Origin of the sequence: Iodobacter sp., assembly GCF_025352645.1 — a bacterium.
Taxonomy (GTDB): Bacteria; Pseudomonadota; Gammaproteobacteria; order Burkholderiales; family Chitinibacteraceae; genus Iodobacter.
This window is the reverse complement of record NZ_JANXSO010000138.1, coordinates 1-48,718: the sequence shown is the minus strand read 5'-3', so window position 1 is coordinate 48,718 and position 48,718 is coordinate 1. Positions and strand designations below refer to the sequence as shown.

50 protein-coding genes and 1 tRNA gene are annotated in these 48,718 nt (G+C 48.9%); 15 read left to right on the top strand and 36 right to left on the bottom strand.

The features are described from left to right. The 13 genes from fliD to Q0R17_RS15835 form a co-directional block, all read left to right on the top strand. Nucleotides 1–471 (top strand): flagellar filament capping protein FliD (gene fliD / locus Q0R17_RS15895; protein ID WP_293936598.1); only part of this gene is annotated, 471 nt, incomplete at its 5' end. Between the two features lie 159 nt (nt 472–630). Further along, nucleotides 631–1,017 (top strand): flagellar export chaperone FliS, encoded by a 387-nt coding sequence (gene fliS / locus Q0R17_RS15890; RefSeq protein WP_293936595.1) that lies wholly within the window; start codon nt 631–633, stop codon nt 1,015–1,017. Then, nucleotides 1,004–1,285: a hypothetical protein gene (locus Q0R17_RS15885; protein ID WP_293936594.1), complete on the top strand. Its 282-nt coding sequence runs from the start codon at nt 1,004–1,006 to the stop codon at nt 1,283–1,285. The genes fliS and Q0R17_RS15885 overlap by 14 nt, the downstream gene beginning before the upstream one ends. Continuing rightward, complete coding sequence (locus Q0R17_RS15880; RefSeq protein WP_293936592.1) at nt 1,282–2,199, top strand: flagellar hook-length control protein FliK; 918 nt, start codon at nt 1,282–1,284, stop codon at nt 2,197–2,199. The genes Q0R17_RS15885 and Q0R17_RS15880 overlap by 4 nt, the downstream gene beginning before the upstream one ends. 17 nt (nt 2,200–2,216) lie before the next feature. Beyond that, nucleotides 2,217–2,657 carry a flagellar basal body-associated protein FliL gene (locus Q0R17_RS15875; RefSeq protein WP_293936590.1) on the top strand — a complete coding sequence of 147 codons (441 nt, stop codon included), beginning with the start codon at nt 2,217–2,219 and terminating at the stop codon, nt 2,655–2,657. 3 nt (nt 2,658–2,660) lie between these two features. Then, nucleotides 2,661–3,368, top strand: coding sequence for an RNA polymerase sigma factor FliA (fliA, locus tag Q0R17_RS15870; RefSeq protein WP_293936588.1), 708 nt, complete (start codon nt 2,661–2,663; stop codon nt 3,366–3,368). Between the two features lie 18 nt (nt 3,369–3,386). Beyond that, on the top strand, nt 3,387–4,253 hold the full coding sequence (gene motA / locus Q0R17_RS15865; RefSeq protein WP_293936586.1) for a flagellar motor stator protein MotA: 867 nt from the start codon (nt 3,387–3,389) through the stop codon (nt 4,251–4,253). Beyond that, the gene (locus Q0R17_RS15860) at nt 4,250–5,200 is read left to right on the top strand and encodes a flagellar motor protein MotB (RefSeq protein WP_293936583.1); all 951 of its coding nucleotides are present in this window, start codon (nt 4,250–4,252) and stop codon (nt 5,198–5,200) included. Before motA ends, Q0R17_RS15860 begins: the two co-directional genes overlap by 4 nt. Nucleotides 5,201–5,438: 238 nt before the next feature. Next, a tRNA-Met gene (locus tag Q0R17_RS15855) sits at nt 5,439–5,514 on the top strand. Nucleotides 5,515–5,628: 114 nt separating this feature from the next. Next, complete coding sequence (locus tag Q0R17_RS15850) at nt 5,629–7,017, top strand: alpha/beta hydrolase (RefSeq protein ID WP_293936580.1); 1,389 nt, start codon at nt 5,629–5,631, stop codon at nt 7,015–7,017. A gap of 197 nt (nt 7,018–7,214) precedes the next feature. Continuing rightward, nucleotides 7,215–7,973 carry an ATP-binding cassette domain-containing protein gene (locus tag Q0R17_RS15845; RefSeq protein ID WP_293936578.1) on the top strand — a complete coding sequence of 253 codons (759 nt, stop codon included), beginning with the start codon at nt 7,215–7,217 and terminating at the stop codon, nt 7,971–7,973. A 172-nt stretch (nt 7,974–8,145) separates the two neighbouring features. Further along, nucleotides 8,146–9,309 (top strand): ABC transporter permease, encoded by a 1,164-nt coding sequence (locus Q0R17_RS15840; RefSeq protein ID WP_293936575.1) that lies wholly within the window; start codon nt 8,146–8,148, stop codon nt 9,307–9,309. 188 nt (nt 9,310–9,497) lie between these two features. Continuing rightward, nucleotides 9,498–9,923, top strand: a complete 426-nt coding sequence (locus Q0R17_RS15835; protein ID WP_293936572.1) for a PAAR domain-containing protein — start codon at nt 9,498–9,500, stop codon at nt 9,921–9,923. A 54-nt stretch (nt 9,924–9,977) separates the two neighbouring features. On the opposite strand, the gene Q0R17_RS15830 is transcribed toward Q0R17_RS15835, so the two are convergent. The 24 genes from Q0R17_RS15830 to mraZ form a co-directional block, all read right to left on the bottom strand. Beyond that, complete coding sequence (locus Q0R17_RS15830; RefSeq protein WP_293936570.1) at nt 9,978–10,334, bottom strand: hypothetical protein; 357 nt, start codon at nt 10,332–10,334, stop codon at nt 9,978–9,980. A 180-nt stretch (nt 10,335–10,514) separates the two neighbouring features. Further along, on the bottom strand, nt 10,515–10,940 hold the full coding sequence (locus tag Q0R17_RS15825) for a hypothetical protein (protein WP_293936568.1): 426 nt from the start codon (nt 10,938–10,940) through the stop codon (nt 10,515–10,517). After that, a complete protein-coding gene (locus Q0R17_RS20115) occupies nt 10,927–11,220 on the bottom strand; it encodes a lysozyme (RefSeq protein ID WP_374759879.1) in 294 nt (97 codons plus the stop codon). The genes Q0R17_RS15825 and Q0R17_RS20115 overlap by 14 nt, the downstream gene beginning before the upstream one ends. Nucleotides 11,221–11,306: 86 nt before the next feature. Continuing rightward, nucleotides 11,307–11,522: a hypothetical protein gene (locus Q0R17_RS15820; RefSeq protein ID WP_293936565.1), complete on the bottom strand. Its 216-nt coding sequence runs from the start codon at nt 11,520–11,522 to the stop codon at nt 11,307–11,309. Nucleotides 11,523–11,582: 60 nt separating this feature from the next. Continuing rightward, nucleotides 11,583–12,158 (bottom strand): hypothetical protein, encoded by a 576-nt coding sequence (locus Q0R17_RS15815; RefSeq protein ID WP_293936562.1) that lies wholly within the window; start codon nt 12,156–12,158, stop codon nt 11,583–11,585. A 711-nt stretch (nt 12,159–12,869) separates the two neighbouring features. Further along, nucleotides 12,870–13,499 carry a type VI secretion system amidase effector protein Tae4 gene (locus Q0R17_RS15810; RefSeq protein ID WP_293936559.1) on the bottom strand — a complete coding sequence of 210 codons (630 nt, stop codon included), beginning with the start codon at nt 13,497–13,499 and terminating at the stop codon, nt 12,870–12,872. Next, nucleotides 13,496–14,038: a PAAR domain-containing protein gene (locus Q0R17_RS15805; RefSeq protein ID WP_293936557.1), complete on the bottom strand. Its 543-nt coding sequence runs from the start codon at nt 14,036–14,038 to the stop codon at nt 13,496–13,498. Before Q0R17_RS15805 ends, Q0R17_RS15810 begins: the two co-directional genes overlap by 4 nt. Before the next feature lie 212 nt (nt 14,039–14,250). Further along, nucleotides 14,251–14,436, bottom strand: a complete 186-nt coding sequence (locus tag Q0R17_RS15800) for a hypothetical protein (protein WP_293936554.1) — start codon at nt 14,434–14,436, stop codon at nt 14,251–14,253. Continuing rightward, nucleotides 14,436–15,350 (bottom strand): UDP-3-O-acyl-N-acetylglucosamine deacetylase, encoded by a 915-nt coding sequence (gene lpxC, locus Q0R17_RS15795; RefSeq protein ID WP_293936551.1) that lies wholly within the window; start codon nt 15,348–15,350, stop codon nt 14,436–14,438. The genes Q0R17_RS15800 and lpxC overlap by 1 nt, the downstream gene beginning before the upstream one ends. Nucleotides 15,351–15,613: 263 nt before the next feature. Beyond that, nucleotides 15,614–16,789 carry a cell division protein FtsZ gene (gene ftsZ / locus Q0R17_RS15790; RefSeq protein ID WP_293936549.1) on the bottom strand — a complete coding sequence of 392 codons (1,176 nt, stop codon included), beginning with the start codon at nt 16,787–16,789 and terminating at the stop codon, nt 15,614–15,616. Nucleotides 16,790–16,863: 74 nt separating this feature from the next. Next, nucleotides 16,864–18,096 carry a cell division protein FtsA gene (gene ftsA / locus Q0R17_RS15785; RefSeq protein ID WP_293936547.1) on the bottom strand — a complete coding sequence of 411 codons (1,233 nt, stop codon included), beginning with the start codon at nt 18,094–18,096 and terminating at the stop codon, nt 16,864–16,866. Between the two features lie 172 nt (nt 18,097–18,268). After that, nucleotides 18,269–19,018, bottom strand: a complete 750-nt coding sequence (locus Q0R17_RS15780) for a cell division protein FtsQ/DivIB (RefSeq protein WP_293936545.1) — start codon at nt 19,016–19,018, stop codon at nt 18,269–18,271. Between the two features lie 63 nt (nt 19,019–19,081). Continuing rightward, nucleotides 19,082–19,990: a D-alanine--D-alanine ligase gene (locus tag Q0R17_RS15775; RefSeq protein ID WP_293936543.1), complete on the bottom strand. Its 909-nt coding sequence runs from the start codon at nt 19,988–19,990 to the stop codon at nt 19,082–19,084. Nucleotides 19,991–20,201: 211 nt separating this feature from the next. Beyond that, on the bottom strand, nt 20,202–21,590 hold the full coding sequence (gene murC, locus Q0R17_RS15770; RefSeq protein ID WP_293936600.1) for a UDP-N-acetylmuramate--L-alanine ligase: 1,389 nt from the start codon (nt 21,588–21,590) through the stop codon (nt 20,202–20,204). A 7-nt stretch (nt 21,591–21,597) separates the two neighbouring features. Next, on the bottom strand, nt 21,598–22,665 hold the full coding sequence (murG, locus tag Q0R17_RS15765) for an undecaprenyldiphospho-muramoylpentapeptide beta-N-acetylglucosaminyltransferase (protein ID WP_293936540.1): 1,068 nt from the start codon (nt 22,663–22,665) through the stop codon (nt 21,598–21,600). Then, nucleotides 22,662–23,849, bottom strand: a complete 1,188-nt coding sequence (ftsW, locus tag Q0R17_RS15760) for a putative lipid II flippase FtsW (protein WP_293936537.1) — start codon at nt 23,847–23,849, stop codon at nt 22,662–22,664. The genes murG and ftsW overlap by 4 nt, the downstream gene beginning before the upstream one ends. 106 nt (nt 23,850–23,955) lie before the next feature. Then, the gene (gene murD / locus Q0R17_RS15755; protein ID WP_293936533.1) at nt 23,956–25,332 is read right to left on the bottom strand and encodes a UDP-N-acetylmuramoyl-L-alanine--D-glutamate ligase; all 1,377 of its coding nucleotides are present in this window, start codon (nt 25,330–25,332) and stop codon (nt 23,956–23,958) included. Nucleotides 25,333–25,515: 183 nt separating this feature from the next. After that, nucleotides 25,516–26,604: a phospho-N-acetylmuramoyl-pentapeptide-transferase gene (gene mraY, locus Q0R17_RS15750; protein WP_293936530.1), complete on the bottom strand. Its 1,089-nt coding sequence runs from the start codon at nt 26,602–26,604 to the stop codon at nt 25,516–25,518. Beyond that, entirely contained in the window at nt 26,605–27,972 is a 1,368-nt protein-coding gene (murF, locus tag Q0R17_RS15745) for a UDP-N-acetylmuramoyl-tripeptide--D-alanyl-D-alanine ligase (protein ID WP_293936527.1), read from the bottom strand. Further along, nucleotides 27,972–29,453 (bottom strand): UDP-N-acetylmuramoyl-L-alanyl-D-glutamate--2,6-diaminopimelate ligase, encoded by a 1,482-nt coding sequence (locus Q0R17_RS15740; RefSeq protein WP_293936524.1) that lies wholly within the window; start codon nt 29,451–29,453, stop codon nt 27,972–27,974. Before Q0R17_RS15740 ends, murF begins: the two co-directional genes overlap by 1 nt. A 66-nt stretch (nt 29,454–29,519) precedes the next feature. Next, the gene (locus Q0R17_RS15735; protein ID WP_293936522.1) at nt 29,520–31,382 is read right to left on the bottom strand and encodes a penicillin-binding protein 2; all 1,863 of its coding nucleotides are present in this window, start codon (nt 31,380–31,382) and stop codon (nt 29,520–29,522) included. Continuing rightward, nucleotides 31,379–31,672, bottom strand: a complete 294-nt coding sequence (ftsL, locus tag Q0R17_RS15730) for a cell division protein FtsL (protein ID WP_293936519.1) — start codon at nt 31,670–31,672, stop codon at nt 31,379–31,381. Before ftsL ends, Q0R17_RS15735 begins: the two co-directional genes overlap by 4 nt. Beyond that, a complete protein-coding gene (gene rsmH / locus Q0R17_RS15725) occupies nt 31,669–32,601 on the bottom strand; it encodes a 16S rRNA (cytosine(1402)-N(4))-methyltransferase RsmH (RefSeq protein ID WP_293936517.1) in 933 nt (310 codons plus the stop codon). Before rsmH ends, ftsL begins: the two co-directional genes overlap by 4 nt. Nucleotides 32,602–32,763: 162 nt before the next feature. Beyond that, nucleotides 32,764–33,201 (bottom strand): division/cell wall cluster transcriptional repressor MraZ, encoded by a 438-nt coding sequence (mraZ, locus tag Q0R17_RS15720; protein ID WP_293936515.1) that lies wholly within the window; start codon nt 33,199–33,201, stop codon nt 32,764–32,766. Nucleotides 33,202–33,769: 568 nt separating this feature from the next. On the opposite strand from mraZ, the gene msrP reads away from it, so the two are divergent. Next, the gene (msrP, locus tag Q0R17_RS15715) at nt 33,770–34,693 is read left to right on the top strand and encodes a protein-methionine-sulfoxide reductase catalytic subunit MsrP (RefSeq protein ID WP_293936513.1); all 924 of its coding nucleotides are present in this window, start codon (nt 33,770–33,772) and stop codon (nt 34,691–34,693) included. 222 nt (nt 34,694–34,915) lie between these two features. Here msrP and rpoH read toward each other — a convergent pair whose 3' ends face one another. The 5 genes from rpoH to ftsY all read right to left on the bottom strand — a co-directional run bounded on the left by rpoH (nt 34,916) and on the right by ftsY (nt 39,379). Further along, nucleotides 34,916–35,767, bottom strand: coding sequence for an RNA polymerase sigma factor RpoH (gene rpoH / locus Q0R17_RS15710; RefSeq protein ID WP_293936510.1), 852 nt, complete (start codon nt 35,765–35,767; stop codon nt 34,916–34,918). Nucleotides 35,768–35,953: 186 nt separating this feature from the next. After that, nucleotides 35,954–36,856 carry a permease-like cell division protein FtsX gene (gene ftsX, locus Q0R17_RS15705; RefSeq protein ID WP_293936507.1) on the bottom strand — a complete coding sequence of 301 codons (903 nt, stop codon included), beginning with the start codon at nt 36,854–36,856 and terminating at the stop codon, nt 35,954–35,956. A gap of 6 nt (nt 36,857–36,862) precedes the next feature. Beyond that, the gene (gene ftsE / locus Q0R17_RS15700) at nt 36,863–37,516 is read right to left on the bottom strand and encodes a cell division ATP-binding protein FtsE (protein WP_293936504.1); all 654 of its coding nucleotides are present in this window, start codon (nt 37,514–37,516) and stop codon (nt 36,863–36,865) included. Nucleotides 37,517–37,553: 37 nt separating this feature from the next. Beyond that, complete coding sequence (locus Q0R17_RS15695; RefSeq protein ID WP_293936501.1) at nt 37,554–38,081, bottom strand: GNAT family N-acetyltransferase; 528 nt, start codon at nt 38,079–38,081, stop codon at nt 37,554–37,556. Between the two features lie 53 nt (nt 38,082–38,134). Next, nucleotides 38,135–39,379: a signal recognition particle-docking protein FtsY gene (ftsY, locus tag Q0R17_RS15690; protein ID WP_293936499.1), complete on the bottom strand. Its 1,245-nt coding sequence runs from the start codon at nt 39,377–39,379 to the stop codon at nt 38,135–38,137. A 141-nt stretch (nt 39,380–39,520) separates the two neighbouring features. Between ftsY and rsmD the strand changes: the two genes are divergently transcribed. After that, the gene (gene rsmD, locus Q0R17_RS15685) at nt 39,521–40,075 is read left to right on the top strand and encodes a 16S rRNA (guanine(966)-N(2))-methyltransferase RsmD (protein WP_293936497.1); all 555 of its coding nucleotides are present in this window, start codon (nt 39,521–39,523) and stop codon (nt 40,073–40,075) included. 255 nt (nt 40,076–40,330) lie between these two features. Here rsmD and Q0R17_RS15680 read toward each other — a convergent pair whose 3' ends face one another. The 7 genes from Q0R17_RS15680 to Q0R17_RS15650 all read right to left on the bottom strand — a co-directional run bounded on the left by Q0R17_RS15680 (nt 40,331) and on the right by Q0R17_RS15650 (nt 48,495). After that, the gene (locus tag Q0R17_RS15680) at nt 40,331–42,376 is read right to left on the bottom strand and encodes a bifunctional diguanylate cyclase/phosphodiesterase (RefSeq protein WP_293936494.1); all 2,046 of its coding nucleotides are present in this window, start codon (nt 42,374–42,376) and stop codon (nt 40,331–40,333) included. Continuing rightward, complete coding sequence (locus tag Q0R17_RS15675; RefSeq protein ID WP_293936491.1) at nt 42,373–43,395, bottom strand: HDOD domain-containing protein; 1,023 nt, start codon at nt 43,393–43,395, stop codon at nt 42,373–42,375. The genes Q0R17_RS15680 and Q0R17_RS15675 overlap by 4 nt, the downstream gene beginning before the upstream one ends. A gap of 70 nt (nt 43,396–43,465) precedes the next feature. After that, nucleotides 43,466–44,515 (bottom strand): sulfate/molybdate ABC transporter ATP-binding protein, encoded by a 1,050-nt coding sequence (locus Q0R17_RS15670; protein WP_293936489.1) that lies wholly within the window; start codon nt 44,513–44,515, stop codon nt 43,466–43,468. Between the two features lie 121 nt (nt 44,516–44,636). Next, nucleotides 44,637–45,506, bottom strand: a complete 870-nt coding sequence (gene cysW, locus Q0R17_RS15665) for a sulfate ABC transporter permease subunit CysW (protein WP_293936486.1) — start codon at nt 45,504–45,506, stop codon at nt 44,637–44,639. Continuing rightward, on the bottom strand, nt 45,506–46,339 hold the full coding sequence (gene cysT, locus Q0R17_RS15660; protein ID WP_293936483.1) for a sulfate ABC transporter permease subunit CysT: 834 nt from the start codon (nt 46,337–46,339) through the stop codon (nt 45,506–45,508). Before cysT ends, cysW begins: the two co-directional genes overlap by 1 nt. Before the next feature lie 242 nt (nt 46,340–46,581). Next, nucleotides 46,582–47,583 (bottom strand): sulfate ABC transporter substrate-binding protein, encoded by a 1,002-nt coding sequence (locus tag Q0R17_RS15655; RefSeq protein ID WP_293936481.1) that lies wholly within the window; start codon nt 47,581–47,583, stop codon nt 46,582–46,584. A gap of 87 nt (nt 47,584–47,670) precedes the next feature. After that, entirely contained in the window at nt 47,671–48,495 is an 825-nt protein-coding gene (locus tag Q0R17_RS15650; RefSeq protein WP_293936478.1) for an EAL domain-containing protein, read from the bottom strand. Nucleotides 48,496–48,718: the final 223 nt, after the last annotated feature.

Sequence of the window (48,718 nt, the reverse complement as noted above, 5' to 3'; positions counted from 1 at the left end):
AATGACAGTGGCAAACGGGACGCAGGTGGTGCATTTGCCTCTGATTCGGGTATTCGTGCGCTGCGGGATAAATTAAACGGCTTGGTCAGGCAAAGCTTTGATGGCGTGCGCCTGATGGACTTTGGCGTAAAAACCGATCGCGACGGCAATCTATCGCTTGATCGCACTAAGCTCGATAAAGCGCTGATCGAAAACCCAGCGGGGCTAGAGAAGATTTTTAACGCCAGCACGGGTACCGATCTAATTAAAGAAAATAATGATTACCTCGGCAAATGGCTAAACGCCAGCAATGGTCTGTTAAAAGCGCGCAAGGAATCGGTGTCTAAAGCAGGCATTGATCTGGCTGCTGCGAGCAATAAGATTTCTCAGCAGTACGATCAGGCTTACCAGCGTGCATTAAAGCAATTTACCCAGCTAAAGCAGCTGCAGGCGCAAATGGGTGAGACATCCAATATGTTTAACAATATGTAATGAGAGACAGCGGTCTTTGTAGGGTGGGCAGCTTATTTTGCCCACGCGGACTAGTGCAGCGTGGGCAGAAAAACGTGCCCATCCTACAAATGCTTAAATTGGTAGGATTGGGTTCAACCGCCATACGCCATATATATACAGAGTACAGGAGCTTAGATTTTGGATTACGAAGCTTATAGCAGTTATCACTCGGTGAATTTGGAAGCGCAGACTTCTAATGCATCGCCAGTGCAATTGGTTTTGGTTTTATTTGATGGCCTTTTGGAAGAACTCGCTCGTGCCAAAGCGCATATGGAACACAAGCGTTTCGAGCAAAAAGGCGAGAGCATCAATAAATGTATTGATATCTTAAATGGCCTGTCTAGCGCACTTGATTTTGACCAAGGCGGTGAGGTGGTTACCAATCTGGCGCGCTTATACGATTTTTGCGTTTACCGCCTTTACAGCGCCAGCAGTCAGTTGGATATCGAAGCCGTGGTGGAAGTTGAACAATTATTAGGCACTTTGCGTGGTGGTTGGCTGGGTGTGCGTGATGCCAAGGCTTAAAGTAATTCGCAGCAAAATAAGCCAGATGCAGGGCGCATTGGCAGCGCAAGATTGGGATCAACTGCTGCTGCTGGATGAGCAGTTCTCCACTTTGCTGGCTGGACAAGTTTGGGATCAACAGGAGCAGCTTGCCCTGCAAGAGGTGCGGGATGCATACGCCACTATGCAGGAAGCCTGCCGCCTAGCGACTAAAGAATTGGCGGATAAATTGGCGCAGTTTGCCGTGCAGCGCGATGCCAGCCTTGCCTATGCGGCGGAGGCGCTATGAACTTGCTCGCAACTACGCCGGCTGCTCCGGCAGAATTAAGCCCATTGCCCATCTCGATTCCTGCGCTTGATCCTAGTTTGTTGGTTATGTCTTTTAGCGCTGAGATGCAGGACTGCGCAGCGCCTGCGGCTGAGGTCACAACTGCAGAGTTTACAGAGCCGACAGAGCAGCCTTTGGCAGCGACTACGGATACGTCCCTCTTGAGTATGCCCGCGTTCTTCGCGCCGATTATTCCTCAGCGGCCTCAGCCACCAGCATCCGCGCCTGCCGCTGAGTGGGGGCTCGCTGAGCAGATATCCGTGGCCCCCGCAGCGCCAGCGCTTATTGCTGCTCCGCTGATGAGTCAGCCACGCCAAGATGCTGATGCGCCTGTACTAAAGAATGATGCTGTGGCAGTGATCGCCAATGATGCGCCAGATCAGCCTATTGCTATGCGCCCTTTTGAATTAACTACGCTGGCCGTCAGCAGCGCGCCAGAAGCCAAGCCATCTGAATGGGCACCGATTAAGCTGGAGCCCACTCAGCCCGCTACTTGGTCACGCCAGTTAGAAACGGCACTAAAAGATCGCATCGATGTGCAGCTTGGGCATGGTATTGAGCGCGCGGTGATTAAATTATCCCCGCCTATGCTCGGCTCATTAGAAATCAGTATTAAACACGAAGCGGGTGCTTTATCGGTGCAATTGCACGCCAGCAATAGCGATGTCACCAAGCAGCTGCATGCAATTACCGAGCAGATGCGTACTGATTTAAGCCAAAAGGAATACAGCAGCGTAGCTGTTGAGGTGAGAGATTCATCTACAAATGGCTCGCCAAATAAAAAACATCAGCAGCAGCCGGATGAGGTTGGTAAAGCTTTAGCAGAATTAAACGAAGAAGCGAGTGAGTTTGGCTCCATTCTGGCGCGCATTTAATCGATCTGGAAATCACCATGTCTAAGAATATTATTTTTATTGTTTTAGGTTTATTAGTTGCTGCTGGAGTGGGCGGTGGGGCGGCTTATTACTTTAAGCAAGATAGCGCCCCTAAAGTAGTTAAGCATGAGCCAATTGAATATAAGTTTGCCACGGTGGATAAGATTATTGTCATGCTGCGTAATGACGATGGCAGCTCTTTATCTACGCATTATATTGCGGTGGATTTGGTGTTTAGAACCAGTAAGGAAAAAGAAGCTGAAATTAAAAACCATCTGCCTTTTTTAAAGAGTACCGCCGTAAAGGTTTTATCGCATCTTAATCTCACTATAGCCAATAAAATGACCATAGAAGATTATCACAGTTTATTAAATAAAGAATTTGCGACTGCCTATATTGGCGGAGGTTCAGAAAAGCCATTTTCTGATGTGATGGTTAGTAAATTGATTGTTGAGTAAATTGTGGATCTTGCCGACGCATACATTCATTTGGATAGCACCTTAGATGCTAAACAAGAAGCGGCTTTACTTGCGGAATATACGCCTTTGCTGAATCGGGTGCTTAGGCAGCTTTCTTCCCAAGTGGGTGCTGTTTTAGATCGTGAAGATATGGAGCAAATTGGCCTGATGGCCTTGCTCGATTCCTTGCGGCGCTATGGCACGCCCGATGATAAATTTATTGGCTTTGCATTATTGCGTATGCGCGGTGCAATTTTAGATGAATTAAGGCGATTAGATTGGCGGCCCAGGTCGGTAAGGCAAAGCGCGCACCGCATTCGGGATGAGATTAGAGCCTTAAGAAAAAAACTAGGTAAAGAGCCTACTGAGGCCGATGCGGTACAAGGCTTAAGTATTAGCGCTCAGGAATACCGTGAGTATCAAATGGCAGAAAATGCCGAAGTATTATCGAGTTTTGATGATTTATTAGCGGGCGGTGCACATGAATCAGGCGGGGCAGAATCGCCGGAAAATGCGGTGATTAATCGGCTGAGCCTAGCACGTGCTTTATTAAACCTAGATGAAAAAGAGCAGCGCGTTATCCAAATGTATTACGAGTTTGAATTAAATTTAAAAGAAATTGCTTTGGTGCTGGATTTAACAGAAGCGCGGGTTTGCCAAATTAATAAATCGGCAATTAAGAAAATGAAAATCGCCCTTGGCGGGGCTTAATTAGAGTTGGAATAAAGCATGCAGCTGTTGTTAGGTATTGGCATCGTAATGATGTGTGTGTTTGGTGGGTTTTTTATGATTGGTGGTACTTTCCACTTAATCTGGCAACCGGTTGAGCTGTTAATCATTATTGGCGCGGGCTTTGGTGCCTTGGTATTGGGCAATCCTAAACATGTACTGGCAGAAATGTTGGGGCAAATTCGCCGTGTGGTGATGGGCAAGAAGCAGGGGCCAGATTTTCAGCGCCAATTATTATTACTCATGTACGAGCTATTAATTACTGCGGGCCAAGGGCTAAAAGCACTCGATCAGCACGTTGAATCGCCAAGAGAAAGCGCCTTATTTCAACGTTACCCGCTAGTGTTGGAGCAGCCTAAATTACTGGCCTTTATTGTGGATAACTTCCGCCTAATGGCGATGGGAAAAATCAATGCGCATGAATTAGAAGGCGTGCTAGAGCAAGAATTAGAAGCCATTCACGAAGAGCTGAATCAGCCTTCTAAATCGCTGCATAAAATCTCTGAAGGGATGCCAGGCTTTGGGATTTTGGCCGCGGTGCTAGGGATTGTGATGACCATGCACACCATTAGTGAAGGCGCTGAAGTGGCCGAAATTAGCGAGCGCGTGGGCGCTGCAATGGTGGGGACATTTATTGGGATTTTCCTCTGCTACGGTGTGTTGGATCCGCTGTGCAATATGATGCATCAGCAGGTAAAAGAAGAATTATCCAATCTGGAATGCGTAAAAGTGGTGCTGGTAACGCATGTATCGGGCAAACCGCCTTTGCTGGCGATTGATGCTGGGCGTCGTTTGGTGCAGCTCAATATTAAACCTAGTTTTTCTCAGCTGGAAATGTGGATCAACACGCTAGAGGGAACGGCGTGAGCAATAAGAATAATAAACACGAAGAAACAATTATCCGCCGCGTTTCTCGCAAGCAAAGTTCTGAAGCGCACGGTGGAGCATGGAAAGTGGCCTTTGCGGATTTTGTGCTGGCATTGATGTGTTTGTTTCTGGTGCTATGGGTTCTTTCAGCCCGCGATAAAGAAAATATTGAGCGGGTTTTGCGCAACGGTGCGGGCCGCTCTTTGGCCAGCAATGGTAACCGCGAGCTAATCGATCATCAGGGCAATCCTCAGGGCAGTTTAATTGCACGTGAGCCGGTGCCGGGTAGCAATCAATCTGGCTCGATTCAGACCACGCCAGGGCAGGGCGGCGGGGCGCAGGCCTCTTTGCAATACTCAGATAATGCCTCACCTAAAAAACATTACGACACGCCGCGTGATATGCAGGAGCTGGCGCAAACATTTGTTCAGCTATTTAAAGAAGCTGGACTTTCAGACAATATCCAAACCATTATCACGCCCTATGGCCTGCGCATCATGCTGCACGACACCGATAAACAAGGCATGTTTGAGCGTGGCAGCCAAGTACCAAGTGAGCGCTTTCGCCGCCTACTGCTCAAAATGGGCGCAATCTTCTCCCACATCGATCACCAGCTTTTGGTGATTGGGCATACCGATTCAATGCAATATAAGAATGCCAATTACGCCGCGTTTTCTAATTGGAGCTTATCTAGCAACCGCGCCATGGCCGCCAGAGTGGGGCTACTAGAAGGCGGCATGCCGGTAGAGAATATCCTGCAAGTGGTCGGTATGGCCGATCGTGCGCCTTATGACGCTCAAAACCCGCAAGCCGCATCCAATCGCCGCATAGAGCTATTGGTGCTGACACAAGAGCAGGCCCAAGAAATGGCCGCCATGTTTGGTATGCCCAATGGCGGTAAAAATGAGATCAGCGTGGATAAATTGAACGCAACCCTAGCAAAGTAGGGGCACGGCAAGCCGTACCTTCTTTAAGGTATTTCCTAATTATGTCTCTTTCTCAAACAAAGCCATCTATTGCATGTAGGGCAATATACTGTAGGGGCGCAGCAAGCAGCGCCCCTACGAGTTAACTCTATTAACCTTGATATGCTCAGACAAACGACAAAAAACGAGCAAGAGACATAATCAGGGGGTATTTAAGATTGACGCTAGCCGCCACACAGGCTATAGTCCGCCTCTCTGTCGCGGGGTGGAGCAGTTGGCAGCTCGTCGGGCTCATAACCCGAAGGTCACAGGTTCGAGTCCTGTCCCCGCAACCAAGAATACTAAGCCCCTGATCACTATGTGATCAGGGGCTTTTCAATTTCCACTCGCCACGTTTTAGGCAAGCCCTAGGTTATACTTGCGTCAATCTTATTAATACAAAGATAGCGATGCAAGTATTAATCCTCTCCCTCCTCTTATTCAGCTTTTCTGCCCATGCGGCAACTAAGCCTTGCCACATTGATGGCTTTGCTAGCGAAGTACAATGCGGGCAAATTGAACGCCCGCTGAATCCTCGCGATCCTTCTAGCAAAAAAATTCAGATTCACTATATGGTTTTGCAGGCGCAAGACCGTAATAAACTCGCCGATCCTGTGTTTATGTTGGCGGGTGGCCCAGGCCAAAGCGCGATTAATGTCGCCAGTTGGGCACAAGGGCCGCTCAATAAATTGCAGCGCCGCCGTGATTTAGTGTTTGTAGATCAGCGCGGCACAGGCCGCTCCGCGCCGCTGGAGTGCCCAGAAACGCAGGATTTAAGTAAGATTGCTGATGCTGAATGGGGCATTGTAGCGCTTAAAAGTTGCAAGGCTCAGTTGCAAAAACTTCCCTATGGCGATCTGCGTTTTTTTACCACGGCCATTGCCGTGCAGGATTTAGAAGCTGTGCGCAAAAACGAGGGCTATCCGGCGATTAATCTGTTGGGGGTTTCTTATGGCACGCGTGTGGGGCTGGAGTATTTACGCCAGTATCCGCAAGCGCTAAGGCGCGTGGTGCTCGATGGCATCGTGCCGCCCGATTACGCCTTGTCCGGTAGCGATTTACAAAAATCACTCGATAGCTTGTTTAGCGATTGCAGCCGCGATGCAGCTTGCCAAAAAGCCTACCCCCAGCTGGCGCAGAACTGGCGAGAGCTACTTGCCAGTATGCCCAAATCTACCGCACTCAAGCATCCTCGTTTAAGCACCGAGGCAACAGTGAACATGAGCCGCGATACCGTGTTGGGCATGGTATCGGCGGTATTGTATTCACCGTTAAATAGCTCGGGCCTGCCGTTTGCCATTACAGAGGCCAAAGCAGGGCGCTTTAATCCACTCTTGGCTTTGAGTGGTATGACGGCATTGCCCAACCCAGGCAATATTGCGGTGGGCATGCATTATTCGGTGTGGTGTGCGGAAGAAGCGGCGCGCTTACCGCTGGCGGTGGAGAAGGATGATTTTGGCCGTTTTCGCACTGAAACCTATCGCAAAGTCTGTGCCGATTGGCCGCGCGGCGAAGTTCCGGCCGCGTTTTACACCATTCCTAAAAGCCCCCAGCCGGTATTGCTATTAAGCGGCGGCCTTGATCCCGTGACGCCTCCCGCCCACGCGGCCCACGTCGCTCAAGCCTTGGGGGCAAAGGCAAGACAAGTGGTGCTGGGCAAATCCGGCCACGGCATGCTGATGCAAAGCTGCGTGGATGATCTGGTGTACCGCTTTATAAATGCGGAAGACGCGCAAAAAACAGACTTAAGCTGCGTAAAACCTATCCCAAGGCCTGTGGTGTGGGTCTTGCCTAAATAGCTTAAAAAGATCTGTAGACACAGAGCTAAATGAGAACACAGAGCGCACGGAGAAAGGCGGAGTAAAACCAGACTCGCAGCAAGTATCCGGCATGGTTTTGGATTCATTTATCTCGAAGTTTTTTCTCGTTTTTGCCCTTCTCCGTGTTCTCTGTGTCTACAGAATTTAGGTTTTTAGAAGTCTTTTAAAGGCAGTTTATGATTATTGTCGAGCAACTATCTAAGCAATTTGTTCGTGAAACAGCTTGGCCGCGTCGTTCTAAAAGCGTGGTGCAGGCCGTGAAGGATATTCATTTTCGCGCGGCAGATGGCGTGGTCACGGGCTTATTGGGCGCGAATGGCGCGGGCAAGACCACCACTTTGCGCATGATTGCCGCGCTGCTGCCTGCGGATTCCGGGCGGGTGCTGGTTGATGGCGTGCAGGTGGAGGCAGGCAAGCAGGCCACGCAAGCGCGGATGGGGGTGTTGTCTGATGCACGAGGTTTGTACCCAAGGCTGAGTGCCCGTGAAAACATTGCTTATTATGGCGTGCTGCACGGCATGAGCCATGATGAGGCCAATGCGCGAGCCACGGCACTGGCCGATGCGCTGGATATGCGTGCCTTAATGGAGCGGCGTTGCGAAGGCTTTAGTCAGGGAGAGAAAATGAAAACGGCACTGGCAAGGGCGCTGGTGCATGATCCGCAAAATATTATTCTGGACGAGCCCACAAATGGTCTTGATGTGTTGGCAACTCGAGCGCTTCGCGAATTTTTGGCATGGCTAAAATCGCCTGCTGGCGGCAGCAAATGTATTCTGTTCTCGACCCATATCATGCAAGAAGTAGAGCGGCTTTGTGATCATGTGGTGATCGTTGCAGGTGGCGAAACCGTCGCACAGGGAACGGTAGCCGAGCTATTAGATCAGGCCGCAGAAAGCAATTTTGAAGACGCCTTTGTGAAACTGGCTTTTGCGTGAAACATTCAAAAATGATGACTGCTTAGGTGCGCGAGCAAAACCCAAATCTTGAATCACAGAGAACACGGAGTACCACGGATAAAATCATTCTATATGTTGGTTTACCGTGTTCTTCCAAGCTCCGTGGTTTAAGACTTGGGTTTTAAATACAAAATAAACTGGAAATGAGCGCATGATGATTTGGGAAATATTTAAAAAAGAATGGGTTGATTCATTAAGAGACAAGCGCACGATGCTGGTGGTGATTTTGTCTTCTTTAATGGGCATGCCGTTTTTTTTATTTATCAGCTCTGAAGCTTATTCCAGAATGGATGAGCAAAATGAGAAACGCTTTATTCGCGTACTAGGCGCTGAATACGCGCCGGAGCTGGTGAATTATATTCAGCGCCAAGGCTTTGAAATTAAACCTGCCTCAGCTGATTACGCCCAAAAATTGCATAGCAAGGAATACACCGAGCCAGTACTGTTTTTATCTAAAGACTTTGCCAGCCAGTTTGCCCAAGGTATTGCACCAAAGGTAGAAATTATCAGCGATCTAGCCAATAAAGATTCCCAAATGGGTGTGCGGCCGGTGAAACTATTATTGCAGGGCTTTATGCAAGAAAGGGCTGGATTAAATCTGGCATTGCGCGGTGTATCGGCAGAAGTGTTGGCGGTATTAAAAGTAGAAGAGCGCCATTTAAGCCGCGCACAAAATCAGCAGAGTGCTGGCTTAAAAGAAATGCTGCCCTTTATGTTTATCATGACGCTATTAGGCGTGGGCATGTATGCGGCGATTGATACTTCGGCAGGGGAGCGGGAGCGTGGCTCTTTAGAACCCTTAATGATGAATCCTGTATCGAGCTGGCATTTTGCTCTGGGCAAATGGGCGGCGGTGGGCACGCTCACGGTTTGCGTATTGTTTTTTAATGTGATGAGTATTTTTCCCTCGCTATTTTTAATTAAAAACGAAGTATTAAAAATTGCTTTTCAATTCTCAATCAAAGACGCTTTTGTATTTTTGGCCGTGCTATGCCCGCTGGCGCTAGCGATTGCCGCCCTGCAAATCGCCGTGGCGATTAATGGTAAAAGCCACAAGGAAGCGCAGGCCAGAAACTCGATGTTGATGCTACTTGCACCGCTGGCTTTGGTGATTGGCATGTTAAAACAGGGGGCTGATCCCGTATGGTTTTCTTGGACGCCGCTCTTGGCGCAAAACCAGCTGATTATCAAAATACTGAATGGCGAAACCTTGAGCCTTGCAGAAGTGCTGATCCCCATATTGGTTTGCATCGTGATTTTGCTGGCAAGCCTGAGCTACACCGCGCAGAAAATACGGCGAGTGGTGATGCAGTAGCCTTAGTGTTTTAATCCTGAATTGGGTGTCCAAATAACCATGCTAAGTAACCGCCCGAATCGGGGGGGGCTTTTGATACTTTTTTGATCTTCTCTTACTTTCTTTTTTCTTATGTGATAATTGCTGTTGTGTAATCTTTCTGGCTGTCGTTAGAATGCTGTTTTGGTTTTTTTGCGAAAGGTTATCTTATGGATTTAGATATGAGTCTTGTTCCTGAACATTGTCGCCCTGAGATTCAGGCTCTTCTTGATGAGATGGCGCGTGTTGAGGCGCTTCCTATTAAGGCTTGTTATTCGGGTGCTACGGTTGGTAGTAGAACTGCAAGAGGGGGCGTGGTTAAAGAAAACGGTTTTGATTTTTTATTGAATGGTTGTTCAATTGCTCGGACAGGTGATGTAGTTGAATATCCGGATGGTTCTGTGGCGACAATTATTTCTGGGGCTGGTGTTGCATGTTCGTTTGGTGATGGTTCTTCCCATGCTTTAGTGGGTAGTCATCTTAGCAATGGCGATATTATTACGGATAGTTTGCATTATGGAATTCGTTTTATTCTTCGTGAAGGTGATGATGTAGAGGGCTTCCTTGTTCCTCATTACAAATCTCCTGTGCTTTGAAATATTCAAATGAGATTCTTAGTAATTATTAAGAATCTCATTTGTCAGTATTTATTATAAATATTTTTCTAAATTCCCCCATTCTTCATTTATATATGATTTATTAAATAATTTAAAAATGTCTAACTTTATCATTGCGTATATTGAAGTTTTGTATTTTTCATTGCTTTCTTTTATTCCTTTTATTAAAGATTCTGGTGCAAAACCAGTCCATATAGGTGGGATAACTGCCATCATATTTGGAGCGCAATACGGGGCAACTTCATTGCAAAATATAATTTTTAACTGATCGTTACTGATGTCTTGTGCATTTAATTTTAAATTTTCAGCTATTGATTTATAGTCAATTTCTATATCAACAAAAACATCTGACATTATAATCCATATTTTTTCTCTTATTTCATCTTCCATTGTGTAAACTCCTCTAGTTCTTCATCAAGGGAATCTATAGCTTCTCCTGCGGCATATCCACCTGCAAATGAACCAGCAAGAATTACGGCAACGGCACACATCGGAGCAGCAGGGCCACAAAGTGTTGATACGGCTAAGCCTGTTACCCAGTAGCCAGCTATGATGCCGCTTTATTTATATTCAATTTTCTTTTTTGTATTCATCTATCAATGATGCTAAGTTTTCGCCTGTTTTCTTTGTTAGTTTATATAGGCATTCATAATATATAACGTCCGTATATTTATGTTCTGACATATGGTCAGATTTTTCCTTCTTCCAACTATCTGCAGCTAAGCGTTTTATATTACAAAATTCCATTGTATTAGTTTTGGTTGAGCTGGTATTTTTTCTAAAAATATCTTTAATCTTGCTATTTTTTGGCATTGTTTTTAATACCTCTATTATAATAGCATCGTTGTTTCTGTTTTCTTGCTCCGTTAATTCGTGATAGCAGGATATATCTGACATCCCGGCACCTAAGTGTTTTAGGCATTCTATATTTTCTGATGCCATTGCTGAACCTGCATATAATAAAACCATAAGCATGGTATATTTAATGACTTGCATTGTATTCTCCATTTCCAAATAAATTCGCTTGGGAGGCTCTTCTTTTTTTGTTTCCGCCACCGGTTCTATATGTTTTTATAAATTCAGGTACTTTTGAGTAGTCACCTTTATTTACTTTTTTTGCAAGCTTAGTAAAACCATTACCTGTGCCTGCATTGAATGCTAGATCAATTAGTGCATCATATTCATATTGATAAAGAGGAACTTTTATTTTTAAATTAACGGTTCTTTCAACAGTGGCTAAATCTTTCTTTAGAAAGTCTTTTGCTTCCTTTTTGATTCCTTCCTGATTCTTATCTGTTTTCTAAGTGGCTAATTTTACCTTTTCGAGGATTTGGGCAATCTTAGCCAAACAGTGGCAAGTGCTCATTTTTCGCGTACGCGAAAAATATCTTCCTTTGCTTTTTTTTTATGCTTCTGTTGCGTAATGTATGCGCAGGCTATGCCTGATGCTATCGATAGACCTCCCCAAGTCATGAAAAATAGATTAGCTGCACTAGGGTTTGTATCAAAAAGGCTTCCATGCCCTTTTAGATACAAGGTTCCATAGAGATACAAGGCTCCCCAACAGATAACCGTCATTACAAGACCCCCTAATAGAGCGCTTAATATTGTGATTACGTTGCGCTTAATCATATGGTTTTATTTAGTGCAAATGTTTTTAGGGAAGTCTTTATAGCTATCGTCAGGTATTAGTCCGCGTAAGTCTTCTGCCGGTAATCGTTTGAATGAGGCCCAGTACTTTTCTGTTATTTGAACTACACCGTTACGACAATGTGCCGATATTGTTCGAGGTGTGTCTTCGCAGAAAGTGGAACCCATTGCACATCGTTCGCCTTCTGCAATATTTATGGCGAGGAGTGGTTTTTCTGCAATTATCATTTGACTGTATTCGAGATCGGTAGTGGGAGTTTGTTTGTATAACGCTTTGTATCTCGTATGTAGTTCGTGCCCATACCAAAAAAGAGCGGGGAGTACGATGGCTATTGATAAGCCAATGGCTACTAATACAAAGCGTAGCTTTTTATCCCATGCTTTTCTCAATATGAAATAGCCAATAAAGGGTAGCGCTATGGCTCCGTAAAGAGCGTAAGTAAAAGGCTCGTCAGGGCAAGTTTCCCCGCAATTGATAATGAATGTTGTGCGGAGTAATCCTGCTATGCAACCACAGATAAGGCTTAAGATTGAGAGAAAAAGCAGTGCAATTTTGGGTTTCATTTGAGCCATAGTATGTTTTTTTGGCGTTTCTTAAGCCATCGCTGTGTAAAGTATGCACACACGATGCCCGATGCTATTGATAGCCCACCCCATGTCATGAAAAATATATTTGCTGCGGCAGGATTTGTATCAAAGAAGCTCCCATATCCTTTTAAATACAAGGTGCCATAGAGATATAGTGCTCCCCAGCAAATGGTAGTCATTAATAGTGCCCCAAATAGAGCACTTAATAGTGTTATTACGAGGCGCTTCATGATGTTGGGGGAGAAATACTTTCTGATTTGTAGAAGGTCATAAGGTGAAATTAACCTGATGTTGTAGAGCGTTAATAACGCGAAGCGCACGCCGTATTCAGTCCAGCAAGCTATCGTCTACAACCTTGGTGCTCTTCTTATGTGCTCTATATGAGCCTCATTTGGTATGCATACGCGTACCATGTGATTAGGAGCATTAGCACTATAGATATGGCTAGAGCGATGGCTATCTTTTGTTTGCTTATTGAGGGGCTGGATGCATTTCCAAACCAGATAACGGCTAATACTCCCCATAGTATTGGCATGATGAGGTAGATTATTAGTGAACTTAATCTAAACCAGCTTGGGCATGATTCAACGCATAGCGTAAGTTTGAATGTGGCCTCCACAATGAATGGCAGTATGTCAAACAAGTAGCCTATTGCCGCACCGATGATGAATATGAGGACTCGACGCATCATTTTATCTCGAAAAATAGAATCGTTTTTGACGCACGTAGGTCTGAGTAGACGCGGGGCCATGGTCGGTGAATTCCTAGCCTAAAGCGCATAAATGTTTCTACTGTTCCAAGTGTTCCGTTATTTGTAAGACGAGATCCATTCCACAAGTCGATATGTCCTCCGCTGGCACCTGCACCTTCTTCACCTTCTCTAGTCCAATATCCTCCGAAAAAAATAATTCCTGTCCGGTCTTTGACTTTTGATTCCCAATCTTTGCCGGTTATGTTTTCTGGTTCTTTGGGTAATCCGCAAAATGGTTGTTGTTTTAGCCAAGATGCCATTTCATCGGCGCGGGTGGATGTGGCTTTTCCATTAAGCAGGATGCGGCCAATACTTTCTTTTCCGGCTTCTGGCTTGACTGTTTTCTGTGAAAATGACTTCATTTCCACGCCGACTTTGTGCAAAGTCGCACTCATTCGGATAGCACATTGGTTTGAATGCGTTTTGCTTGGGTCGTCGTAAGGGGATCCTGTGACGTAGTTGTCCCATAGGCTCTTGAATGTGACTGCTTGAACGTCGATTGAGCAGATAGAACCCTTGGTGAGGTTGGTTTTTACTTTGGCTTGTTGGACGAGTTTCTGACTCATTTCTCCCCCATCTTTTCAAGTGCTTCATCGCCCCAAAGTATTGAATATTCGCTTTCGTCTTTGGTGTCGATGCGGGGGAGCTTTCCATCTGCGCCAATGCGGCCGGAGATGATTTGGCCGTCTTTCGTCTCGATAAAGTAGGGGACGCCTTCTATTAGGCCAGAAACCAGCTTGGTTTGTTCGTCGTAGGGTGCCAGTGCTTTGGCGGCGATAGTTGCCGCCGTGGCCGCTATGGCGGCTTTTGCCCCCTCTACAACGGCGCTGGGGGACACTTGTACTTCCACTTCAACCTCTTTCAGGGTAGAAAATAGCACCGCGCCACAGCTGGTTAAATGGCCCTCCAGTGCGACGGGCTTACCGTCTACCAGCCAAGATGGATCACCTTCAATGATGACGCAATTAGTATGGCCATTTTTTGGGCAAGACACTATATCGCCCATACGCGCTACATTTTTGCCGTATAAAACACGGTAGGGCGAACCGCTTACAACGGTGCCGCCGTCACTGGTTGGGTCACCTATTCGGATTACTTTCTTCATCTATTTTTATCTCGGTTGCAGTATTTAAATCAGGCTGGGTTAGTTAGAGTTTTGTTTTTCTTCGTTAGTTTTTTCTTTAGTGCTTTAGCCTGTTTTGTAGGGCGGATTAGTCGTAGGCGTAACCCGTCATTCTCTAGTGGTAATGATAGGAATACCCAATTATCAGCAGCATGCGCGGGTTAATAAATCAAACTTGTCCAACAATCTTCAGCTCAACCCACCCCTAGCCGCTCTATCACCAGTCCCACAAAAAAGATCACCAGCAAACCCAGTGTGGAATACAGAATCCATTTAATGATGCGTAGCCAGCTTGGATCTTGGCTGCGCTGGTATTTGAACGCACAGTAGGCGATGCCTAGAACGGCTATGACAAATAGCAGGCGTAGCACGATAAACATCAGATTCCTAAGGCCGGTAGATCGTGGAAGGAGCTGGGGACTTTGTCGCGCTCGTTAAAGCTAACAATTTCGTAGTTGCTAGCGTCTTCCAGCAGGGCGCGCAGTAGTTTGTTATTCATGGCGTGGCCGGATTTATAGCCTTCAAAGGCGGCGATCAGTGGGCGGCCTAGGATGTATAAATCACCGATTAAATCTAAGACTTTGTGACGCACAAATTCGTCTTCAAAGCGCAGGCCGCCGTCGTTCAGTACGCGGTATTCGTCAATCACAATTGCGTTATCCATACTGCCGCCACGGGCTAGGCCGTTCATGCGCAGGTATTCTACTTCGTGGATAAAGCCAAAGGTGCGGGCGCGGGCGATTTCGCTGACGTAATTGGTGTTAGCAAAATCAATCTTGATGGTTTGGGCGGATTTTTTAAAGGCGGGGTGAGCAAAGTCGATGGTGAGTGCCACTTTATAGCCTTCGTGGGGCAGTAGCCTTACCCATTTATCGCCTTCAATCACTTCAATCGGTTTCAGCACGCGCACAAATTGTTTGGCCGCGTGTTGATCCACGATGCCTGCTGATTGCAGTAAATAGATAAAAGGCGCTGCCGATCCATCCATAATCGGCATTTCCGGGGCGTCAACTTCAACAATTACGTTGTCGATGCCTAGCCCCGCAAATGCCGACATGATGTGCTCAATTGTTCCAACACGTACACCGTCTTTGACGAGCGTGGAGGAGAGCCGCGTGTCATTAACCAGCGCGGGCGTTACTCTGAATGGCGTCGACTCGGGCAAATCGACGCGTTGAAAGACGATCCCGCTATTGATCGGGGCCGGTTTTAAGACGAGGGTGACACGCTCGCCAGAGTGCAGGCCCACGCCAACGGCGCGGATTGTCGTTTTCAGAGTGCGTTGTTGGAACATATTGGTCTCGTTAATCGGCAGGCCGCAATCTTACCAGCACTGGGTTTGTGCTGGTTTTGATCTTTTCAATCGTGCCGATAGGCCTTTCCTTAAAATCCTTTGCCGTAGTTCACGGTATGACGAAAAAAACCATAGTCCACGAAAAACACGGAAGGCACAAAAATGGCTTTGGGGCTATTTATCCATTCTGGGCGATACAGCATGGCTTGCGTGCTGCTTGTGTATTTCGTGGAAGATGCTTTATGAGCCGCTCCCATGCGCCATTAATCTGCTTGACGACGTAAAAACGCTGGAATATCCATATCAACATTTGATGTGCTGTTACGGCTAGTTGTAGCCACATCAGCATTGCCGCGTGCGTTGCGTGCGCTAGGGCGAAAGCCGGGTGGCAAATCGTATTCGCTCCAGTTTGGCTCGCCGCTTGAGTGGTTATCGGTGCCAGTTTTTAACTGCGGTGTTGGCACTACAGAAAGCTGTGGCTTGCTGGTGTTGCCCATGCCGGTAGCGATAATGGTGATACGGATCTGCTCACCCAAGCTTTCGTCGTAAACCACACCGTGTTTTACCATGGCATCTTCTGCTACGTGTGATTGGATGATTTCACGAGCGCGGGTGATTTCGCTTTTCTTCAGGCTGGCACGGCTGGCGCTGATATTCAGCAGCACACCACGCGCACCCTTGAAGTTAATGTTGTCTAGCAATGGGCAGCTGATTGCTTCTTCGGTAGCGCGGATAGAGCGGTTTTCGCCAGCAGCGAAGGCCGAGCCCATCATCGCCATGCCTTTTTCTTGCATTACGGTTTTTACGTCGGCAAAGTCAACGTTGATTAGGCCTGGGTATTGAATGATTTCTACGATAGAGGCCACTGCATTGCGCAGCACATCGTCGGCAGCGCGGAAGGCTTCGTCAACGGTTACGTCTTCGCCCAGCACTTCTTCTAACTTTTGGTTAGAAACAATAATCAGCGAATCTACATGACGGCTTAGCTCGTCGATGCCCGCTTGGGCCACTTTCTGGCGGGAGCCTTCGTCAAGACCTGGCTTGGTGACTACGCCAACGGTAAAGATGCCTTTTTCGCGGGCAATTTGCGCAATCACTGGGGATGCACCCGTACCTGTACCACCACCCATACCTGCGGTGATAAACAGCAGATTGGCACCGCTGATCAGCTCGCCAATGCGTTCACGATCCACTTCAGCGGCTTCGCGGGCCACTTCAGGATCGCAACCTGCGCCAAAGCCCGTAGTGCCCAATTGCACAACATCGGTGGCTTTAGATAATTTAAGCACCTGTGCATCGGTGTTGGCAGCAATAAACTGCACCCCACTTAATGCGTGCTCGATCATATTGTTGATGGCATTGCAGCCTGCGCCGCCTACACCAATCACTTTAATATTGACGTGATGTGCAACTTCTTGCACTTCGAAAGTTAAAGCCATGTTGCTCTCCTTGCGTTGCCCGATTTAAGCGGCTGTGGTGTTTACCAACAACCGCTGATACTTACCCAAATAGATCAGAATGTGTTTTGAAACCAAGACTTCATACGGCCAAAAATATCCCCCATGGAGCCATCTTTGCCCCGATGTACGGGGTTCTTTTGTAGTTGTTCGCGTGCGATCAGTAATAAACCCACCGCGGTGGAATAACGTGGGTTTTTCACCACTTCGGCTAGGCCGCCAACATACTTTGGCGTACCCATTCGTAGCGGCATATGGAAAATCTCTTCGCCTAGCTCCACCATGCCAGGCATCATGGCTGCCCCTCCGGTAATGACGATGCCGCTGGATAGGCGGCCTTCAAAACCAGAGCGGCGTAGTTCTTGTTGAACCAAGCCATACAGCTCTTCAATTCGTGGCTCAATCACTTCAGCCAAGGTATGACGGCTCATCTGCCGCGCACCGCGCTCACCTACGCCCGGTACTTCTATCATTTGCGCTGGATCGCTCATATGGCGCAGCGCTACGCCATGTTGCAACTTGATGGTCTCGGCTTCAGACGTGGGGGTACGTAGCGCCATGGCGATATCGTTGGTGACTTGGTCGCCAGCAATAGGGATGACGGCGGTATGGCGGATTGCGCCACCAATAAAGATCGCCAAATCGGTGGTGCCACCGCCAATATCAACCAAGCAAACGCCGAGGTCTTTTTCATCTTCGGTGAGCACCGAGTAAGCGGAGGCCAAAGGCTGTAACACCACTTCTTCGATCTCTAAACCGCAGCGACGCACGCATTTGGTGATGTTTTGTACCGCACTGACCGCACCGCTGACGATATGCACATTCACATGTAAGCGCACACCCGACATACCTAGTGGCTCTTTAACGCCTTCTTGGCCGTCAATCATGTATTCCTGCGCCAAGATATGCAGCACTTGGTGGTCGGTTGGGATATTCACTGCGCTAGCGGTTTCAATCACGCGGTCTACATCGGCACTGGTCACTTCTTTATCTTTAATTGCCACCATGCCATCAGAGTTAATACTCTTTATATGGCTGCCCGCGATGCCAGTAATCACCTCGCGGATCTTGCAATCGGCCATGAGTTCGGCTTCACCCAGCGCGGATTGGATGGCGGCAACGGTTTTTTCAATGTCAACCACCACACCACGCTTAAGACCGCGTGAGGCAGCCGAGCCTAGGCCAACTACATTGAGTGAGCCGTCTTCCTTGATCTCGGCAACCACGGCCACCACTTTGGATGTGCCGATATCTAGCCCGACGATGAGGTTTTTGCTATCCCTGGTCATCTGACAACCTTTTTACGAATGCTTATTTCTTAAAAAACGGCGCTTTATTAAGCTGATGCCGCTGAATGTTTGGTATTGCTTTATCGTTTGATATAAAAATTTGAATCGGTGTAGCTTGGGCTTCGTATGTTTAGCACCAAGCTACAAATTTATATCCATTACAAAGTGCCATTTAATGCGCTAAAGCGGCTTCTTTTGCATTTTCCGGCTTTGCTGCTGCTGGTTTGAAATCTGGTAAACGTACTGCAAAGCCATTTGGATAGCGTAAATCGACATATTCAAAAGGCTGTTTTAATCGGCCCAAGGAGTAAGGGTAAGCGGTTACAAAACGCGCGGTCCTTGCTACTGGCTCATCTCTGCCTACTTCAATGGTGAGCTGATGATCTAGCTCAAATCGCCATGCCCGCCTTGCCGATAGCCAAACATGAGTGGCTTTTTTACCCAGCGGCAACAGCGTTTTATGTAACTCTACAAAGCCATCAATCATGATTTTTTCTGTGCCATCTGGCCCTTCTAAAGTCGGTAATTGATCATTTGAAGCTGCATCAAAGCGTTCGCCATAGCTATTTAGCAATCCAACTGAGCCCCAACGCGCCATAGCTTTATGCTCTTCTATATTTACTTCTACTCGATCTGGCCAATGGCGGCGTACCGTTACTTGCCTTACCCAAGGTAGCTTTTCAAAAGCTACGCGGGTTTTATCTAGATCCAGAGTAAAAAATGTTCCTTTTAGCTCGTGTTTAATCACGTATTGCAATTGCTCACGGGTTACGTGAACTAAATCACCATCAACTTTGATTCGCTTAATCGGAAACAAAGGCGAATGCACAGTCAAAAACAGCAAAGCATAAAATAAAAGCAATAGAGCCAGAGCCGTCAGCAAATTGGCAAACCACATTAATAGCTGAGGTTTATCCCACATGGGCTAGCCTCATCGTAATGGCGTTTATTAATTGGCTGAAATGGTTAAATAAAATCAAGTTTCTTATTCCAGCGTGCTGTCTAATACTTGCAAAACTAAATCCTCATAGCTCAAACCCGCGTCTTTAGCCGCCATAGGAAATAAGCTATGGCTGGTCATACCCGGCGCGGTATTGGCTTCTAATAAATAGGGATTTCCTGCTTCGTCCATTAAAAAATCAATACGCGCCCAGCCGCTGCCGCCAAGTGCCCAAAAGGCTTTCTTGACGTAGCCAGCGATTTTTTCATTGAGTTCAGAGGACAAACCGGCAGGACAGCGATAAACCGTATCATTGCGGATATATTTGGCTTCGTAATCGTAGAATTCAGTAGCAGGCTCAATTTTTACAAACGACAGTACTTGGTCTCCCAGCACAGCTGCGGTGTATTCTCCCCCACCTATGAACTGTTCTGCAATCACAATCTTGTCATATTTGTAAGCTTCTGCAAACGCAGCGGCAAGATCTCCGGCATTTTTTACTTTACTCACGCCAATACTAGAGCCTTCGCAAGCAGGCTTTACAAATAGCGGTAGGCCAAGCTTTTGCTCAACCGCAGCAAAATCGCTTGCTGGAGTAAGAATTTCAAAGGCAGGAATAGGCAACCCCAGTGCTTGCCAAATCAGCTTGCTGCGCAGCTTATCCATACCCAGCGCTGAGGCCAATACACCACAGCCAGTATATGGCATGCCTATTACATCTAATGCACCTTGCAATGTGCCATCTTCACCAAATGGGCCGTGCAAAATTAGAAAAGCACGGTCAAATTTTTCTGTCGTTAAAGCGGTCAGCGGTTTTTCGGCTGGATCGAAAGCATACGCATCCACGCCGCGCGCCAGCAGAGCACCTAAAACACCTGCACCGCTCATTAAAGACACTTCACGCTCTGCTGAAGTGCCCCCCATTACCACGGCTACTTTTCCGTATTTATTCATTTTGCTTACTCAATCCAGCTGTTGTTTTTCGCGTGGGCACAATGCCCACCCTACAAATTCCAAACCTAAATCTTGAACCACGGAGGGCACAGAGAACACGGAATTTCACGGAGAAAACCTGATAAAAATGAAGATGAAGCATTTTTTGCTTTTCTCCGTGGCCCTCCGTGTTCTCCTTTTTCTCCGTGGTTAAAGATCTGGTTTTTGTGATTTAAATTGCAGCCACCTTGCCTGGTACACCGCCTATCGTGCCTGCGCCCATGGTGATGATCACATCGCCGTCTTTGGCTGCGGCCATCATGGCTGCGGGCATTTCACTGATGTCTGCTACAAATTGGGGTTCTACTTTGCCAACAATACGTACGGCGCGTGCTAGGCTCCGGCTGTCTGCAGCCACAATTGGCGCTTCACCTGCGGCATACACTTCGGCCAGCAATAAGCCATCTACCGTGGATAACACTTGTACGAAATCTTCAAAGCAATCGCGGGTGCGGCTGTAGCGGTGCGGCTGGAAAGCCAGCACTAAACGCCGACCTGGAAACGCGCCTCGCGCAGCAGCAATGGTGGCTGCCATTTCAACTGGGTGGTGGCCGTAATCGTCTACCAAGGTAAAGCTGCCACCGGCTGCTAAGGCGATATCACCGTAACGCTGGAAGCGGCGACCAACACCTTCAAAGCCTGCCAGCGCCGATTGAATAGCGGCTTCATCTGCGCCCACTTCAATGCTGACTGCAATCGCGGCGAGTGCGTTCAGTACATTGTGCATGCCGGGCATATTGAGTGTGATGGCTAGGCGGCGTGATTCGCCGTTTTCCCATACCGCATCAAATTGCATCTTGCCATCAAGGGCGACGATATTCTCGGCGCGCAGCATGGCATCTGGGCTAACGCCATAGCTGGTAATTGGGCTGGTGACCTGTGGCAAAATCTCGCGCACATAAGGGTCATCAATGCACAGTACGGCGCGGCCATAGAAGGGTAGGTGCTGCAAGAAGGTGATAAAGGCCTTCTTTAAATTATTAAAATCATGGCCATAGGTATCCATATGGTCTTGGTCGATATTGGTCACCACCGAAATCACAGGGGTGAGGAGCAGGAAAGACGCATCGCTTTCATCGGCCTCGGCCACTAAAAAGTCGCCATGGCCTAAACGTGCATTGCTGCCTGCGGCGTGTAATTTGCCGCCAATTACAAAAGTAGGATCTAACCCGGCTGCTTCTAAAATAGAGGCCGTCAGGCTGGTGGTGGTGGTTTTACCGTGGGTGCCAGCGATAGCGATGCCTTGTTTCAGACGCATCAGCTCGGCCAGCATTTGGGCGCGTGGCACGACGGGAATCTTGCGGCTACGCGCTTCGATCACTTCAGCGTTATCGTCTTTTACCGCGCTAGAAATCACTACAACGTCGCTATTGGCAACATACTCTGCTGAGTGGCCCAAGTGTACTTGCGCACCGGCAGCGGCTAGGCGCTGAGTGGTGGCATTGCTGCCAAGATCGCTACCACTGATCTCAAAACCAAGATTAAGCAGCACCTCAGCGATGCCGCTCATGCCGACTCCGCCTATGCCTACAAAATGGATACGTTTAACTTTATGTTTCATCATGATGTCACTTAGCTAATTCTTCTATTACAGCCACAACACTTAAGGTGGCATCCGGTTTGGCTAGTGTTCTAGCCTGTGTCGCAATGTTTAAGCAGCCTTCGCGGCTGGTCTGGCTAAGTAGTACTGCAAAAGCGGCTGCGTTAAATTGGGTTTGAGGCAATAAATGGCCAGCACCGTTTTCGCTTAAATAACGTGCATTGCCGGTTTGGTGATCGTCTACCGCATGTGGAAAAGGCACCAGTACCGAGGCCACGCCCATACAAGCCAGCTCGGCCACGGTGAGTGCTCCGGCACGGCACAAGACTAAATCGGCATCGCCATAGGCGTTGGCCATATCGCTAATAAAAGCCACACAATCGGCGCTAACGCCTGCTTTGGCATAATTGGCGCGCAACGCTTCAATATGCTTTTCGCCTGCTTGGTGAATCACCTGTGGGCGGCTGGCTTCGGGCAAGAGCGCCAATGCTTTGGGTACTTCTTCGTTAAACACTTGTGCGCCTAGGCTGCCACCAACCACGAGTAACTTGAGCGGGCCAGTGCGACCAGCAAATCGTTCCGCTGGGGCGGGCATGGCTTTGATCTCATCCCTAACTGGGTTGCCAATGCAGCCATCAATGCTAGGAAAAGCGCTTGGAAAAGCAAACAGCACGCGGTTGGCTATTTTTGAAAGCACTTTATTGGTGAGTCCCGCTACGGAGTTTTGTTCATGTATGACCAGTGGCAGCCACAGTAGGCGCATGGCGATTCCACCAGCAAAGCCTGTAAAGCCACCAAAGCCAATGGCGACATCGGGCCTGTGTTCAAAAATCGCTTTAAACGCGCCGCATAGGGCTTTAAGCTGCACCCACGGTAGGCTTAGTTTTTTTAAGAGGCCTTTGCCGCGTACGCCATCAATTTTGAGCGTGATTAACTCAATGCCGTGTTCCGGCACGATGCGTGTTTCCATACGCCCAGCCGCGCCCAGCCAGATGATCTTCCAGCCGCGCTCTTTTAGCTCATTGGCTACCGCTAGGGCGGGGAAAATATGCCCGCCAGTGCCACCTGCCATCACCATAAGGGTTCGTTTGCTCATGATCGATAGCCTCTAATCAGCTGACGGCTTTCATAATCAATGCGCATTAATACACCCAGTGCGATTAAATTAGCCACAATGCCCGAGCCACCGAAAGACAGTAGTGGCAGGGTGAGGCCCTTAGTGGGCATCAGCCCCATATTTACGCCAATATTGATAAATGCCTGTACACCCATCCAAATCCCTACGCCTTGCGCGGCTAGCGCTTGCCAGTGGCGCTCTAATTTGGCGGCTTGTACGCCGATCATAAAGGCGCGGAAAATCAAAAATGAAAACAGTAAAATCACCACGGCAACGCCCATAAAGCCAAACTCTTCGGCAATAATCGCCATCAAAAAGTCGGTATGTGCCTCGGGTAAGTAAGAGAGTTTTTCTACGCTGGCACCTAGCCCCACGCCGCTCCATTCTCCACGGCCAAAAGCAATCAAGGAGTGACTAAGCTGATAGCCCTTGCCGTACGGGTCTTTCCACGGGTCTAAAAAGCCTAAAACACGCTGCATGCGGTAAGGCGAGCTTACGACCAAGCCCACAAAGGCCACGCCCAAAAAGATAAATAGGCCAGCAAATAGCTTCCAGTTAAAGCCACCTAAAAACAGTGCACCCATGGCGATGGCGGTAATCACGGTAAACGCGCCAAAGTCTGGCTCTAGCAGTAATAAAGCCCCTACCACCACCATCACCATAAACATCGGTAACAGCACTTTGGTGACGCTTTCTAAAAATGAGCCATTCATATTGATGGCTTTACGCACGGTGTAATCGGCGGCGTAGAGTACAACAAATAGCTTCATCAGCTCGGATGGCTGCAAATTAATCACCACTAAAGAGAGCCAGCGGCGGCTACCGTTGACTTCTTTACCAATATGCGGAACCAGTACCAAAATCAGTAAGATGATGCCAAACATAAACAGCATCGGTGAGTATTGCTGCCAAGTTTTAGTCGAGATAGAAAACGAAATAAACGCCGCAGCAATGCCTATTGCCAAGAAAACCATATGGCGAATCAGGAAGTAATTCGAGCGAAAGCCCGTGTCTTTATCTACCTCGGCCATCGCAATCGATGAGGAATACACCATCACTAAACCAATGGTCAGCAGCAGGGTAATGCACCAGAACAGCGCCTGATCGTAGGCGCTCATACTGGGGCGTAGCCGCTTAATGGCTTGTGAGAATAGCTGACGCATCAGTCCCTCCAACCTTTAAAGAGGCAAAGAGGATTAGCAGGGATTTGATCCCTAAGAAGCATCGTTGGGCGTACCCGAATAGCGGTTTGTGAGAATAGCTGACGCATTAGCTTTCTAATCCTTTCACTGCAGCAATAAATACTTCCGCACGGTGATGATAGTTGCGGTACATATCTAAGCTGGCGCAAGCAGGGGATAGCAGGATTACGTCGCCATTTTCGGCAAAATTGCTGGCAAACTGCACCGCCATTTCCATGGTGGGTAATTGCAAGATGGGCAGTAGGTGTTCGTTATCGAAATCCACAAACTGTGATTGGGCTTCATTTAAGGCTTCGGCTAAAATGGACGCGTCACGGCCAATCAAAATGACGGCACGGCAGATGCGCTCGCAAGCAGCTTTCAATGGGCGGAAATCTTGCCCCTTGCCATCGCCACCGGCAATCAATACCACGGGACGAGTCATGCCTTTAAGCGCTGCTTCTGTAGCGCCCACATTGGTGCCTTTGGAATCGTCGTAGTAGCTCACGCCGTTTATGGTGGCAATAAACTCTACGCGGTGGGCAAGGCCAGAAAATGATTTTAGTGCTGCCAGCATCGGGGCCGTTGCTACGCCAATGGCACGGCATAGTGCGATGGCTGATAAGGCATTCACCGCGTTATGCAAGCCTGCCACGGGTAAATCAGCGGCCTTCATGAGTGCTTCATCGCCGTAGCTTAGAGTAAAGTCATCACTGCTTAAGCCATACTCGGCGGCTTTGGGTGCATCAGCGCCAAACCACACCACTTGGCGATCAGGAAGGCTCATATCACGGCAGAAGGCGTCTTCTCGGTTGAGTACCATTACACCTGTGCCCGCAAAAATACCGGCTTTGGTGGCGGCGTAATGCGCCAGATTTTTATAACGGTCTAAATGATCTTCGCTGATATTAAGCACCGCTGCGGCGTGTGCATTGAGCGAGCTGGTGGTTTCTAGCTGAAAACTGGAAAGCTCTAAAACAAACACATCGGCATTAGAATGCTGGCTTAGCGCATCCAGTACCGGTAGGCCAATATTGCCCGCCATCACGGTGTTTAAGCCCGCTGCGCTGCACATCGCACCCACCATGCTGGTGACGGTGGATTTACCATTTGAGCCGGTAATTGCAATCACTTTGGCTTTGGAGCTAGCAACGGCCTGAGCAAATAATTCCACATCGCCAATCGCTGGCACACCACGCGCTACCGCGGCTGCAATCGCGGGGGTTGCCAGCGGCACACCAGGGCTAATAATCAGAGTATCGGCATCGACAAAAGTAGCATCGCTGAACGCGCCAAGGCGTAGTTCGATCTGGCTATGGGCAGAATGCAATTGCTCTAGATTAGGCGGGGTGCTGCGGGTATCGCAGACGGTGACGCGCGCGCCTTGAGCTGCCAGCCACTTAGCAGCAGAAAACCCCGATTCGCCTAAACCTACAACGATGCAATGTTTGCCTTGGTAATTCATTTTTTTCTCTTCAATGTCTACAAGCAAAGCTAAAACCCAAATCTTGAACCACGGAGGGCACAGAGAACACGGAGAAAACCTTTAGAACGGAGAAATGCAGCTGTGATTCTCTTGCTTTTCTCCGTGGCCCTCTGTGTTCTCCTTTTTCTCTGTGGTTTAAGACCTAGGTTTGTCTTTCAATAATTAACGCAGCTTCAGCGTGGCTAAACCTGCTAATACCAGCAGCATGGTGATAATCCAGAAGCGCACGACGACTTGCGTTTCTTTCCAGCCTTTTAATTCGTAATGGTGGTGGATTGGGGCCATTCTAAATACCCGTTTGCCGCGCAGCTTAAAGCTGGCCACTTGAATCATTACGGACAGCGCTTCCATTACAAATACGCCACCCATAATCAGCAAAACGATTTCTTGGCGCACAATCACCGCCACAATACCAAGGCCAGCGCCCAGAGCTAGTGCGCCAACGTCACCCATAAATACTTCGGCTGGGTAGGCGTTAAACCATAAAAATCCTAAGCCCGCTCCAGCCATAGAGGCACAGAAAATGACCAGCTCACCCGCGCCGGGTACAAAGGGCACGCCTAGGTATTTGGAAAAAACCACATTGCCCGCTACATAGGCAAAGATGCAAAAGGCAAATGAGATCAGCACGGTTGGCATAATGGCTAAGCCATCTAAACCATCGGTTAAGTTCACCGCATTACTGGTGCCAACAATGACAAAGTAAGTCAAAACACAAAAGCCAACTGCGCCAAATGGGTAGAGGATTTGCTTGAAAAACGGCACAACAAACCCCGTATTGGCGGGCAGGCTACCACCGGCATGCACCAGAAACACCCCCGCACCAATGGCGATCAAGGATTGCCAAAATAATTTAGCTTTGGCTGACATCCCCTTAGGGTCTTTTAGGGCAATTTTGCGATAGTCATCTACAAAGCCAATGACGCCGGTGGCTAGCGTAACAATCAGTGCGAGCCAAACGTATTTATTGCGCAGATCACCCCACAGTAGGGTGGTAAGGCCAATCGCCAGTAAAATCAGCGTGCCGCCCATGGTGGGGGTGCCCGCTTTAATGAGATGGCTTTGTACGCCGTCAGTACGTACGACTTGGCCGACTTTTAAATCGGTGAGCTTTTGAATGACCCAAGGGCCCATCGTCCAAGAGATACCAAGCGCCGTCATGGTCGCCAGCACCGCTCTTAGGGTGATGTAGTTAAAAACGTGAAAGGCGCGAACTGATTCGCCTAGCCATTGAGCTAACAGCAACAACATTTACATCTTCTCCAGATTATTTATTACCACGCCATCCACGACGCGTTCCATACGCATAAAGCGCGAGCCTTTCACCAAAATGGTGGTGCTGGGGGATAAATCTGCGCGAACAAAGCTGATTAATTCGGCAATATCGTTAAAGTGCTGGCCGTGAGTGCCAAAAGCTTGGCTAGCAAGCTGCATCAGTGTGCCGTGGGTATAGAGGCGGGCAATGCCTTTTTGCCGTGCATAAGCGCCGATTTCTTGGTGGCGTTCGGCAATATCGCTGCCTAGTTCACCCATATCGCCCAAAATCAGTAGGGTGTCGCTGCCAAAACTGGCCAGCACATCAATCGCGGCATGCATGGATTCTGGGTTGGCGTTGTAAGTATCGTCGAATACTTTTGCGCCATTAAAGGCGGTTTTGCTTTGTAAACGCCCCTTGGTGCCTTCGTAGCTGGCTAAGCCGCTGGCGATATCTTCAGCGCCTATAGCTAAAGCATGGCCGACGGCCGCCGCGCCTAAGGCGTTGAGTACATTGTGTAAGCCGGGTACTTGTAAATCGACTTGGGCCGAGTCATTGGGCGTGCAAAGGGTAAATTGTGCGCCGGTATGGTGGGCGCACAAATTACGCGCGTAGACATCGGCATTGGTGAGGCTAAAGCTAACTTGTGGATGCTCGGCGGCCAGCTCGCGCCATAGCGGAGCGTAATCGTCGTCGGCATTAATAATGGCGTAGCCACCGGCAACTAGGCCAGCAAAAATCTCGCCCTTGGCCTGAGCCACCCCCGCCACGCTGCCGAGCGCTTCTAAATGGCAACGGCCTGCGTTGGTGATAATGGCGATGTCGGGCTTGGCGATATGGGTGAGGTAGCTGATTTCATCAAAATGATTCATGCCCATTTCGGCAACCACATAGCGATGGTTTGCTCGTGCCGCTAATAGAGTGAGCGGTAGGCCAATATGATTGTTTAGATTGCCACGTGTGGCGTGTACGGCGTCTTTGCCGCTATGGTGGCCCAGCACGGCAGAGATCATTTCTTTGACCGTGGTTTTACCATTACTGCCGGTTACGCCGATCACAATTTGACCTGTGCTCGCCTTTAAATGCGCTCGCCAGAAAGCGGCCAGTTGCCCAAGGGCTGCCAGTGTGTCTTCTACTAAAATATGTGGGCCAGCGATGGGCGTATCGACCAAGGCACAGACGGCCCCCGCCGCGATGGCCGTGGTTGCAAAGGCATTGCCATCAAAGCTTTCGCCGCGTAAGGCCACAAATAAATCACCCGCGCGAACATCACGGCTGTCGGTAGTGACGCGTGTAAATTGCGTGCCACTTTCAGCGTGTAAAGTGGCCTTAAGGGCCTGCGCGGTTTCTTGCAAAGACAACATTATTTTTTCTTCCTTGATAGGGCGCGGTTGGCAATCGCTACATCATCAAAGGGATGACGAATTCCTGCGATTTCTTGATAAGTTTCATGGCCCTTACCTGCGATCAAAATCACGTCTTTAGCGGTGGCTACATCGATGGTATCCACGATGGCCGAAGAGCGATCCGAATCAATGATGTAATTGGCGTGGCCCGTGCCCGGTACGCCAGAAACGCCACGTACGATGTCTTGAATAATCGCTTGCGCAGTTTCGGTGCGCGGATTATCCGAAGTGATAATCACTGAATCAGCAAGGTGGCAAGCAATCTCGCCCATTAAGGGGCGCTTGCCTTTATCTCTATCGCCGCCGCAACCAAAGATGCAATACAGGCGGCCATCTTCCTTCATGGATTCGCGTAGGGTGGAGAGGGCTTTTTCGAGTGCATCAGGGGTGTGGGCATAATCAACCACTACCAGTGGGTGCTCATCACCACCTAGCTTTTGCATGCGGCCAGCAGCGGGCTGAATTTGGCCAAGGATATTGGCTGCTTTAGCCAGTGGCACGTCAGCGGCTAGCAGTACCGATAGGCAGGCGAGTAAATTGCTGGCGTTAAAGCGGCCAAGCATTGGCGAGCTGATATTGCATAGGCCATAGGGCGTTGCAACTTCTAGCTCTAAGCCGCTTAGGCTTAAATTGATTTTGGTCGCGCGAATGCCGCCATTTTCTAAGCCGTAAGTCAGCACGCGCTGCGCTTTGCAGGTGGAGGCTAATTCACGGCCAAACGCGTCATCGGTATTGATAACGGCCGTTTTTAAGCCTTCCCACTCAAATAACTTGGCTTTGGCCGCACCATAGCTGGCCATATCACCGTGGTAATCCAGATGATCGCGGGTTAGGTTGGTAAACACTGCAACATCAAAAGCAGTGCCATGCACGCGTGCCTGCACCAAGCCATGTGAAGAGACTTCCATCGCAATATGGCTAGCACCCTCATCTTGCAAACGGGCTAGCCAGCCTTGTAGGGTAACGGGGTCGAGCGTGGTGTGGCTGGAGCTGGTCAATTTATCAATAAAGCCATTGCCCAGCGTGCCGAGCATGGCCGCTTTATTGCCGAGCAGGTTAAAGGCTTGGGTAAGCCAGTGGGCAATCGAGGTTTTGCCATTCGTGCCGGTAATGCCAGTTACAAACATGGCTTGAGATGGATTACCCAGTAGGTGTGCAGCCACAATGCCTGCTTGTGCACGTAGATTTGCAATGCCTAGATTGGCTACTTTCCAATCGGAATTCCATTCAAAGCCATCGCTTTCCCATAATACGGCGGCGGCACCTGCAGCAATGGCGGCTTCGATAAAGCTGCGTCCATCGGCCTCTTCACCTTGGAAGGCTAAGAAAACATCGCCACTTTGCACCCTACGGCTATCCACCACGAGGCGTGCACCTGCTGCGATTGCATCAATCGCTGGAAGGTCGAGAGAAGGGAGGTTCCAACTCACAGCTTTCATGTTTCTTCCTTTAAATTAATGTAGGGGCATGGCACGCCGTGGCTATTCTTGTGCCCATCTGCCCGTTTATGTTTCTTCTCTTAGCTCTGGAGCATCCAGGCCCGGTAGCAAAATATTATTCATGGGTGCATCAGGTGGCACACCCAAGATACGCAGGCTGCCCGCCATAATTTCTTGGAAAATCGGCGCTGAAACCCAGCCACCGTAATATCGATTGCCCGCTGTGGATGGCTCATCCACCAAGACAGCCACAATCAGCCTAGGGTTGGATACCGGCGCAAAGCCAATAAACGATACTTCGTACTTTTCCCTTGAATACTGACCATTCACAATTTTGCGTGCCGTACCTGTTTTACCGCCCACTCTAAAACCAACAATCTGGGCTTTGGTGGCAGTACCACCGGGCTGAGTCACGGCTTCCAACATGTTTTTAACTAAATCAGCGGTTTTGCTAGAAATCACCTGCTTACCTGGGCTAGGCGCGATCATCTTGGTAAAGGTGATTGGCTTCATCTCGCCGCTATTGGTAAATACGGTGTAGCCACGTGCCATTTGCATCAGGCTTACAGAAAGACCGTGGCCAAAAGACATGGTGGCTTGCTCAATTGGCCGCCATGTTTTCCAAGGCCTGACGCGTCCAAATGCTTCTCCTGGAAAACCGCTGTGGGTTGATGCACCAAAACCGTAGTTATTAAAGTAAGTCCATAAATCTTCACGGCCCATCATCAGGCCTACTTTGGCTGCCCCCACATTACTGGAGTGCTTTAAAATGCCTTCAGGATTGAGCGGCCCATAGTTGCGAGTATCTTTAAAAGTGGCTGGGCCAATGGTCATAGAACCCGTCGTCATCACCACACTATTGGGTTTGATCACCCCTTGCTCTAAGCCCGCTGCAATAATAAATGGCTTCATTGTTGAGCCTGGCTCGTAAGTATCGGTAACCACGCGATTGCGTTTCTTGCCTAAATCAACCCGTTCACGGCTGTTGGGGTTGTAAGAGGGTAGGTTAGCCAGCGCCAATACTTCGCCCGTTTTTGCATCTAGTACCACCGCTGCACCCGCTACTGCATTGGCGGCTTCAATACCTTTTTTAAGCTCCCGATACGCCAGATATTGAATCTTGCGATCGATGGATAATTGCAATGTTTCGCCATCTTTGGCGGGAACAATGGTGGAAACGTCTTCAACGATATAACCGCGCCGATCACGAATCACGGTGCGGCTGCCTGACTTACCTGCCAGCATCGCCTCACGGGTTAGCTCAAAACCTTCTTGCCCTTTGCCATCGATATCGGTGGTGCCCACAATTTGCGCCATTACATCGCCAGCAGGGTAGTAGCGGCGGTATTCGGTTTGTGTATAAACACCAGGTACATTCAGTGCCATCACCGTTTTGGCGTCATTAGGTGACATATGCCGGTTTAGCCACAGAAAATCAGGCTTAACGCTTTCACCTTTGGCATTTTTACGGGAGTAACTTAGCTTTTTAGTAATATCTTCAACAGGCAGTTGTAATGCGGCGGCCAGTTTTTTAATTTCACTTTTTGAAACAGGAACGGGGTCTTTCTCAGATTTAGGCTCCCAATCGGCCGCTCGCTCTTGGCCATCTGGCAAAAGTGTCATGCTGCGTGGGCTGGCCCAAATCGATTGCACTGGCGTAGAGATGGCGAGTGGCTCACCATTTCTATCGGTAATCATTCCGCGATTGGCCGCTTGCCTTAGGTTGCGCATATAACGTGCGTCGCCTTGCTCTTGCAAAAAGCCTTCGTTCCAAGCTTGCAAATACAGGCCACGGCCTAGCAAAATCGCAAATAAGCTGAGCAAAAAGCCCACTACAAACCACACTCGCCAGCGTTCTAGTTTTGGCGGTTGCGCAAATCGTTGTTGGCGTGGCTGCGATGCCACACGTTTAGGTCGGGCTAATTTCATTCCGACACCGGTTTAGCAACGTGCTCGCCGTGCGGTAAAATCACTTGCGTGCGGTTAGGGCCTGGAACTTGCATATTTAATTTTTGTGTCGCTTCAGTTTCAATACGTGAATGCATGGCCCAAGTGCTTTGTTCAAGCTGCAATTGCCCCCATTCCACGTCTAATTTACGGCTTAATACCGCTTCTTTTTGTAGCTCGCCATAAAAGCGGCGGGCCTTGTGTTGGCTGGTAATGAGAGCCAAAGCGCACACAATTAAAATTGCGAGCAAAAAAAGGTTTAAACGGGTCACAGCGCAATATCCGTCCGCTCAGCCGTACGCAAAATAGCGCTGCGCGCGCGCGGGTTATCGCTGACTTCTTTGTCGCTGGCACGGATCGGCTTACCTATGATTTTGACCGGTGGCTCGGCAATATCGGCGGCACGCACGGGCAGGCGCGATGGCAGCTTGTCGCCTTGTGCTGCGTCTTGCAAAAAGCGTTTAACGATGCGGTCTTCCAATGAATGAAAAGCAATCACTGAGAAACGCCCGCCAGTATTGAGCAGCTGCAAGGCTTGCGGTAGGGTTAGCGCAAGCTCCTCAAGTTCGCGATTGATGTAAATCCGTATAGCTTGGAAGGTACGTGTCGCCGGGTTCTGACCCGGCTCGCGACTCTTGACGGCTGTTGCAACAATCTCGGAAAGTTGCCCAGTGGTGAGAATCTGTTTTCCCGCTCGACTTGCAACAATCGCTGCTGCAACCTGTTTAGCAAACCGCTCTTCGCCATAGTCTTTTACTACCTCTGCAATTTCTTTCTCATCGGCTAAGTTCAGCCATTCGGCCGCCGTAGTGCCACGTGTAGTGTCCATGCGCATATCGAGCGGTGCGTCAAAACGAAAACTAAAACCACGGCTTGCATCATCTAATTGTGGTGATGACACGCCTAAATCCATCAGTACGCCGTCTACCGCATCAATCCCACGTAGGTTTAATTCTTTTTGTAGATTTACAAAGCCTTCGTGAACGATGGTAAAGCGCGGGTCTGTAATGGTTGCTGCCTCGGCAATCGCCATTAAATCTTTATCAAAAGCAATCAAACGGCCTTCAGGGCCCAGTTTGGATAAAATAAGGCGCGAATGGCCACCGCGACCAAAAGTGCAGTCAACGTAAGTGCCATTTGGCTTGATAGCCAGTGCGTGCACCGCTTCTTCTAATAAAACGGTGGTGTGGATAAGCGTCAAAGCACAAAGTCCTGCATAGGGGTGTTGAAAATCTGTTTGAGGCCATTTAAATAGCCATCTATCGCCATCTCATCAAAGAAGACCCTGATGTGAATAAGCGTCAAAACACAAAGTCCTGCATAGCGTTGCTGAGAGCCTTATGGCCTCTGATACATATCTGTGTCAAAGCACAATGCCTTGCATTTGGTTCGCCAGATCGTCTGGATTGATCTCCATAACAGCCTGGATTTGGGCCGCCCAACGGGCTTCATCCCATAGCTCAAATTTATTACCCATGCCCACAAGGGCTACTTCCTTGTCTAAGCCAGCCAATTGGCGTAAACGAGGGGGAATTAAAATGCGCCCAGCGCTATCCGGTTCAATCTCTTCGGCATGGCCAACGATAAAACGGCGAATAGGCATCTGAGCGCCAGAAAGACGATTAAGCTGGTCACGTACTGGCAACCAATCAGGTTCTGGGTAAAGCAGCAAGCAGCCGGATGGTTCGGCAGTAATCACCAAACGATTAGCGCAGTGTGTCCCGAGCACGTCACGATGCCTGGCAGGGATTGCCAATCGTCCTTTGCTATCGAGATTTACTGAGGCTACGCCGCCAAACATGTATATTTATCCGTTTTGTAAGGATTAAAACAACACTTTTACCCACTTTTACCCACTACTTCCCACTATAGAGTAAAAAAAAAGAGCGCACAAGCGCCCGTTTTTTAATTGTTCTTTTGATACAATCACTTAGCGATAAAATACCCGATGTGCATTTTTCACTTGTTTTATCTTTTATAAGCAAGAGTTAAAGTTAAATACTTAAAGTAAAGCTTTAACATTTATATGCAATAGTGTGTATTTTTCACGCAATAATAATCATTACGAGTTATGACAGAAAAATTATTAAATATCTGTTTGTTAGGCTTGCTGGTCTATGCCCTTTGGAAGCGGATTAGCCCGTCAATGCGCACAGAAATAGACCGCAGCATGCGAATTGCCGCCATTGTTTTACTACTTGGGGCTGCTATTGCCTTGTTTTTGCACATGTATTGAAATGGATGCGCTGGGAGGGGAATAAAAGCAGGCTGATCTGGCCTACACAGATAATAGGGTGCAAAGTGTTATTTATTGGCACTACTGTCAGCCATAGTGCTTCTGCCCGACTAAAAGGTTTTAGGAGAACAGCATGCTCATTCGTCCTGTGGATCATATTTTAAGTTCTGAAATCACCCCTGAAGCGCTTTGGCTAAACCGCCGCCAACTGATGACCGGTGTGGCGGCCTTGGGCTTGGCGGCGGCTTTGCCAGCGCAAGCGGCGGGTGAGCTGGTTTATCGGGCTAGCCCTCTTTCGGTTAAAGACGATAAAAACAGCTTTGAGCAAATCACTCAATACAATAATTTCTATGAGTTTGGTACGGGTAAGGATGATCCTGCCCAAACTGCGGGCAAGTTAAAAACACGGCCATGGAATATCGTGATTGAAGGTGAGTGTGATAAGCCTCACACCTTTTCTATGGATGAGCTTTTAAAAATAGCCCCGCTGGAAGAGCGAATTTACCGCTTGCGCTGTGTAGAAGGCTGGTCGATGGTGATTCCATGGGTGGGTTTCCCACTTTCGGAGTTACTTAAGAGGGTGAGCCCCACTTCTAAAGCTAAATATGTTGAGTTTATCTCGCTAGCGGATAAAGAGCAGATGCCAGGCGTGCAACGATCTGTGTTGGATTGGCCTTATACCGAAGGCTTGCGGATTGATGAAGCGATGCATCCATTAACCATTATGGCGGTGGGTTTATATGGCAAAGTATTGCCTAATCAAAATGGCGCACCAATTCGCGTGGTGGTGCCGTGGAAATATGGCTTTAAAAGCGCTAAGTCCATTGTAAAAATCCGCTTGACTGAAAAACAACCACAAACCTCATGGAATAAAGCGGGGCCAAATGAATATGGCTTTTATTCCAATGTAAACCCAGAAGTAGACCACCCACGCTGGAGCCAAGCCACCGAGCGGCGAATTGGCGAATTCTTTAAACGCAAAACACTGATGTTTAATGGTTATGGCGAGCAGGTGGCGGGCATGTATAAGGGAATGGATTTGAAGAAGTTGTTTTAAAAGGTTGAGAATTTAAACCCAAATCTTGAACCACGGAGGAAAAGGAAAACACGGAGAGCCACGGAGAAGAACTGAAATGCAGTACAACCTCCTTTTCTGGTTTTCCTCCGTGTCCTCCGTGTCCTCCGTGTCCTCTGTGATCTCTGTGGTTCAAGATCTGGGTTTTATGTTTTATTCCAATATATGAAGGCATAAAAAAACGGAGCCGTTGGCTCCGTTTTTTTATGCTGGCAACAATGCCTGCTTCATTTTGCTGAGGGCTTTGGCCTCGATCTGGCGGATGCGCTCTGCTGAGACATTAAATTCTGCAGCTAAGTCATGCAGTGTTAAGGACGAGCCTTCGTCGGCCAGCCAGCGTGTTTCTACAATCCGGCGGCTGCGCTCGTCTAAGCTGGCCAGTGCCATTTGCAGGCCGCTTGTATGCAGCTTATCGGTAGCGCGCCGGGCGAGAGTGGCGTCTGGGGCGCTGTCGTGATCGGCAAGCCAATCAATGGGCGCGTAGCCTTCGTCATCGTTATCGTCCGAGATCAGCGAGATATCTTGGCCGCTCATCCGCGTTTCCATTTCTAGCACTTCTTCGCGTTTTACCCCTAAATCATCAGCGATTTTTTGCGCTTCTGAGGTAGTGAGTGCGGCAAAGCCTGGCTTCATGGAGCGCAGATTAAAGAATAATTTGCGTTGAGCCTTGGTGGTGGCAACGCGCACCAAGCGCCAGTTACGCAGCACATATTCGTGGATTTCAGCTTTAATCCAATGCACGGCAAAAGAAAACAAGCGTACGCCACGGCCTGGTTCAAAGCGTTTTACCGCTTTCATTAAGCCGATATTGCCTTCTTGGATAAGATCTGCCTGTGGCAGGCCATAGCCAGAATAGCCGCGCGCAATCGATACTACGACCCGCAGGTGGGACATTACCAACTGCTTGGCTGCCTCCAGATCATTCTCCTGGCGAAAGCGCTCAGCAAGGCTAATTTCCTCTTCCTGTGAGAGCATAGGCACCGTATTTACACGCTGGATATAACTCTCGATGCTGTCGCCGCCAGATAGAACGGGAAGTGTAAGTGCAGCTGCCATGTTTAAATCTCTCCTTGCAAAAACGCTCGTTGATTCTAGCACTCGTATCGTGAGAGTGCCAAAATATGACGAAGTTCATTTATTCAGTCAGTTGATTCAATCACATTATGGGGAGGTGAGGCACGGCAATTTTTCCTATCTGGACCATAGCGTAAATTAATAAGCCCGTGCTGTGCCTTGTGTTTTTTAGGTAAATTGCCGCAGATGTCGCCATACCGCAAGCCATGCTCCGATAAAAGTAAGCAGGGTGCATAGGCCACATACTATGGCGACTGTACTAAAGTCTGGTGACAATAAGCTAAATTTTTGCCCATAAGCGTTGGCTAAATCAAGCACCGCGGGGTTTAGGTGCGACAAAATGCCCGCCACAATTGCGCAAGCAAACAAGCCGCCTAGCAAACCTTGCACCATGGCAAAGTAGATAAATGGTCGACGAATAAAGGCATCGGTTGCGCCAATTAGCCGCGCCACCTCAATTTCTTCCTTGCGGGTTAAGATTTGCATTCGAATTGCATTGCCGGTAATCAGCGTTAGGGCCGTGGCAAGCAAAACCGCAATCACTTCAAATAGCGTTTGGCCTAAGGCGAGGAGCCTTTCTAGGCGATGCGCCCATGCCGAATCAAGCTGAACTTCATCCACGCCAGGACGGCTGAGCAAGTCTTTTTGCAAGGCTTCTAGGTTAGCGGCTTGGCCGTCTTTGCTGCTTAAAATAAAGGCATCAGGCAGTGGGTTTTCGCTTAAGCCTGCTAATAAATTGGCGGCTCCAGATGATGCCTGCATTTCTTTGAGTGCTTCGTCCTTGGAGATAAACCGGCTGCTGGCGATGCGCGGGTCTTTTTTTAACTGCTCAGCGAGCATGCTCAGGTCTTCTTTAGTGGCGGAATCGCGCATAAAGATCGAAATTTGCGGCTCAATATGAATTTGACTCGCTACGCTGGAAACGCTGCTAATAATCAGCCAGAGTGCCAAAGGCAGCGCGGCGGTAATGCCAATCACCAGTAGATTAAGTGCGCTTGAAAAAGGATGGCGAACTAATGCGCCTAAAGTGCGGGCCAGTGATTGGCCATGAAGTCTTAACCAGTGTTTCATATCGCCTCAGGCTGAAAATTGACCGTTTTTCAAACGTAAAATCCGGCGGCCATAATCTGCCATCAGGGTTTCATCGTGTGCAGAGATCACAATGGTGACGCCCACTTGGTGAAAGGATTTAAACAGCTCCAAAATATCGTGAGCGTAATCTCGATCTAAATTAGCGGTTGGCTCATCGGCCAGCAAAATGGCGGGGCGATGCACTACGGCACGGGCGATGCATAATCGCTGCTGCTCGCCACCTGATAGTGAAATGGGGTTGAGCTTTTCCTTACCGGTGAGGCCTACTTTATCGAGCGCGGCCAAAACACGGCGGCGGCCCTCTTTATGATTAAAGCCAATAATATCCAGTGGTAGGCTGACGTTATCTAATACCGTGCGATCAAACAGAATTTTATGGTCTTGAAATATCAATCCTAAATGGCGGCGGATATAGGGCAGGGAGCTGCGGTTCATCTTCGCCATATTTTGGCCATTGACGTTCACCACGCCACCACTGGGCTTTTCTATTCCTGCAATCAGCTTTAATAGCGTCGATTTACCTGCACCGGAATGGCCTGCTAAAAACACCAGCTCGCCGCTGGGAATCTCAAAGCTTAAATTCTTTACGGCATCAAAGCCGCCAGGATAGCGTTTACTGACTTGCTGGAACTGGATCATAAGAGGCCCTATTTCTCTGTAAAGGCACTGCATGCCCTTACATATGTTTGATATCTACCGCTTTTAGATGCTTCACCAGCACCTTGTTTTGGTACTGATTACCGCCAAACTCGAAATATGTTACACCATGCTGAACAAAACCTTGGTGTACATAAAAGGCAATGGCGCGGGTATTGTTGCTATTTACGCTGAGCCAATAGGCCTGCTGATTGAGATTACGTTCTACGTAGGCCAAGAGCTGCTTACCTATGCCTTGGCCGGTAAAGGTTTCTTGGATATAAAAAGTTTTTAGCTCGGCGCTAGGTAAATCTGCATTGCTAGTAGCCAAATCAAGCATGGCGTAGGCGATAAGATGGCACTTATTCTCCGCAATCAGCAGGCGATACTGTGGATTGTTGATCTGTGCGGCGAATTTTTCGGTGGTAAATTCACTCAGCACATAAGCCGAAATATCATGACGAACCCCATCCGTGGCATAGGTATGTAGCCATACCTGAATCGTTAGCGCGGCCAAGTTTTGCTTATCAGCAAGGCTGGCGGTGCGAAAGGAAATATGTGGATTCATGAGCAGATGATCAGTGATTTGTAGGGGCACGGCTTGCCGTGCCCTAGCCATGTTTAATCAAACAGCGCGTCTACATAGTCTTTGGCAATGAAGGGGCGCAAATCGTCGATGCTTTCACCCACGCCAACAAAGCGTAGTGGGATGGGGCGCTGCTTGGCAATCGCGGCGATAATCCCGCCCTTGGCTGTGCCGTCGAGCTTGGTCAGGATTAAACCGGTTAGGCCCAGTGCGTCGTCAAATGATTTCACTTGGCTCAGCGCGTTCTGGCCGTTATTGGCATCCAGCACCAGCATGATTTCGTGCGGGCCAGTTGGATCGGCTTTTTGTACCACGCGTTTTACTTTTTTGATTTCTTCCATCAAATGCAGCTGTGTGGGCAGGCGGCCAGCGGTGTCGACGATCACCACATCAATGCCACGTGCTTTAGCTGCGTTTACCGCATCAAAAGCCACCGCAGCAGAATCGCCGCCATCTTGGGCAATTACTTGCACGCCATTGCGCTCGCCCCATACCACCAACTGCTCACGTGCGGCAGCGCGGAAAGTATCGCCAGCGGCGAGTAAAACGCTGAGGCCTTGGCCTTGAAAATACTTGGCTAATTTGCCGATGCTGGTGGTTTTACCCGCACCATTTACGCCAGCTACCATCAGGATAAAGGGTTTATGCGTGCTAACATCCAGCGGTTTTTGCAGTGGGTTGATTAAATCAGTCAGGGAGCTTTGTAATGCGCCTTTCAGCTCACTACCATTTTTAAGCCCAGCAAGGCTTACACGGTTTCGTACATCATCCAACAAATGTTGTGTTGCATCGACGCCCATATCGGCGGTGAGCAGCACCGATTCCAGCTCTTCATACAGATCTTCATCGATCTGGCCACCACCAAATAGGCCCGCTAAGCTTTTACCCAGACGATCACGGGTTTTAGCTAAGCCCGCTTTTAGGCGCTCAGACCAAGAAAGCTTGGCTTGCGGTTGAGCCACCTCAATAATGGCCGCAGGAGCAGGAGCAGGAGCAGGAGCAGGAGCAGGAGCAGGAGCAGGAGCAGGAGCAGGAGCAGGAGCAGGAGCAACGGCTTCAGGCTCTTCGCTCTGAATGGGGGCTACGGCGGGCTCAGCAATCACGGTTTCAATAGCAATGGCTTCATGCTGCTGAATAAGCGTTGCAGTGGGGGCCGAGTCAGTTACAACTTCAGCCGCTTGATTTGTAGGTGCCGTGTCGATTTGGACGGGCTCTGCCACCAGAGGTGTTTCTGGTGTAACCGGTGCAACCGGCTTTTTTTTGCGAAAAAAACTGAACATGAGTTTGCGGGGATTCCGAAAGATGGCGGAAAATGCGGGCAGCCTGCCGAAAAAAGTCTGTTTTCTGCGAAAAACCTCTAAGTGGCTTATCGTATTAACAGGCTGCTGGGCTATTTAATTACAGATTGCTAGGATTTTAACATGGCCGCACAGTTCAAAAACCAGGTTCGTATTATTGGCGGTGACTATAAACGCCGTTTATTGAAGTTTCCTGACGCAGAAGGCCTACGCCCTACGCCGGATCGGGTGCGTGAAACGTTATTTAATTGGCTAGGCCAAGAGTGTACCAATCTGACTTGCTTAGATTTATTCTCTGGCAGCGGCGCACTGGGTTTTGAGGCCGCATCAAGGAATGCCAAGCGTGTAGTGATGGTAGAGCGGGATAAAAACGTGGCCGCTAGCCTAAAAGATAATCAAAATTTGCTTGGGGCTAGCAATATTGAGGTGATTTGGGGCGATGCGCTGCGCTTTTTAGATAGCACGGCGGAGCGGTTTGACGTGGTGTTTTTAGACCCACCCTTTGCATCAGATTTCTTAGCGCAAGTATTACCAAAACTCCTCCGAGTGCTTAATCCTGGCGCAGTAATCTATGCAGAAACCGCCAATTGGCCGGATAGAGAAGGCTGGGAAATCGTTAAAGAGGGCAAGGCTGGGCAGGTGAAATACGCCTTGTTGAAGCAAAGCTTAACGGTGTAAGCGGGTGAGATTCGTGGATTTTTTGCTAGCTAAATACTTAAATCTGCGGGTTTTACTCATGAGCAGCTTATAAGAAGCCATTCATAAAACAGCATCATTTAACGGCTGTTTTTCTCTGTGATCTAAGATCTGGCTTGCTTAATTTTAGCGAGCCAAGCTTAGGTGAGTTCTGATTTATTCAATTTCGTCATTCTTGTGCAGGCGGGAATCCAGTATTTACGCTGGATCGCCGATAAAGCATTCGGGGATGACGATTTAATCAGCGTTCTCTTGGCTATTTTCACTTTGTTGTTTTATCAGCAGCTGAGTAAAAGCGTCGGCATTCATGGGGCGGTAGCAATAATAGCCTTGGATTAAATTGCAGCCTAATTTAGAAAGATATTCGGCTTGGGCTTGGTTTTCTACTCCCTCGGCAATAAGCTTTAATCCTAGATTACTAGCGATATCGATAATGGAGCGCACAATTGCTGCGGAGTGTTGGTTATCTGGCAATCCTTTGACAAAGGATTGATCTATCTTTAAGTAATCAATGGGATAGTTTTGTAAATAAGCCAAATTGGAATAGCCGGTTCCAAAGTCGTCTAGGGCTAGGCTAAAGCCATTGCTATGCAATTGATTAAGTAAACCGGATTGCCCATTGCCCATTAATAAACTTTCTGTGAGTTCTAGCTCAACTAATTCGGCAGGTATTTTGTGATAAGTTAAAATGGCCGCAATTTCATCGGGCAACTGGGGTTTGAATTGTAAGGCGGATAAATTAACCGCCAGCCTGCCTAGCGAAAGCCCCGCTTTTTTCCATTCAGCAATTTGGCTAATTGCCTCATTGAGTACCCAGCTCCCAATGGCAACAATCAAGCCTGTTTCTTCGGCAAAAGGGATAAAATTAGAAGGGGGAATCATGCCTTTCTGTGGATGTTTCCAGCGAATTAAAGCCTCTGCGCCCATGATTTTTTTGCTAGGGAAATCAACCTGTGGTTGAAAATAAAGCTCAAATTGATTTAAGTCTAGTGCGTGATGTAGCTCTGCTTCTAGTTTGATTTTATCTAAGGAGCTACGATTCATTTCTGTGGAATAAAATAAATAGTTTTGATTGTTTTGTTTGGCGCGATGCATGGCCACGGTGGCATTGTTGATCAGTGTTTCTGCATCATATCCATCATCTGGATAAATAGTAATGCCAATATGGCTAAGTAAAACAATTTCTTGATTCTTTAGATAAAATGGTGCGGCAGTAGATTGTAAAATTCTGCGGGCTACTAGAATAGCGTCTTCTCTTTGCTCTATTTCAAATAAGGCAATATAAAATTCATCGCCGCTGAAGCGGGATACCACGTCCTCTTCACGCAGGGCAAGGCGGATGCGTTTTGCTAATTCAGCGAGTAAAACATCTGCTGAGGCGTGACCAAATGAATCATTAATGTTTTTGAAGCCATTAATATTAAAGCATAATAATGAGCCATGCTTTTGTTTGCGCTTTGCCTCTGATAATGATTGGGCGAGTAAAGAAAATAGCATGGCACGGTTGGGTAGGCTGGTGAGCGTATCGTAATATGCCAGCTGATGGATTTTAGCTTCGGTTTGGCGTTTTTCTGTGTGGTCAGAAAACACTGCAAAGTAATGGCTGACGGTGCCATGGTTTGTTTGTACTGCGCTAATGGTTAGCCATGCAGGGAAGGCTTCTCCATTGGCACGTTTATCCCATATTTCGCCTTCCCAATGCCCCATTGATTTAAGCGTGGATTCAATGGCTTTAGAGGTGTATTTATCTTTGCTATTTAAAAAGCTAGGCGTTGTGCCTTGTACTTCTTGCATACTGCGGCCGGTAATCTTTAAATAAGCATTGTTTACGCTCACAATAAGGCGATTATGATCGGTAATCACAATCGCTTCACGCGCATATTCAAAAATTCGGGTATAGAGCCGGCTGCGCTCTTCATTGGCCAGTTGGCTGCTGATATCACGTACATAAGCAATGAGCCGTGTGGGTAGGCCTACTTTATTGCGCACCAAGGTGAGGTGTAGATGCGCCCAGAAATTACTACCATCTTTTCGCCGCCGTTTGACATCCATTTCGGCATGACCATTGGCGATGACTTCATTAAAGCAGTCTTCTTCCCCTTGGCTTTCTACATCGGCATATAAAAGTAGAATATGTTTGCCTAAAACTTCATCTGCCAGATAGCCAAATAATAGCTCGGCTCCACGATTCCAGCCGGTGATATAGCTTTCCAAATCCATGGTAATGATCGACGCTTCAAGCGCCGCATAGATGCCGGATTCGCTATCAAGCTCGTTATTCATGTGGCAGATGCCAATAGTTTTCTAACCCATTGGCAGGCGTTGATTTCAGATTGCATCCACGTACTTGATTGGGTCTCGCTTAGCAAATTGCTGAGTGCTGCTTCATCACCGGCCTCCATTGCGGCAAGTGCTTTGATCGCATTGCCAAGCGGCCCTTCCCCAGCCAGTAAACCAGCACGCAGCTCGGGGCTGAGCGGGAGCGGGTCAAGAATCTCGTTTAAGGTTTGGCCAAATAGGCGATCGAGCAGGGAGAGCATGCCTGCCAGAAAGGCCACATCGGGTTTGATATTGGCTAGGGCGCTGCTACCCGCCCAGTTTTCTAGCCGTTTAGCACGCAGTGCCGCTAAAAGCAGCAGTGGGGGCGTGCCGCTGTCTGCGCCAAATTGCTCAGCGTAAAGTAAAAGCTGCAGCCAGCGCTGCAATTGCCGCCTACCTAAGATGGCGATGGCTTGGCGCAGGCTTTCTGCATGGGTGCTGCCGCCTACGGCTACAGAGTTAACCAATCTTAACAAGCTAAACACCAGCTGAGGTGCTTTGGCGATCACGGCCTCGATAGCGGGGGTATCGGCATCGCTGACAATTAATCCAAGTAGCTCTAATAAAACCGGCTTGCTGGGGTTTGGGCGACCATCGGGTTTTTGTGGCGCTAATAGCCAAGTGCCGGTTAACCAAACCTTAGGCGGGAGTTGGCTAGGCAGTGTTTGAATGCCTGCGATTAGCCCAGGGTCTTCGCTGGGGGCGGTGAGTAGCCTACGTGCTGTTTGGGGAAAAGGCAGAGCAAGCTCATTATTATTGAGCAATATCACAAAGGGATGCGGTTCGGCTAAATCAGCAGGAAACAAGCCATCGCAGCTTTCCCATAAGCAAGGTAGATTTGCTAGGATAGATTCAGCAAAAAGTGGGGCAAGGATGGCCAGTTGGGCTGGTTCTGCATGCAGCCTTAGGGCAATCCACTCGCGATCAGTATTCCAAACGGGTTCAAGTAGCATGATGAGCAGCGCAGCAAAATGACTCTTCACCCTAGCTCTGTCAGTAGCTATGGGCAAGGAGTCATTGCTTTGTCAGGCTATTAATGGGTTTGGGGGTAATTTAAGCCGCAGTTGGATAGACTTTTGCTTCTCTAGGAGTAAGAAAAACACTTTCCCCTGCCTGCCATTGTCCCTCTTGCTGACGCTCGCGGCTGATTTCTACTTCTACAATATCTGCATTAACGACGGCGACTTCCAGCCTTACCGTGGCCCCCAGTAAGCGCACATGGATGATTTTTCCTGTAATCGCGGATGGATTGGCCAGACGGGATAAATCAATTTCATGTGGGCGCACATAGACTGTCGCGGCGGAATTGGCGGCAGCGGGTGCTGCAAAACGTGCACCGCCTACTTCGGCCCAGCCCTCGTGAACGCGGCTATGGAATAAATTGACATCGCCTAAAAACTGGTAAACAAACGGTGATGCGGGGGTATCGTAGACCTGTTCTGGAGTGCCAATTTGCTCAATCTTGCCCTTGTTCATGACCACCACGCGATCGGCCACTTCCAGCGCTTCTTCCTGATCGTGCGTGACAAACACGCTGGTGATATGCATTTCATCGTGCAGGCGGCGTAACCAGCGGCGCAGCTCTTTTCTGACCTTGGTATCGAGCGCGCCAAAGGGCTCATCCAGTAGTAGCACTTTAGGCTCTACCGCCAGCGCACGGGCAAGGGCAATTCGCTGGCGTTGGCCACCGGATAATTGCGCCGGAAAGCGATCCGCCAGCCAATCCAGCTGCACCATATTAAGCAGAGCATGGACTTTTTCTTTGATCTCCGCTTCAGTGGGGCGGGTTTTCTTGGGGCGAACGCGCAGGCCAAAGGCGACATTTTCAAATACCGTCATATGCCGGAACAGCGCGTAGTGCTGGAAAACAAAGCCGACTTGCCGCTCCCTAACGTGGGTATCGGTGGCATCCTCACCATGAAATAAAATCTGTCCTTGGTCGGGCGTTTCTAAGCCGGCAATGACCCGCAGCAGCGTGGTTTTACCGCAACCCGAAGGCCCAAGCAGTGCCAGTAGCTCGCCCGATTGCACTTCTAAATTTAGATTATCCAGCGCAGTAAAAGCACCAAAGCGCTTGGCGATGTTTTTGACTTCGATACTCATATTGACTTGCCTTTTGATGTTGCGTAGCAAAACCCAAATCTTGAACCACAGAGGACGCGGAAAACACGGAGTGCCACAGAGAAAAGCTAAGGGTTATCTGGATGACTTCCGACTTCCTGAGTTACTCCTCAACCGCATGTCGTCGATCCGCGGCGGCTTGTTGCTCACCTCGCCATTCCACATAGCTTTTAGCCGCAAGCGTGAGCAGAGCTAAGAGTGCCAAGATCGATGCGCAAGCGAATGCGCCGACGAAGTTGTATTCGTTGTAAAGAATTTCTACGTGCAGCGGCACGGTATTGGTCATGCCGCGAATATGGCCGGATACCACCGATACCGCGCCAAACTCACCCATGGCACGGGCGTTGGCTAAAATCACACCGTAGAGCAATGCCCATTTAATCTTGGGTAGGGTGATGCGCCAAAACATTTGCCAGCTGGATGCGCCCAGCACAATGGCGGCTTGTTCTTCATCTGAGCCTTGAGCTTCCATCAGTGGGATCAGCTCACGGGCGACAAAGGGGAAGGTAACAAAAATGGTGGCCAACACAATGCCGGGTACGGCAAAAATAATGGTGTAATTGTGCTCAATCAGCCACGGCCCCCACCAGCCCTGCGCCCCAAACATCAGCACATAAATCAGCCCCGCCACTACTGGGGAGACAGAAAACGGCAGATCAATTAGGGTGGTTAAAAAGCTTTTGCCTTTAAAATCAAATTTGGCAATTGCCCACGCCGCCGCCACGCCAAAGATCAGATTGGCGGGTAGCGAAATAGCCGCCACGATCAGGGTTAATTTAATGGCCGACACCGCATCTGGCTCAATCAGCGCGGCCAGATACAGCCGCCAGCCTTGGCGAAAAGCTTCAATAAATACTGATGCCAACGGGATAAGCAAAAAAACCCCAATAAACAGCAGCGCAAGGCTAATCAGCACGCAGCGCACGGCACGGCTTTCTGTGGTGACGATAGAGCGTTGAATGGTTGAGGCCATTATTTAACTCTCCCTAAGCGCTTTGCCGTCCACCATTGCAGGCCATTAATCAGCAGTAGCATGGCAAAGGACACCACCAGCATCACTACGGCAATGGCGGTAGCGCCTAGATAATCGTATTGCTCTAGCTTGGAAATAATCATTAGCGGGGTGATTTCTGAAATAAAAGGCATATTGCCAGCGATAAAAATCACCGAGCCGTATTCGCCAATGGCGCGAGCAAACGCTAGTGCAAAGCCGGTGAGTAGCGCGGGCAAAATGGTTGGAAAAATCACTTTGTAAAAAATCTGCCAGCGGCTTGCGCCTAAGCTACAGGCGGCTTCTTCTAGCTCGTGTTCTAAATCTTGCAGCACCGGCTGCACCGTGCGCACTACAAAGGGCAGGGTGACAAAGGTGAGCGCAATCACGATGCCGATGGGGGTGAAGGCAATCTTTAAGCCAAATGGCTCAAGGTACTGGCCGATCCAGCCATTGGGGGCATAAATGGTGGCCAGCGCAATCCCCGCCACGGCGGTAGGCAGAGCAAAGGGGAGATCAACCAAGGCATCCACAAAACGCTTACCAAAAAACTGGTAGCGAACCAACACCCATGCCACTAATAAGCCGGTGACAAGGTTAATCAGCGCCGCTAGAAAAGACGCGCCAAAAGTCAGCTTGTAGGAGGCAACAACGCGCGGCTCGCTGATAATCTGCCAGAAATGCGGCCAGCTTAAGGCGCTGGTTTTGATCAAGAGGGCAGAGAGTGGCAATAGCACGATGATGGATAAATAAAACAGCGTGTAGCCAAGGCTTAAATTAAACCCTGGCAACACGCTTGGCTGTTTGAAGCGCATGGTGAATCCGATGGGGTGTTGTTAGTAGAGCTGCAGTAATGTCACCCAACATAAAACCTAAATCTCGAACCTCTTCGGTCCCAGAGAACACGGAGTTTCACGGAAAAAACCTTGCTTATATTTTTCTCCGTGTTCTCCTTTCCTCCGAGGTTAAAGGTTTGGGTTTTTGTGAGGGCAAGAACTTTTGCCTGCATGTACTTGATAGATAAGTGTCTACAGATCTTATTTTTGGCTGTTTGCTATCAGCGCTTAGCAATGCTTGCTGCGATCTGGTCGTAAATTGCGCCGTCTTCAAAGTGGGTTTTTTGGGCTTTTTGCCAGCCGCCGAATTCTTCGATGGCGAATAATTTAATCGCAGGGAATTGCTTGGCGTATTTGGCGGCGATGGCTTTGTCTCTTGGGCGTAGATAGTTTTGCGCGGCGATTTCTTGGCCTGCTGGGCTCCACAGGTATTTCAGATATTCCTCGGCCTGTTTGCGCGTGCCTTTTTTGTCCACCACTTTATCGACGATGGCGACCGGCGGCTCGGCTTCGATGGATACGCTTGGGTAAACCACTTCAAAATTGCCACGTCCAAATTCTTTGGCGATCATTTCGGCTTCGTTTTCAAAGGTGACTAGCACATCGCCAATCTGGCGCTGCATAAAGGTAGTCGTGGCCGCACGGCCGCCTGCATCTAGCACCGGCACATTTTTAAAGACGCTGGCCACAAATTCACGCGCTTTTGCATCGTTGCCGCCAGGCAGTTTTGCGGCATAGCCCCATGCCGCCAGATAGGTGTAGCGGCCATTGCCCGAGGTTTTAGGATTAGGCACGATCACGCCAACGCCCGCTTTAGTCAGGTCGTTCCAATCTTTAATGCCCTTAGGGTTGCCCTTACGAACGATCAACACCTGCAAGCTGGTAAAAGGGGCTGCATCGTCAGGCAGGCGTTTGGCCCAGTCGGCGGGGAGTAATTTAGCTTTGTCGGCGATGGCATCGATATCGTTATGCTGATTCATGGTGACCACATCGGCTTGTAAGCCATCGATCACTGAGCGCGCTTGCTTGCTAGAGCCGCCGTGCGACATCTGAATGGTGAGCTCTTCGCCCGATTTGGCTTTCCAGTATTTAGCAAAAGCGGGGTTGTAGTCCTTATAGAAATCACGCATTACATCGTAAGACACATTCAGTAAGGTGCTATCGGCAAAGGCGGGCAGGCTGGTACTTAGGGCAATGGCGGCGAGCAGAGACTTAAGACGCATGACGATTTCCTAGCGGTGTGTCAGATAGCGTCGATTTTTACCGGTTTTGTTAAGATGTACAAAGACTATTGAGTGTTATTTAAATAACTAAATGTGTTTGTTTAAATATCTGGGTTCCGCCAGAAAATAGCCTTGGAAGAAATCCGCACCGCTTTCTTTCGCGATGGCTAGTTGCGCGGCGCTTTCTATGCCTTCGATCACGACCTGACTATCCAGCCCATGTAGCATTTCAACGAGCTGGCTCAGTAATCGCTGCGCCTTACTATTGTTATCTGTGGCATGAATTAATACTTTATCCAGTTTTACAATATCTGGTGATAAGGAAAGCAGGCGGCAGAGATTGGCATTTTTCTGGCCGTAATCATCAATCGCAATCCGGTAACCACGCTGGCGGTAGTTTTGTACCGCATGGGTCAGATCGGTTTCTTGCGCGTCAGGAATGGCGGATTCAAGGATTTCCAGAACTACATCGGCAGGTTTTAAGCCCTGATCCTGCAAAATGCGCTCAAACGCTTCGCCGTGTTGTTTTTCAACGGCAATCAGTAGCTCTGGATGAACGTTAAGAAACAGCGTTTTGTCTTTTTGCGGCCCAGCTAAGTGGTTCATTAAATGCAGGCTACGGCATAGGCGATCGAAAGCCACCAAGCATTCGCCTCGGGTGGCGCTTTTAAAAACATCGGCAGGCGGCATGGCTTTGCGGCGGATGCTGGCGCGCAGCAGGCCTTCTTCGCCAATGATGGTTTGAGCATCTGCTGCAAAAATGGGCTGAAACACGCTGGTCAGCTCCAGCCCCAGTGCCTTTACCACAATGCCGCGCTCCTGAGTGCAGGCAAACTGGGCACTGGGCCAATCGGCTAGGGTATCTTCGGGCACATGTAAAGTGCCGCTGGCATGGTGGATTGGGACTGGCATATGGGCTCTTTTAAGGGGACTGATGCGTGCTAGGTGTTTGTTAAAAAGTGACTCTTGCCAGTTTTGAATCATCGTAGGGCGGGTGCAACCCGCGTTTTTTCAGCATGACTCGCGGGTTGCACCCCTGTTTTACGTGAGCAACAGGAAGCCAAGGTGGGCGCTTACGGCGTGCGCTGGTTTGCCGAACTCAGCGAAGCCTTGCAGGCCTGTGAAGGGGCGGCGT

Excerpts from the sequence above, each read along its gene's own strand:
- Q0R17_RS15885 (WP_293936594.1), top strand. The coding sequence starts at position 1,004 with ATGCCAAGGCTTAAAGTAATTCGCAGCAAAATAAGCCAGATGCAGGGC.
- Q0R17_RS15880 (WP_293936592.1), top strand. The coding sequence starts at position 1,282 with ATGAACTTGCTCGCAACTACGCCGGCTGCTCCGGCAGAATTAAGCCCA.
- Q0R17_RS15875 (WP_293936590.1), top strand. The coding sequence starts at position 2,217 with ATGTCTAAGAATATTATTTTTATTGTTTTAGGTTTATTAGTTGCTGCT.
- motA (WP_293936586.1), top strand. The coding sequence starts at position 3,387 with ATGCAGCTGTTGTTAGGTATTGGCATCGTAATGATGTGTGTGTTTGGT.
- Q0R17_RS15850 (WP_293936580.1), top strand. The coding sequence starts at position 5,629 with ATGCAAGTATTAATCCTCTCCCTCCTCTTATTCAGCTTTTCTGCCCAT.
- Q0R17_RS15845 (WP_293936578.1), top strand. The coding sequence starts at position 7,215 with ATGATTATTGTCGAGCAACTATCTAAGCAATTTGTTCGTGAAACAGCT.
- Q0R17_RS15840 (WP_293936575.1), top strand. The coding sequence starts at position 8,146 with ATGATGATTTGGGAAATATTTAAAAAAGAATGGGTTGATTCATTAAGA.
- Q0R17_RS15835 (WP_293936572.1), top strand. The coding sequence starts at position 9,498 with ATGGATTTAGATATGAGTCTTGTTCCTGAACATTGTCGCCCTGAGATT.
- Q0R17_RS15830 (WP_293936570.1), bottom strand. The coding sequence starts at position 10,334 with ATGGAAGATGAAATAAGAGAAAAAATATGGATTATAATGTCAGATGTT.
- Q0R17_RS15825 (WP_293936568.1), bottom strand. The coding sequence starts at position 10,940 with ATGCAAGTCATTAAATATACCATGCTTATGGTTTTATTATATGCAGGT.
- Q0R17_RS15820 (WP_293936565.1), bottom strand. The coding sequence starts at position 11,522 with ATGACGGTTATCTGTTGGGGAGCCTTGTATCTCTATGGAACCTTGTAT.
- Q0R17_RS15815 (WP_293936562.1), bottom strand. The coding sequence starts at position 12,158 with ATGAAACCCAAAATTGCACTGCTTTTTCTCTCAATCTTAAGCCTTATC.
- Q0R17_RS15810 (WP_293936559.1), bottom strand. The coding sequence starts at position 13,499 with ATGAGTCAGAAACTCGTCCAACAAGCCAAAGTAAAAACCAACCTCACC.
- Q0R17_RS15805 (WP_293936557.1), bottom strand. The coding sequence starts at position 14,038 with ATGAAGAAAGTAATCCGAATAGGTGACCCAACCAGTGACGGCGGCACC.
- Q0R17_RS15800 (WP_293936554.1), bottom strand. The coding sequence starts at position 14,436 with ATGTTTATCGTGCTACGCCTGCTATTTGTCATAGCCGTTCTAGGCATC.
- lpxC (WP_293936551.1), bottom strand. The coding sequence starts at position 15,350 with ATGTTCCAACAACGCACTCTGAAAACGACAATCCGCGCCGTTGGCGTG.
- ftsZ (WP_293936549.1), bottom strand. The coding sequence starts at position 16,789 with ATGGCTTTAACTTTCGAAGTGCAAGAAGTTGCACATCACGTCAATATT.
- ftsA (WP_293936547.1), bottom strand. The coding sequence starts at position 18,096 with ATGACCAGGGATAGCAAAAACCTCATCGTCGGGCTAGATATCGGCACA.
- Q0R17_RS15780 (WP_293936545.1), bottom strand. The coding sequence starts at position 19,018 with ATGTGGGATAAACCTCAGCTATTAATGTGGTTTGCCAATTTGCTGACG.
- Q0R17_RS15775 (WP_293936543.1), bottom strand. The coding sequence starts at position 19,990 with ATGAATAAATACGGAAAAGTAGCCGTGGTAATGGGGGGCACTTCAGCA.
- murC (WP_293936600.1), bottom strand. The coding sequence starts at position 21,590 with ATGAAACATAAAGTTAAACGTATCCATTTTGTAGGCATAGGCGGAGTC.
- murG (WP_293936540.1), bottom strand. The coding sequence starts at position 22,665 with ATGAGCAAACGAACCCTTATGGTGATGGCAGGTGGCACTGGCGGGCAT.
- ftsW (WP_293936537.1), bottom strand. The coding sequence starts at position 23,849 with ATGCGTCAGCTATTCTCACAAGCCATTAAGCGGCTACGCCCCAGTATG.
- murD (WP_293936533.1), bottom strand. The coding sequence starts at position 25,332 with ATGAATTACCAAGGCAAACATTGCATCGTTGTAGGTTTAGGCGAATCG.
- mraY (WP_293936530.1), bottom strand. The coding sequence starts at position 26,604 with ATGTTGTTGCTGTTAGCTCAATGGCTAGGCGAATCAGTTCGCGCCTTT.
- murF (WP_293936527.1), bottom strand. The coding sequence starts at position 27,972 with ATGTTGTCTTTGCAAGAAACCGCGCAGGCCCTTAAGGCCACTTTACAC.
- Q0R17_RS15740 (WP_293936524.1), bottom strand. The coding sequence starts at position 29,453 with ATGAAAGCTGTGAGTTGGAACCTCCCTTCTCTCGACCTTCCAGCGATT.
- Q0R17_RS15735 (WP_293936522.1), bottom strand. The coding sequence starts at position 31,382 with ATGAAATTAGCCCGACCTAAACGTGTGGCATCGCAGCCACGCCAACAA.
- mraZ (WP_293936515.1), bottom strand. The coding sequence starts at position 33,201 with ATGTTTGGCGGCGTAGCCTCAGTAAATCTCGATAGCAAAGGACGATTG.
- msrP (WP_293936513.1), top strand. The coding sequence starts at position 33,770 with ATGCTCATTCGTCCTGTGGATCATATTTTAAGTTCTGAAATCACCCCT.
- rpoH (WP_293936510.1), bottom strand. The coding sequence starts at position 35,767 with ATGGCAGCTGCACTTACACTTCCCGTTCTATCTGGCGGCGACAGCATC.
- ftsX (WP_293936507.1), bottom strand. The coding sequence starts at position 36,856 with ATGAAACACTGGTTAAGACTTCATGGCCAATCACTGGCCCGCACTTTA.
- ftsE (WP_293936504.1), bottom strand. The coding sequence starts at position 37,516 with ATGATCCAGTTCCAGCAAGTCAGTAAACGCTATCCTGGCGGCTTTGAT.
- Q0R17_RS15695 (WP_293936501.1), bottom strand. The coding sequence starts at position 38,081 with ATGAATCCACATATTTCCTTTCGCACCGCCAGCCTTGCTGATAAGCAA.
- ftsY (WP_293936499.1), bottom strand. The coding sequence starts at position 39,379 with ATGTTCAGTTTTTTTCGCAAAAAAAAGCCGGTTGCACCGGTTACACCA.
- rsmD (WP_293936497.1), top strand. The coding sequence starts at position 39,521 with ATGGCCGCACAGTTCAAAAACCAGGTTCGTATTATTGGCGGTGACTAT.
- Q0R17_RS15680 (WP_293936494.1), bottom strand. The coding sequence starts at position 42,376 with ATGAATAACGAGCTTGATAGCGAATCCGGCATCTATGCGGCGCTTGAA.
- Q0R17_RS15670 (WP_293936489.1), bottom strand. The coding sequence starts at position 44,515 with ATGAGTATCGAAGTCAAAAACATCGCCAAGCGCTTTGGTGCTTTTACT.
- cysW (WP_293936486.1), bottom strand. The coding sequence starts at position 45,506 with ATGGCCTCAACCATTCAACGCTCTATCGTCACCACAGAAAGCCGTGCC.
- cysT (WP_293936483.1), bottom strand. The coding sequence starts at position 46,339 with ATGCGCTTCAAACAGCCAAGCGTGTTGCCAGGGTTTAATTTAAGCCTT.
- Q0R17_RS15655 (WP_293936481.1), bottom strand. The coding sequence starts at position 47,583 with ATGCGTCTTAAGTCTCTGCTCGCCGCCATTGCCCTAAGTACCAGCCTG.
- Q0R17_RS15650 (WP_293936478.1), bottom strand. The coding sequence starts at position 48,495 with ATGCCAGTCCCAATCCACCATGCCAGCGGCACTTTACATGTGCCCGAA.